Annotated in this window: 60 protein-coding genes (2 of these 60 only partly in view); 35 read left to right on the top strand and 25 right to left on the bottom strand. The window is 59.7% G+C overall.

Annotation, left to right across the window (positions count from 1 at the left end; translation table 11 throughout):
• On the bottom strand, nt 1–863 hold the 5' portion of the coding sequence (locus ACJ8IM_RS12715) for a glutamine synthetase family protein (protein WP_101455828.1). The gene continues 556 nt to the left of window position 1, outside the view; only the first 863 of its 1,419 coding nucleotides appear in the window; it begins with the start codon at nt 861–863; its stop codon lies off the left edge, out of view.
• Nucleotides 864–1,082: 219 nt separating this feature from the next.
• Here ACJ8IM_RS12715 and puuD point away from each other — a divergent pair, with 219 nt between their 5' ends.
• The 4 genes from puuD to ACJ8IM_RS12735 are packed head-to-tail and all read left to right on the top strand — an operon-like array spanning nt 1,083 to nt 5,202.
• On the top strand, nt 1,083–1,844 hold the full coding sequence (puuD, locus tag ACJ8IM_RS12720) for a gamma-glutamyl-gamma-aminobutyrate hydrolase (RefSeq protein WP_043147308.1): 762 nt from the start codon (nt 1,083–1,085) through the stop codon (nt 1,842–1,844).
• Entirely contained in the window at nt 1,841–2,398 is a 558-nt protein-coding gene (gene puuR, locus ACJ8IM_RS12725) for an HTH-type transcriptional regulator PuuR (RefSeq protein WP_033638246.1), read from the top strand. Before puuD ends, puuR begins: the two co-directional genes overlap by 4 nt.
• A 15-nt stretch (nt 2,399–2,413) precedes the next feature.
• Nucleotides 2,414–3,910, top strand: a complete 1,497-nt coding sequence (gene puuC, locus ACJ8IM_RS12730) for an aldehyde dehydrogenase PuuC (protein ID WP_101455827.1) — start codon at nt 2,414–2,416, stop codon at nt 3,908–3,910.
• Nucleotides 3,911–3,921: 11 nt separating this feature from the next.
• Complete coding sequence (locus ACJ8IM_RS12735; protein WP_033653879.1) at nt 3,922–5,202, top strand: NAD(P)/FAD-dependent oxidoreductase; 1,281 nt, start codon at nt 3,922–3,924, stop codon at nt 5,200–5,202.
• A 43-nt stretch (nt 5,203–5,245) separates the two neighbouring features.
• On the opposite strand, the gene ACJ8IM_RS12740 is transcribed toward ACJ8IM_RS12735, so the two are convergent.
• On the bottom strand, nt 5,246–6,001 hold the full coding sequence (locus ACJ8IM_RS12740) for an SDR family NAD(P)-dependent oxidoreductase (RefSeq protein ID WP_025302549.1): 756 nt from the start codon (nt 5,999–6,001) through the stop codon (nt 5,246–5,248).
• Nucleotides 6,002–6,316: 315 nt separating this feature from the next.
• Complete coding sequence (locus ACJ8IM_RS12745; protein ID WP_033638240.1) at nt 6,317–6,745, bottom strand: universal stress protein; 429 nt, start codon at nt 6,743–6,745, stop codon at nt 6,317–6,319.
• A gap of 253 nt (nt 6,746–6,998) precedes the next feature.
• Here ACJ8IM_RS12745 and ACJ8IM_RS12750 point away from each other — a divergent pair, with 253 nt between their 5' ends.
• Together ACJ8IM_RS12750 and ACJ8IM_RS12755 are read left to right on the top strand one after the other, a co-directional pair.
• On the top strand, nt 6,999–7,676 hold the full coding sequence (locus ACJ8IM_RS12750; protein WP_016928046.1) for an isochorismatase family protein: 678 nt from the start codon (nt 6,999–7,001) through the stop codon (nt 7,674–7,676).
• A gap of 246 nt (nt 7,677–7,922) precedes the next feature.
• The gene (locus ACJ8IM_RS12755) at nt 7,923–8,324 is read left to right on the top strand and encodes a hypothetical protein (RefSeq protein ID WP_047571642.1); all 402 of its coding nucleotides are present in this window, start codon (nt 7,923–7,925) and stop codon (nt 8,322–8,324) included.
• A gap of 6 nt (nt 8,325–8,330) precedes the next feature.
• Here ACJ8IM_RS12755 and ACJ8IM_RS12760 read toward each other — a convergent pair whose 3' ends face one another.
• The 3 genes from ACJ8IM_RS12760 to ACJ8IM_RS12770 form a co-directional block, all read right to left on the bottom strand.
• Nucleotides 8,331–8,975: a Qnr family pentapeptide repeat protein gene (locus ACJ8IM_RS12760; protein WP_049196620.1), complete on the bottom strand. Its 645-nt coding sequence runs from the start codon at nt 8,973–8,975 to the stop codon at nt 8,331–8,333.
• A 68-nt stretch (nt 8,976–9,043) separates the two neighbouring features.
• Complete coding sequence (locus tag ACJ8IM_RS12765) at nt 9,044–10,114, bottom strand: SMP-30/gluconolactonase/LRE family protein (RefSeq protein ID WP_229601708.1); 1,071 nt, start codon at nt 10,112–10,114, stop codon at nt 9,044–9,046.
• A gap of 151 nt (nt 10,115–10,265) precedes the next feature.
• Entirely contained in the window at nt 10,266–10,475 is a 210-nt protein-coding gene (locus ACJ8IM_RS12770) for a hypothetical protein (protein WP_025160266.1), read from the bottom strand.
• Between the two features lie 140 nt (nt 10,476–10,615).
• Here ACJ8IM_RS12770 and ACJ8IM_RS12775 point away from each other — a divergent pair, with 140 nt between their 5' ends.
• Nucleotides 10,616–10,966, top strand: coding sequence for a GFA family protein (locus tag ACJ8IM_RS12775; protein WP_033653875.1), 351 nt, complete (start codon nt 10,616–10,618; stop codon nt 10,964–10,966).
• A 12-nt stretch (nt 10,967–10,978) separates the two neighbouring features.
• On the opposite strand, the gene ACJ8IM_RS12780 is transcribed toward ACJ8IM_RS12775, so the two are convergent.
• Together ACJ8IM_RS12780 and ACJ8IM_RS12785 are read right to left on the bottom strand one after the other, a co-directional pair.
• Nucleotides 10,979–11,395 carry a DUF2000 domain-containing protein gene (locus ACJ8IM_RS12780; protein WP_033638236.1) on the bottom strand — a complete coding sequence of 139 codons (417 nt, stop codon included), beginning with the start codon at nt 11,393–11,395 and terminating at the stop codon, nt 10,979–10,981.
• Between the two features lie 99 nt (nt 11,396–11,494).
• On the bottom strand, nt 11,495–11,953 hold the full coding sequence (locus ACJ8IM_RS12785) for a hypothetical protein (RefSeq protein ID WP_033653874.1): 459 nt from the start codon (nt 11,951–11,953) through the stop codon (nt 11,495–11,497).
• Between the two features lie 227 nt (nt 11,954–12,180).
• Between ACJ8IM_RS12785 and ACJ8IM_RS12790 the strand changes: the two genes are divergently transcribed.
• Nucleotides 12,181–13,392, top strand: coding sequence for an MFS transporter (locus ACJ8IM_RS12790; RefSeq protein ID WP_033653873.1), 1,212 nt, complete (start codon nt 12,181–12,183; stop codon nt 13,390–13,392).
• Between the two features lie 64 nt (nt 13,393–13,456).
• Here ACJ8IM_RS12790 and ACJ8IM_RS12795 read toward each other — a convergent pair whose 3' ends face one another.
• The gene (locus tag ACJ8IM_RS12795; RefSeq protein WP_162837928.1) at nt 13,457–13,594 is read right to left on the bottom strand and encodes a hypothetical protein; all 138 of its coding nucleotides are present in this window, start codon (nt 13,592–13,594) and stop codon (nt 13,457–13,459) included.
• Between the two features lie 294 nt (nt 13,595–13,888).
• Between ACJ8IM_RS12795 and ACJ8IM_RS12800 the strand changes: the two genes are divergently transcribed.
• A complete protein-coding gene (locus ACJ8IM_RS12800; RefSeq protein ID WP_033646364.1) occupies nt 13,889–15,004 on the top strand; it encodes an AI-2E family transporter in 1,116 nt (371 codons plus the stop codon).
• Nucleotides 15,005–15,064: 60 nt separating this feature from the next.
• On the opposite strand, the gene ACJ8IM_RS12805 is transcribed toward ACJ8IM_RS12800, so the two are convergent.
• Nucleotides 15,065–15,484 carry a GNAT family N-acetyltransferase gene (locus ACJ8IM_RS12805; RefSeq protein ID WP_033653872.1) on the bottom strand — a complete coding sequence of 140 codons (420 nt, stop codon included), beginning with the start codon at nt 15,482–15,484 and terminating at the stop codon, nt 15,065–15,067.
• 145 nt (nt 15,485–15,629) lie between these two features.
• On the opposite strand from ACJ8IM_RS12805, the gene ACJ8IM_RS12810 reads away from it, so the two are divergent.
• Entirely contained in the window at nt 15,630–15,920 is a 291-nt protein-coding gene (locus tag ACJ8IM_RS12810) for a hypothetical protein (RefSeq protein ID WP_033646366.1), read from the top strand.
• 160 nt (nt 15,921–16,080) lie between these two features.
• Here the strand turns inward: ACJ8IM_RS12810 and tolA are convergent, their stop codons facing one another.
• Complete coding sequence (gene tolA / locus ACJ8IM_RS12815) at nt 16,081–16,521, bottom strand: cell envelope integrity protein TolA (protein ID WP_033646367.1); 441 nt, start codon at nt 16,519–16,521, stop codon at nt 16,081–16,083.
• A 346-nt stretch (nt 16,522–16,867) separates the two neighbouring features.
• Here tolA and ACJ8IM_RS12820 point away from each other — a divergent pair, with 346 nt between their 5' ends.
• The 3 genes from ACJ8IM_RS12820 to uspF all read left to right on the top strand — a co-directional run bounded on the left by ACJ8IM_RS12820 (nt 16,868) and on the right by uspF (nt 18,005).
• Nucleotides 16,868–17,101, top strand: coding sequence for a YgdI/YgdR family lipoprotein (locus tag ACJ8IM_RS12820; RefSeq protein ID WP_033638227.1), 234 nt, complete (start codon nt 16,868–16,870; stop codon nt 17,099–17,101).
• 12 nt (nt 17,102–17,113) lie between these two features.
• Entirely contained in the window at nt 17,114–17,341 is a 228-nt protein-coding gene (locus tag ACJ8IM_RS12825; protein ID WP_033653871.1) for a YgdI/YgdR family lipoprotein, read from the top strand.
• A 214-nt stretch (nt 17,342–17,555) separates the two neighbouring features.
• The gene (gene uspF, locus ACJ8IM_RS12830) at nt 17,556–18,005 is read left to right on the top strand and encodes a universal stress protein UspF (RefSeq protein WP_033646368.1); all 450 of its coding nucleotides are present in this window, start codon (nt 17,556–17,558) and stop codon (nt 18,003–18,005) included.
• A gap of 74 nt (nt 18,006–18,079) precedes the next feature.
• On the opposite strand, the gene icd is transcribed toward uspF, so the two are convergent.
• Nucleotides 18,080–19,333, bottom strand: coding sequence for an NADP-dependent isocitrate dehydrogenase (gene icd / locus ACJ8IM_RS12835; RefSeq protein WP_033638224.1), 1,254 nt, complete (start codon nt 19,331–19,333; stop codon nt 18,080–18,082).
• A 131-nt stretch (nt 19,334–19,464) separates the two neighbouring features.
• On the opposite strand from icd, the gene rluE reads away from it, so the two are divergent.
• From rluE to mnmA, 4 genes are all read left to right on the top strand, one after another.
• Nucleotides 19,465–20,091, top strand: a complete 627-nt coding sequence (gene rluE, locus ACJ8IM_RS12840; RefSeq protein WP_033653870.1) for a 23S rRNA pseudouridine(2457) synthase RluE — start codon at nt 19,465–19,467, stop codon at nt 20,089–20,091.
• 22 nt (nt 20,092–20,113) lie between these two features.
• Entirely contained in the window at nt 20,114–20,452 is a 339-nt protein-coding gene (locus ACJ8IM_RS12845; protein WP_033653869.1) for a lysozyme inhibitor LprI family protein, read from the top strand.
• Between the two features lie 9 nt (nt 20,453–20,461).
• The gene (locus ACJ8IM_RS12850; RefSeq protein ID WP_033646370.1) at nt 20,462–20,908 is read left to right on the top strand and encodes an NUDIX hydrolase; all 447 of its coding nucleotides are present in this window, start codon (nt 20,462–20,464) and stop codon (nt 20,906–20,908) included.
• Nucleotides 20,909–21,014: 106 nt separating this feature from the next.
• Nucleotides 21,015–22,115, top strand: coding sequence for a tRNA 2-thiouridine(34) synthase MnmA (mnmA, locus tag ACJ8IM_RS12855; protein WP_033638220.1), 1,101 nt, complete (start codon nt 21,015–21,017; stop codon nt 22,113–22,115).
• Between the two features lie 48 nt (nt 22,116–22,163).
• On the opposite strand, the gene kup is transcribed toward mnmA, so the two are convergent.
• On the bottom strand, nt 22,164–24,032 hold the full coding sequence (gene kup / locus ACJ8IM_RS12860) for a low affinity potassium transporter Kup (RefSeq protein ID WP_033638219.1): 1,869 nt from the start codon (nt 24,030–24,032) through the stop codon (nt 22,164–22,166).
• A gap of 331 nt (nt 24,033–24,363) precedes the next feature.
• Between kup and hflD the strand changes: the two genes are divergently transcribed.
• Both hflD and purB read left to right on the top strand, forming a co-directional pair.
• The gene (gene hflD, locus ACJ8IM_RS12865) at nt 24,364–24,990 is read left to right on the top strand and encodes a high frequency lysogenization protein HflD (RefSeq protein WP_033653868.1); all 627 of its coding nucleotides are present in this window, start codon (nt 24,364–24,366) and stop codon (nt 24,988–24,990) included.
• A gap of 22 nt (nt 24,991–25,012) precedes the next feature.
• On the top strand, nt 25,013–26,383 hold the full coding sequence (purB, locus tag ACJ8IM_RS12870; RefSeq protein ID WP_033638215.1) for an adenylosuccinate lyase: 1,371 nt from the start codon (nt 25,013–25,015) through the stop codon (nt 26,381–26,383).
• Nucleotides 26,384–26,434: 51 nt separating this feature from the next.
• Here the strand turns inward: purB and ACJ8IM_RS12875 are convergent, their stop codons facing one another.
• From ACJ8IM_RS12875 to pdxR, 3 genes are all read right to left on the bottom strand, one after another.
• Nucleotides 26,435–27,139, bottom strand: coding sequence for a GNAT family N-acetyltransferase (locus ACJ8IM_RS12875; protein ID WP_033646373.1), 705 nt, complete (start codon nt 27,137–27,139; stop codon nt 26,435–26,437).
• Between the two features lie 16 nt (nt 27,140–27,155).
• Nucleotides 27,156–27,608, bottom strand: coding sequence for a GNAT family N-acetyltransferase (locus tag ACJ8IM_RS12880; RefSeq protein WP_033646374.1), 453 nt, complete (start codon nt 27,606–27,608; stop codon nt 27,156–27,158).
• A gap of 115 nt (nt 27,609–27,723) precedes the next feature.
• Nucleotides 27,724–29,238, bottom strand: a complete 1,515-nt coding sequence (gene pdxR / locus ACJ8IM_RS12885) for a MocR-like pyridoxine biosynthesis transcription factor PdxR (RefSeq protein ID WP_101455826.1) — start codon at nt 29,236–29,238, stop codon at nt 27,724–27,726.
• A gap of 139 nt (nt 29,239–29,377) precedes the next feature.
• Between pdxR and ACJ8IM_RS12890 the strand changes: the two genes are divergently transcribed.
• Nucleotides 29,378–30,142 carry a GntR family transcriptional regulator gene (locus ACJ8IM_RS12890; RefSeq protein WP_048321479.1) on the top strand — a complete coding sequence of 255 codons (765 nt, stop codon included), beginning with the start codon at nt 29,378–29,380 and terminating at the stop codon, nt 30,140–30,142.
• A gap of 21 nt (nt 30,143–30,163) precedes the next feature.
• Here ACJ8IM_RS12890 and ACJ8IM_RS12895 read toward each other — a convergent pair whose 3' ends face one another.
• Entirely contained in the window at nt 30,164–31,183 is a 1,020-nt protein-coding gene (locus ACJ8IM_RS12895) for an ADP-ribosylglycohydrolase family protein (RefSeq protein WP_101455824.1), read from the bottom strand.
• A gap of 380 nt (nt 31,184–31,563) precedes the next feature.
• On the opposite strand from ACJ8IM_RS12895, the gene phoP reads away from it, so the two are divergent.
• The 5 genes from phoP (at nt 31,564) to ACJ8IM_RS12920 (ending at nt 37,856) form a co-directional block, all read left to right on the top strand.
• Nucleotides 31,564–32,235 (top strand): two-component system response regulator PhoP, encoded by a 672-nt coding sequence (gene phoP / locus ACJ8IM_RS12900; protein WP_033638204.1) that lies wholly within the window; start codon nt 31,564–31,566, stop codon nt 32,233–32,235.
• Nucleotides 32,236–32,240: 5 nt separating this feature from the next.
• Nucleotides 32,241–33,698, top strand: a complete 1,458-nt coding sequence (gene phoQ / locus ACJ8IM_RS12905) for a two-component system sensor histidine kinase PhoQ (RefSeq protein ID WP_033638202.1) — start codon at nt 32,241–32,243, stop codon at nt 33,696–33,698.
• An 84-nt stretch (nt 33,699–33,782) separates the two neighbouring features.
• Nucleotides 33,783–34,904: a ribosomal protein uL16 3-hydroxylase gene (locus ACJ8IM_RS12910; RefSeq protein ID WP_004941161.1), complete on the top strand. Its 1,122-nt coding sequence runs from the start codon at nt 33,783–33,785 to the stop codon at nt 34,902–34,904.
• Nucleotides 34,905–35,089: 185 nt separating this feature from the next.
• Nucleotides 35,090–35,881, top strand: a complete 792-nt coding sequence (locus ACJ8IM_RS12915) for a Fic family protein (RefSeq protein ID WP_101455823.1) — start codon at nt 35,090–35,092, stop codon at nt 35,879–35,881.
• A gap of 181 nt (nt 35,882–36,062) precedes the next feature.
• Nucleotides 36,063–37,856 carry an ATP-binding cassette domain-containing protein gene (locus ACJ8IM_RS12920; RefSeq protein ID WP_229601707.1) on the top strand — a complete coding sequence of 598 codons (1,794 nt, stop codon included), beginning with the start codon at nt 36,063–36,065 and terminating at the stop codon, nt 37,854–37,856.
• 77 nt (nt 37,857–37,933) lie between these two features.
• Here ACJ8IM_RS12920 and ACJ8IM_RS12925 read toward each other — a convergent pair whose 3' ends face one another.
• Together ACJ8IM_RS12925 and pepT are read right to left on the bottom strand one after the other, a co-directional pair.
• Complete coding sequence (locus ACJ8IM_RS12925) at nt 37,934–39,022, bottom strand: malate/lactate/ureidoglycolate dehydrogenase (protein WP_033653935.1); 1,089 nt, start codon at nt 39,020–39,022, stop codon at nt 37,934–37,936.
• A 90-nt stretch (nt 39,023–39,112) separates the two neighbouring features.
• Nucleotides 39,113–40,342: a peptidase T gene (gene pepT / locus ACJ8IM_RS12930; protein ID WP_033653863.1), complete on the bottom strand. Its 1,230-nt coding sequence runs from the start codon at nt 40,340–40,342 to the stop codon at nt 39,113–39,115.
• Between the two features lie 57 nt (nt 40,343–40,399).
• On the opposite strand from pepT, the gene ACJ8IM_RS12935 reads away from it, so the two are divergent.
• The 6 genes from ACJ8IM_RS12935 to ACJ8IM_RS12960 all read left to right on the top strand — a co-directional run bounded on the left by ACJ8IM_RS12935 (nt 40,400) and on the right by ACJ8IM_RS12960 (nt 46,625).
• Entirely contained in the window at nt 40,400–40,672 is a 273-nt protein-coding gene (locus tag ACJ8IM_RS12935; protein WP_101456414.1) for a hypothetical protein, read from the top strand.
• Nucleotides 40,673–40,697: 25 nt separating this feature from the next.
• Nucleotides 40,698–41,813, top strand: coding sequence for a spermidine/putrescine ABC transporter ATP-binding protein PotA (potA, locus tag ACJ8IM_RS12940; RefSeq protein ID WP_033653862.1), 1,116 nt, complete (start codon nt 40,698–40,700; stop codon nt 41,811–41,813).
• Nucleotides 41,797–42,657 (top strand): spermidine/putrescine ABC transporter permease PotB, encoded by an 861-nt coding sequence (gene potB / locus ACJ8IM_RS12945; RefSeq protein ID WP_033653861.1) that lies wholly within the window; start codon nt 41,797–41,799, stop codon nt 42,655–42,657. Before potA ends, potB begins: the two co-directional genes overlap by 17 nt.
• Nucleotides 42,654–43,436: a spermidine/putrescine ABC transporter permease PotC gene (gene potC, locus ACJ8IM_RS12950; protein ID WP_033638190.1), complete on the top strand. Its 783-nt coding sequence runs from the start codon at nt 42,654–42,656 to the stop codon at nt 43,434–43,436. Before potB ends, potC begins: the two co-directional genes overlap by 4 nt.
• A gap of 219 nt (nt 43,437–43,655) precedes the next feature.
• Complete coding sequence (locus ACJ8IM_RS12955) at nt 43,656–45,215, top strand: PTS transporter subunit EIIC (protein WP_033638189.1); 1,560 nt, start codon at nt 43,656–43,658, stop codon at nt 45,213–45,215.
• A 24-nt stretch (nt 45,216–45,239) separates the two neighbouring features.
• Nucleotides 45,240–46,625, top strand: a complete 1,386-nt coding sequence (locus ACJ8IM_RS12960) for a family 4 glycosyl hydrolase (RefSeq protein ID WP_033653860.1) — start codon at nt 45,240–45,242, stop codon at nt 46,623–46,625.
• Between the two features lie 17 nt (nt 46,626–46,642).
• Here the strand turns inward: ACJ8IM_RS12960 and ACJ8IM_RS12965 are convergent, their stop codons facing one another.
• The gene (locus ACJ8IM_RS12965; RefSeq protein WP_033638186.1) at nt 46,643–47,344 is read right to left on the bottom strand and encodes a MurR/RpiR family transcriptional regulator; all 702 of its coding nucleotides are present in this window, start codon (nt 47,342–47,344) and stop codon (nt 46,643–46,645) included.
• On the opposite strand from ACJ8IM_RS12965, the gene ACJ8IM_RS12970 reads away from it, so the two are divergent.
• Entirely contained in the window at nt 47,334–47,651 is a 318-nt protein-coding gene (locus ACJ8IM_RS12970; protein ID WP_152903597.1) for a hypothetical protein, read from the top strand. The two genes, ACJ8IM_RS12965 and ACJ8IM_RS12970, sit on opposite strands and share 11 nt — an antisense overlap.
• Nucleotides 47,581–48,624, top strand: a complete 1,044-nt coding sequence (gene potD / locus ACJ8IM_RS12975) for a spermidine/putrescine ABC transporter substrate-binding protein PotD (protein ID WP_033638184.1) — start codon at nt 47,581–47,583, stop codon at nt 48,622–48,624. The genes ACJ8IM_RS12970 and potD overlap by 71 nt, the downstream gene beginning before the upstream one ends.
• A 48-nt stretch (nt 48,625–48,672) precedes the next feature.
• Here the strand turns inward: potD and cobB are convergent, their stop codons facing one another.
• Genes cobB through lolC form a run of 5 tightly spaced genes read right to left on the bottom strand, consistent with a single transcriptional unit; the run spans nt 48,673 to nt 53,641 of the window.
• Entirely contained in the window at nt 48,673–49,509 is an 837-nt protein-coding gene (gene cobB / locus ACJ8IM_RS12980; protein ID WP_033653859.1) for a Sir2 family NAD+-dependent deacetylase, read from the bottom strand.
• An 11-nt stretch (nt 49,510–49,520) separates the two neighbouring features.
• Complete coding sequence (gene nagK / locus ACJ8IM_RS12985; RefSeq protein ID WP_041034741.1) at nt 49,521–50,441, bottom strand: N-acetylglucosamine kinase; 921 nt, start codon at nt 50,439–50,441, stop codon at nt 49,521–49,523.
• A 53-nt stretch (nt 50,442–50,494) separates the two neighbouring features.
• Complete coding sequence (lolE, locus tag ACJ8IM_RS12990) at nt 50,495–51,742, bottom strand: lipoprotein-releasing ABC transporter permease subunit LolE (RefSeq protein ID WP_060420691.1); 1,248 nt, start codon at nt 51,740–51,742, stop codon at nt 50,495–50,497.
• On the bottom strand, nt 51,742–52,446 hold the full coding sequence (lolD, locus tag ACJ8IM_RS12995) for a lipoprotein-releasing ABC transporter ATP-binding protein LolD (protein ID WP_033638178.1): 705 nt from the start codon (nt 52,444–52,446) through the stop codon (nt 51,742–51,744). Before lolD ends, lolE begins: the two co-directional genes overlap by 1 nt.
• Nucleotides 52,439–53,641, bottom strand: a complete 1,203-nt coding sequence (lolC, locus tag ACJ8IM_RS13000; protein ID WP_060420688.1) for a lipoprotein-releasing ABC transporter permease subunit LolC — start codon at nt 53,639–53,641, stop codon at nt 52,439–52,441. The genes lolD and lolC overlap by 8 nt, the downstream gene beginning before the upstream one ends.
• Before the next feature lie 38 nt (nt 53,642–53,679).
• On the opposite strand from lolC, the gene ACJ8IM_RS13005 reads away from it, so the two are divergent.
• On the top strand, nt 53,680–53,928 hold the full coding sequence (locus ACJ8IM_RS13005) for a hypothetical protein (protein ID WP_060420685.1): 249 nt from the start codon (nt 53,680–53,682) through the stop codon (nt 53,926–53,928).
• Between the two features lie 22 nt (nt 53,929–53,950).
• Nucleotides 53,951–54,833: the 5' end (the start) of a transcription-repair coupling factor gene (gene mfd, locus ACJ8IM_RS13010; RefSeq protein WP_101455822.1), read on the top strand. 2,591 nt of this gene lie beyond the right edge of the window; only the first 883 of its 3,474 coding nucleotides appear in the window; it begins with the start codon at nt 53,951–53,953; the stop codon falls past the right edge of the window.

The raw sequence follows: 54,833 nt of genomic DNA on the forward strand, positions 1-54,833 counted from the left end.
AGCATGCTGATGTGCACGTGCATGCCGCTGCCGGCGTGTTCCTCATACGGCTTGGCCATAAAGGTCGCCTGCATGTTGTGGTTCTCAGCCACCATGCGCACCAGCCGCTTCAGCGCCAGCGCGTGATCGCAGGCCTGCAGCACGTCGTCGGTATGGTGCAGGTTGACCTCGAACTGCCCCGGCGACGCCTCCGCCACCGCGCCGTCCGCCGGAATGCCCTGCAAACGCGCCAGTTCATCGATCTCGCTCAGCACGTCGGCGAAATGGTTGAGGTTATCGACGGAATACACCTGGCTTTGGGTGTTGCGCTCTTGCGTGCCCGGCGCGCACGGCGGCTGCAGATAGCCCTCCGCGTCGCGTTGACGATCGATGAGATAGAACTCCAACTCTACCGCTACCACGGGGGAAAGCCCGCGCTGACGCAAACGCTGCCACACTCGGTTCAGCACATTGCGCGGTTCAACGTCAAAGGGAGTGCCATCTTCATCCAGCATGGTGAGCAGCACCTGCGCGATATATTGCGGGTCCGCCGCCGACGGCGTCAGCGTGCCCGGCACCGGCACGCACACGTGATCCGGCTCGCCCAGCTCCTGCCCCAACCCGGCCTCTTCTACGACGTTGCCGAGAATATCCATCGCAAATACCGACGCCGGGAAGTAACAGCCCTTCTCAAGTTTGTTCAGGCCGCCGACCGGGATGCGTTTGCCGCGGAAGCTGCCGTTCAGATCGGTCAACAGTACGTCGACATGTTGGGTTAACGGATAACGTTCCAGATACTTTTTCACTTCGCGCTGGAACGCGCTACTTCGTCTCTCTTCACTGTGCTGAACAAAGTTTTCCACTTCTACGATGTTGGTCTGCATGGTTCACCCGCCGTTTGTGTTTTGCTGTCGTCGATGTTTATTGACCGTCTTGTTCAATATAATGCCCACAAATGAAACGTAGATGAAACAAATTTGTTTTGCAAGTGTTACTTTTGGTTTGAATATTGCCCAATCGACTGCTAGATTTATAGAATATTGAACGAAATCGGCGGTGGAGATGCTTATCGTTCATAATTTCGAACGTACCAAGGGGATAGCATGGACAATATATTTAACAGACCAGTCATCGGCGTCGTCATGTGCAGGTATAGGTTAAACGGGCACCTCACACAGACCTTGCAAGAAAAGTACCTGAATGCCGTTATCGCCGCCGGCGGCCTGCCGATCGCCCTGCCGCACGCGCTGGCGGAGCCGGAAATGCTGGCGGAACTGCTGCCGCGACTCGACGGCATTTTGCTGCCGGGCAGCCCCAGTAATGTGCAGCCGCACCTTTATGGTGAAAACGGCGATGAGCCTGACGCCGATCCTGGCCGAGACGCGTTGAGCCTGGCGCTGATCCGCCAGGCGTTCGACAGGCGCATTCCCCTTTTCGCCATTTGCCGCGGCATGCAGGAGATGGTGGTCGCCACCCAAGGCACCCTGCACCGCCGCCTGTACGAACTACCCGAGCTGCTGGAGCATCGTGAAGACCACGACCTGCCGCTGGAACAGCAATACGCCCCCGCCCACGAAGTCATCGTTCAGGAAGGGGGGCTGCTTTCGCAACTGATACCGGATTGCAACAGATTCTGGGTGAACTCGCTGCACGGCCAGGGCGCCAAAACCCTGGGCGCGAGCGTGCGCATCGAGGCGCACGCCGCCGACGGGCTGGTGGAGGCGATCAGCGTGCGCGATCAGCCCTTCGCGCTCGGCGTGCAGTGGCACCCGGAGTGGAACAGCGACGAGTACGCCCTGTCGCGCCTGTTGTTTGATGGTTTCATCACCGCCTGTCGGAACTATCAAAAGGAAAAACGCCCATGAGCGACGTCAGCTTGGCACCGGGAAAACGTCTGTCGCAGATCCGTCAACAATTAGGGTTGTCGCAGCGCCGGGTCGCCGAACTGTCTGGGTTAACCCACAGCGCCATCAGCACTATCGAACAAGATAAGGTCAGCCCGGCCATCAGCACGCTGCAAAAGCTGCTGACGGTATACGGTCTGTCACTGTCGGCGTTTTTCGCCGAGCCGGAAAAACCGGCGGAGCCGCAGATCGTGATCGGCAGTGACGATCTGATCGAAATCGGCAGCCAGGGCGTTTCGATGAAGCTGATCCACAACGGCGACCCGAACCGCACGCTGGCGATGATGATCGAGACCTACGAACCGGGCACCACCACCGGCGAGCGCATCAAACATCAGGGGGAAGAGATCGGCACGCTGCTGGAGGGCGAAGTGGTGCTGCAGGTCAACGGCCAGAGCTATCACCTGCTGGCCGGGCAGAGCTACGCCATCAATACCGGCATCCCCCACAGTTTCAGCAACACGTCGGCGCGCATTTGCCGGATTATCAGCGCCCATACGCCGACGACATTCTGATCAACGGAGCCAGGCATGAACTTTCACCATTTGCAGTATTGGCAACAACGGGCGCAGACCCTGAAGATTGAGCACCGGTTGTTTATCGACGGCCACTACCAGCCGGCCGCCGCGGGGAAATTTTTCGCCGTGGAAGATCCCGCCGGGCGCCGTGAGCTGGCGCAGGTTGCGCGCGGCGAAGCCGCCGACATCGATCGGGCGGTCAGCGCGGCGCGCGCCGTCTTTGAACGCGGCGACTGGGCGCAGGCCGCCCCGGCGCAGCGCAAAGCCACGCTGCTGCGCTTCGCCGATCTGATGGAGCAGCATCACGAAGAGCTGGCGCTGCTGGAAACGCTGGACACCGGCAAACCGATTCGCCACAGCCTGCGCGACGACGTGCCGGGCGCCATTCGCTGCATTCGCTGGTACGCCGAAGCGATCGATAAGGTCTACGGCGAAATCGCCCCCACCGGCCGCGAGGCGCTGGCGCTGATCGAGCGCGAGCCGATCGGCGTGGTCGGCGCCATCGTGCCCTGGAACTTCCCGCTGCTGCTGGCCTGCTGGAAACTCGGCCCGGCGCTGGCCGCCGGCAACAGCGTGGTGCTCAAACCCTCCGAAAAATCGCCGCTCAGCGCCATCCTGCTCGGCAAGCTGGCGCAGCAGGCCGGGCTGCCGGACGGCGTGCTGAACGTGGTGCCCGGCTATGGCCACGACGCCGGCAAGGCGCTGGCGCTGCACCGCGACGTCGACGCCCTCACCTTTACCGGCTCCACGCCGGTGGCAAAGCAGCTGATGATCTACGCCGGCGAATCGAACATGAAACGCGTCTGGCTTGAGGCCGGCGGCAAGAGCGCCAATATCGTCTTCGCCGACTGTCCGGATCTGGATCAGGCCGCCCGCAGCGCCGCCGCCGGCATCTTCTATAATCAGGGGCAGGTGTGCATCGCCGGCACTCGCCTGCTGGTAGAGGCGAGCATTCAGCAGGAATTCCTGCAGGCGCTGCGCAAACACGCGGCGGCCTTCGCTCCCGGCGATCCGCTCGATCCCGACACGGTGATGGGCACGCTGATCGACAGCGGCCACTGCGAGAAAGTGGCCGGCTATATCGATCAAGGGCTGAGCCAGGGCGCCGCGCTGTTCCTCGACGGGCGCGACCATCCGCAGGGCGACCACGCCGGTTATCTGGGGCCGACCATCCTCACCCAGGTGAACAACGCCATGAGCGTGGCGCGCGATGAAATCTTCGGCCCGGTGCTGGCGGTGACTACCTTCGACGACGAGCAACAGGCGCTGCAGCTGGCCAACGACAGCGACTACGGCCTCGGCGCCGCGGTCTGGACCCGCGATCTGGCTCGTGCGCACCGCATGGCGCGCCAGCTGAAAGCCGGCACGGTATTCGTCAACAACTACAACGACGGCGACATGACCGTGCCGTTCGGCGGCTACAAGCAGAGCGGCAACGGCCGCGACAAATCGCTGCACGCGCTGGACAAGTTCACCGAATTGAAAACTACCTGGATCTCGCTGGAATAAGGGCTTATCTCATGACTGAACACGTAAAAAGCTACTATGCGGCCACGGCCAACGCACATCAGCCCTATCCGCAACTGAACGAATCGATCGAGTGCGACGTCTGCGTGATCGGCGGCGGCTATACCGGCCTCTCCTCCGCGCTGTTTCTGGTGGAAGCCGGCTATAACGTGGTCGTACTGGAAGCGGCGCGCATCGGTTTCGGCGCCAGCGGCCGCAACGGCGGCCAGTTGGTCAACTCCTACAGCCGCGACATCGATGTGATTGAAGAGCGCTACGGCGCGGAAAGCGCCCGCCTGCTCGGCAGCATGATGTTTGAAGGCGCGGAGATCATCCGCAGCCGCATCAGCCGCTACGCCATCGACTGCGACTATCGCCCCGGCGGCATCTTCGCCGCGCTGAACAACAAGCAGTTCCATGCGCTGATCGAGCAGAAACGCAACTGGGAACGTTACGGCAATACCCAGCTCGAGCTGCTCGATGCGGACCGGGTGCGCCAGGAGGTTGCCAGCGATCGCTACGTCGGCGCGCTGCTCGATCACAGCGGCGGCCACATCCATCCGCTCAATCTGGCGCTGGGCGAGGCCGAGGCGATCCGCCTGCAGGGCGGGCGCATCTTCGAGCAATCGGCGGTGACGAACATCCGCCACGGCGAACCGGCGCTGATCAGCACCGCCAACGGCCAGGTGAAGGCGCGTTTCGTCATCGTCGCCGGCAACGCCTATCTGGGCGACAAGCTGGAGCCGCGGCTGGCCAAGCGCAGCATGCCGTGCGGCACTCAGGTGGTGGCCACCGAGCCGCTGGCGCCGGAGATCGCGCAGGCGCTGATCCCGCAGAACTACTGCGTGGAAGACTGTAACTACCTGCTGGATTACTACCGCATCACCGCCGATCATCGCCTGCTGTACGGCGGCGGCGTGGTGTACGGCGCGCGTGATCCGGACGACATCGACAACCTGATCCGGCCAAAATTGCTGAAGACCTTCCCGCAGCTGAAAGGGGTGCGTATCGACTATCGCTGGACCGGCAACTTCCTGCTGACGCTGTCGCGCATGCCGCAGTTCGGCCGGCTGGAGAATAACGTCTACTACATGCAGGGCTACAGCGGCCACGGCGTGACCTGTACCCATCTGGCGGGCAAGCTGATCGCCGAGTTGATGCGCGGCGACGCCGAACGCTTCGACGCCTTCGCCAAGCTGCCGCACCTGCCGTTCTTCGGCGGGCGCAATCTGCAGATCCCGTTCACCGCCATCGGCGCGGCCTACTACACGCTGCGCGACCGCATCGGCGTCTAAAACAGCAGGCCCGGTCATCCTGGCCGGGCCTGTGCGTTAACGCTTAGACGATCTTCGGTTGGCCGTCCGAGGCGGTCGCCCCGCCATCGACCGGAATGTTGGCGCCATTGATAAAGCTGGCGTCGTCGCTGGCCAGAAACGCCATCACCGCCGCCACTTCTTCTGGCTCCGCAGCGCGCCCCAGCGCGATGCGCTCATTGAACTTGTCGCGGATTTCCTGCGGCCAACCGTTGGTCATGTTGGTTTTCACCAGGCTCGGGCAGACCGAGTTGATACGCACGCCGTCACCGCCGTGATCCAGCGCCATGGCGCGCGTCAGGTTGACCACCGCGCCTTTCGCCGCGCAGTAATAGGCCGCGCCCCAGTCGCCGCCCAGGCCGGACACCGACGCGGTATTGACGATGCAGCCCTTGGTCTTCAGCAGATGCGGCAAGGCGAATTTGGAGCAGAACACCACGCCGTCGATATCGACCCCGGCGATGCGCCGCCAGTCATCGACGCTGGTTTCCAGCACGCTGCCCGCCACGTGTACGCCGGCGTTGTTCAGCAGAACGTCGATGCGGCCCAGTTTTTCCGCCACCTCGTTCATCATTTTTTCAACCGCGACGTGATCGGACACGTCGATATGCACCGCCATCGCCCGGCCCTTCGGCAGCGAAGCGGCAACCTTGTCTACCGCCTCTTTAGCCCAGTCGGCCAGCACCACGATGGCGCCCTCGGCGGAGAACCGCCGCGCCGCCGCTTCCCCCATGCCATTGCCCGCACCGGTGATAACCACGACTTTATTGTCAAAACGCATGAGACCTCCTCCATGTGAACGTATTTATATAAGTCATACAAATCTCATTGCCCCGAGGATAAGACGCCCCTCCCCTGAGCGCCAGTCAAAACGTGCGGTTTATTAACCAAAAGGAGGTATGTCAGTGATTTCAATGCGCTGGGTTAACCTTTATCGGATTTTGGCCAACATATTGATGGATAGAATAAAATCCCGGCCCGTCACTATTTTCCTGGCGGATTGTCAGCCAGCGGGACTATTGCGGATAGGCGGTTATGGCCGCTCAGAGATAAGCGATGTGAATGAAAAACGGCAGCCGCCCGCAGGCGGCCGCGACTATTTTTTCTCGATGGGGATCACCAGCAGATCGACGTTCAGCTCGTTGATCGCCTGACGCGCCGAAGAGACCAGTCGGCTCCAGACATCGTGATGGTGGCCGAAGATCACCAGATCGAACCCTTTCTCCTTCGCCACCCGGTTCAGTTCCTCCGTCAACGCACCGCGGCTGACGATCACCTCTTCAACCGGATACGACGACTGCCCTTTGATCGCATTGAGCATATTCTTCACCCGCTCTGAAAAGGTGCGATCGGTGTAGTTATAATCGCCCACGCCCAGATCGACGTAATAACCGGCGCGATGAATGTCGATATAGATCAGGGAAAGTTGGGCATTGAGCGCGGCGGCCAGCCTGGCGCCCTTGCCCAGCAGGAACTCGGCGTCTTCGCTGAGATCCGTGGCGACAACGATATGCCGATAAGCCATGATGGCGGCCCTCCTCGTCAACTCCGTAAACAGGATGGCGCTCCTTGCCGCATGTTTCTCATGCACCTTAAGTTTAGCCTAGCGCCGGTTCGCTCGCCTGTCTCGCAATCGTTCCATCTGTGGAACGATGCATCCCGCCTTTGCGGTCTACCGGATTTTTCTCCCCTCCCTACACTGTAGGCAAGCGCTGAGTTTCAGCCTTATCAATCAAAGCAGATATCCATTGACCTCACGACAAGAGAAGGAAAAAACCATGAGCACTCCAGCCAACTTCAACGGCCAGCGTCCTGTTATTGATGCCAATGACGCCGTCATGCTCCTGATCGACCACCAGAGCGGCCTGTTCCAGACCGTCGCCGACATGCCGATGACCGAACTGCGCGCCCGCGCCGCCGCACTGGCCAGCATCGCCACCCTCAGCAAACTGCCGGTGATCACCACCGCTTCAGTGCCGCAGGGCCCGAACGGCCCGCTGATCCCGGAAATCCATCAGAATGCGCCGCACGCGCAATACGTCGCCCGCAAAGGGGAAATCAATGCCTGGGACAACCCGGACTTCGTGGCGGCGGTCAAAGCCACCGGCCGCAAGACGCTGATCATCGCCGGCACCATCACCAGCGTCTGCATGGCCTTCCCGTCCATCAGCGCGGTGGCCGAAGGCTATAAAGTGTTCGCGGTGATCGACGCCTCCGGCACCTACTCGAAAATGGCGCAGGAAATCACCCTGGCGCGCGTGGTGCAGGCCGGCGTGGTGCCGATCGACACCGCCGGCGTGGCCTCGGAGCTGCAGGGCAGCTGGAACCGCGCCGACGCTCAGCAGTGGGCCGAGGTTTACACCAAAATCTTCCCGGCCTATCAACTGCTGATCGAGAGCTACCTCAAAGCGCAGGACGTAGTGAAAAACAACGAACTGCTGGACTCCCAGCGCTAAAGGCGCCCAGGCACAAAGCCCCGGCACCCTGCCGGGGCTCGCCATGAAAACGCGCAAAAGCCGCCGTTTCTGCCTTCTGTTCTTCCCTTCACGCGAAACCGCTTTCTGTTATAAAAGCGGGGATAAGCGCTTAATCGTCATGAAAAAGCCATAAAAACTTAATAAATCAATCTGTTCTCGACACTGGTACATTATCGTTGCTACGATAATTATTTATATTCGCAGGAAATGACCTCAAGGATGGCTATGATTGGCAAAAGAACACTGACGCTAGCTGCGCTGACACTCAGTTTGGCAGGCTGCCAGCCGGCACCGCCAAGCTATGTGGAAAACGCGAATGCCTTGATCGCCAAACAGATCAGCGCAATTAGCCTGCAAACGGCACAGTGCAAATTTGCCCAAGACGGGCACTATTGGATTTCGGCTTGCTCGTTGGGTACTGCGCACACCGCACCGGTGTTCGCCCTGTTCGAACAGGAAGGCGTTATGCAGGCCAACGACAATCTGGCCATCGCCGTCGTGCCGCTCAACGAGCAAGCTCGCCACCTCTCACAGGATCCGCGCTTCACTATCCCGGTAATGCAACGCCGCATTCCCGTAGACGCGGATAAAGCCTTCAATCGCTTATTTGCCCAATCATCGCCTTAACCCTTCTCAGCCGACGATCGCGATCCCCAGCCGCTCCAGCAGCTGCGCGGCCTGGTGGCTGTCCATTTTGACGCCCTGCAGATCGGTGGTGCGCAAATCCAACTCGCCCAGTTCCGCGTTGCTCAAATCGCACTGGGTGACATCGGCGGCGCGCCAGTCGAATCCGGAGAACTCGCCGCCGGACAGATCGGAGCCGCTGAAGCTGGCGCCGAGCACCTGTGCGCCGTGCCAGCGGTTTTCCCACAGCTCGCATTTCTCCAGCACCACCTTGGCGAAGTTGGCGTAGCTCAGGTTGCTTTTAGTGATATAGGCGCTGCAAAACCAGGTGCGGCTGGTGATCATGTTCATAAAACTGGCGCCGCGAAAATCGGCGCCCTGCGCGCGGCATTCGCGGATCTCCAGCCCCAGGGCGCTGGCGTAGCGGAAGTCGGCCATCGACAAATCGCAGCTTCTGAAGCTGGCGTCTTTGAGTACCGCACGGCTGAAATTGCCGCCCTGTCGGCTGTCACGATCGTAAAACTGGCAGCCGATAAACTCGGTGCCGGTGAGATCGGTGCCCGAAAAATCACACAGCATAAAGCTGCCGTTTTCAATCTTCTCGCCGGTAAAGCGGTTACGGTCAATCTTTTCACCCTTCAACATCAGACTCATCGCAGCGCACCTGTTTATTTATACAGTCGGTGCGGCATTTAATCCTATTCCAGCTGAGTTGGCAACCATCACCGATCGGCGGGCCTCCGCTCTAACGCCACCTTGACGATGCTGAATGTCCTGACGCTCTCCGCCTGAGCGACGTCGGCAAACAAACGGGGGTAACGGGAGTTGACCACCCACACTTCGCCATCGCGCAGCGCGGCGCCGGTCGGCCCATCCAATTCCGGCGGCGTGGCGACCGCCGTGATATGCGCGCTGGCCCAACCGTCGTTCGAGGCGAGCAGCGTTACGTTGCCGGACATGCCCCCTTTTCTCCCCGGAAAAGACTGTACGATCACCAATTCATGGGCGTTTTTGAGCCGCAGCCCGTCCGGCCCTTTCAGCCGCTGCGGCAGCCTGATTTCACTTATTGCAGGCGCGTTATCCAGCGTCACCTTCCACAACAGCCCGCGGGTGTAGTCCGCCGCAATCAGATAGCCATCCGGGTGATACACGATGCCGTTGAGATAAGGCTGCGTGCCCTGCGCAGCGGCAGGTGCGTCGGCGGGCATCAAACGCGCCGAGCGCACCAGAATCGACACCTGGCGTGTTGCCCGGTCAATCTTGTAAATCTGCGGCTGGAAGCTGTCGGTCACGTAGATATTGCCCTGCACGTCGAGCGCCAGATCGTTGGCCAGCGTCGGCCCACGGCTTAACGATGAAAGATCGTACGTCTGCTGCAGCGCGCCGGTATCGAGATTGAACTCCAGCACCTGCGCCACGCGATTGCGCGTGCCGGAGGCTGAGTTGAGGGATACGCCCACGTCTTCGTTGCACACCAGCACCCGGTTGCGCTCGGCGTCCACCAGCATGCCGGAGGTGGTGATAAGCCCACTGCCGGTGGAAAAGCGCCGATAGCGGCCATCCGGGTAGACCAGGCCGAGCTGCCCGCCACGCAGGGACGACACCAGGAACGCGCCGGCGCGCGCATTCCAGGCGATGCCTTCAGGGTAGGCGCCGGCGGCATCCGGCGAGAAGTCGATGCGCTGCGCGGCCTGCGCCTGCATGACGCCGCTGAGAAACAGCGCGGCGCCGGCAAGCTGGGTGAGGCGCCGGCGCCGCGGCAACAAGAAAGAAAAGAGGCTGAAGCGGAACATAAGCATGATCCTGATGAGGACTCGGATCGCTAGAGTAGGATCGCGCCGCTCACGGCACCAGCCGGGAAAAAGGCAATGCGCTACTAAAAAAATCGCAGTAATCGGCGCAAAAAAAACCGCCCGGGCGGGCGGTTGAGGCGACGGCGAACCGTTACTTCAGGGCTTCCTGAATGGCGTCGGCCATCGGGCCGATGTGCTTCTCCGCCGCCTTCAGCTGGAAGTCCACGCCGTTGCCGTCGTTGGTATCCGACAGCGTGGCCTTGATCAGCTCCAGCGCCGCCTGCACCGCCACCAGCCGTTTATGCTGTTCGTCCGTGACCGGTTTGGCGCCCATATTGGCCGGATAGTAATGTTCTAACATCGCGATCTCCTTTTGATGACGTTAACCTCTAACCTACCAGAAAACCGCGCATTTACTAAGGAAACCAGGCCCTGCGCGGCCGAGTGACGATAAATTGCACTATACTGGGCAAACACGCCCCCTGCTACAGGACCATCGCCATGCCATTCCAGGGAAGCTGCCACTGCGGCGCCGTCACCTTCTCCGTGGACGCCGAACTGCCCACCGAGGCCCTCAGCTGCAACTGTTCGATCTGCCGCCGCAAAGGGCTGCTGCTGTCGTTCTTCCCCATCAGCGCTTTCACACTCAACAGCGGCCAGGACCAACTCAGCGCCTACACCTTCAATCAGCACAAGATCCGCCATCAGTTCTGCCGAGTCTGCGGCGCTCAGCCCTTCGCCTACGGCACCGCGCCGGACGGCGCCGCGATGTGCGCCGTCAACCTGCGCTGCGTGCCTGACGTCGCGCTGGATGCGTTGCAGATCCACAGCTACGACGGCGCCAGCGTCTGAGATGCCGCGTTTTCAGCGGTAGACGGAGAACTTCTTGGTCAACGGCTTAAGCTGTTCGGCGTCGCCGTAGAGCGCCACCGCCACGAAATCCAGCTGTTCGTAAGGGGTGTTGGCGGTGTCGGCGATCTGCTGTTCGGCGGAGTGCGACAGCATGGTGGTGGTGAAGAAGTTGGACAGCACGCCCTCCTCCTTGCATTTGAGGATCAGGTTGCTGAGCTGGCTGCTGTTTTTAGCCTGCAGGATCACTATCGGATAGTGGCTCATATTGGCGCTGACGCCGTCGAGGCTGCTCGGGTAGTGGTGAAACTCGCGCTGTTCGATGAGATCGGTGATGCCCGCCGTCAGATGGCAGGAGGCGTTAAACAGCGTGGCCGGTTCGTGATTGCGGTTGAGGATGATATAAAACTTTTTCTCGTTGTCGCTGTACATACTCTTCTCCTTGAATAGGCAGTCAGTTTTATCCAACCTGCGCACGGTTTCAAGGCGCGATAAGGGGCCGCGTCCGGCCCCCGTAATAACGCTGCCGGCTCAGGCGGCGCCTTCACCCGGGCCGAGCGGCTGCGCCACCTGATGCAGCACGGTGATGTGCTGCAAAAGCGTGCCGCCGTCGATCGGTTTCATCTGGCCGTCGCGATCTTTATAGTGCGTCGGCTTGGCGCCGTGGAAGAACAGCCCGGCGTTGACCTGCACGCCCAGATAGCCCGCGCTGGCCGGCAGGCGCTGCACGTCGGTCCAGGGGTTGGAAACCGGCACGTACTGGAAACCCTCGCTCGTTTTGGCGTACAGCGGGCGCAGTAGCGTGACAAAGGCCATCATCGGCGACAGCGCGTCTTTAAAGATCTGCACCGGCCGATCGACCGTCATCAAGAAACCCTGCGGCTGCTCCTCAACCGTGTCGAGGCTCAGGCTGCTGCTGATATCATCACCCCGGCCGCCATAGCTCCATTCAATGGCCGGCGCCCCACTCTCGTTCATCATCTCTGACATACACTGCTCCTTATAAAATGAATTCAACACGCCTGCTGCGTGCCGGAACAGTAAACCGCTGCAGGGGGATCAGCGTCCACGCCGGGCGGCACGCTGGCGAACCAAACAACGAAGGCGCTCAATAAAGCTCGAAATGAATAATTTCCCCACGTGATAGCGCAGCATTTGAACGACCTCAGCCGTTGCAAGAGCACATAGTGATGGCGTTACCGCCACTGGAGAGTGTTATGACCGCGATTAAACCGGACGCCATCGACCGCGTTCTCCCCGCCGCCACGCCCTGGCTAGCCGTCATCAACGTGCTGTTCGCCGGCATCGCCGCGGCGCTGCACGTGGGCAAGGCCACCATCGCGCTGCCGGCGCTGGAGGCCGAGTTCGGCCGTTCGCTCGAAGCGCTGAGCTGGGTTATTTCGGCCTTTCCCTTCGTCGGGGTGTTCGGCGGCATCGCCGCCGGGCTGCTGGTGCGCCGCTGGGGCGACCGGCGGCTGCTGGCGCTCGGGCTGCTGATCATCAGCGCCGCCAGCTTTACCGGCGCCGCGCTGCACGACTTCAGCGGGTTGATCGTCAGCCGCTTTGTCGAAGGCCTCGGCTTCGTGATCGTGGTGGTCGCCTCGCCGGCGGTGCTGAACCGCATCGTCGCCCCGGCGCAGCGCAGCCTGGTGTTCGGCATCTGGAGCACCTTCATGCCGGCGGGCATCGCCATTTCGCTGTTTTTCGGCCCCCACCTCGCCGGCTGGCAGCAGAGTTGGCAGGCCGGTGCGGCGCTGACGCTGCTGGCCGCCCTGCTGCTGCCGCTGACCACGTCCCGCCGCACCGCCGAGGCGCACGCGCCGTCCTTGCCGCTGCGGCAAGCGCTGGGCGCCCTGCTGCGGGCGCGCCGACCGCTGTTGCTGGCGCTGATGTTCGCCGCCTACAACCTGCAATTTTTCTCGGTGATGACCTTCCTGCCGATCTTCCTGATGCAGCGCATAGGCCTGACGCTGGCGGCCGCCGGCGGTATCAGCGCGGCGGCGGTGGCGGCGAACATCATCGGCAACCTCGCCGCCGGGCTCTTGCTGTCGCGCGGTCTGCGCGCCGGTAGCCTGCTCGCGGCCACCAGCCTGATCATCGGCGTCTTCGGCATCGGCATTTTCTTGCCGATAACGCCCAACGCCCTGCTGATCCCGCTGTGTTTCCTGTTCTGCGCCATCGCCGGCATGCTGCCCGCCACCATTCTGGCCGCCACGCCGGCGGCGACGCCGGAACCGACGCTGCTGCCGCTGAGCCTGGGGCTGGTGATGCAGGGGAACTATCTCGGCCAGGTGATCGGCCCGGTTGCGCTGAGCGCCATCGTGGCCGCAGCCGGTTGGGCGGCCCCGGCCTGGCTGGTGCTGGCGGCGGCCGTGTCAGGGGCGCTGTTGGCGCTGGCTTTTCTCAGCCGGCGGCATAAGGCGGGGTGATAAGCAGAAAGGTGGTTTTGTTTGTTATAAGCGGTGCTGAATTTTCCCTGGTGCAGGTGCCTGCCTATCGCGAAGGATAAGGCCAATGATGATCGAGACCCGACAATGACAAGGCGCCGGTGGCCGCGAAATACACCAGCAGGCCGGCAAAGGCGATCAGTAGCGTCTTCTCGATGACGCCGAGTCGTTTGTGTTCAGTCATTTGCATACTCCTTCGTGGTATCGGGCGAACGGCCGCCCTCATCAACACTAGGAAAGCCTGGCCCAAGCGGCAAGCGCGGCTCACAAAATGAAACACAATCGATAAATTTTGTTAATTATTTAGCCCTCTTTCTTTTCTCACGCCGCCGCCAGTTCACCCTGCGGCGCCCGCCTTGCCCTTAATAACCCTATGGAATACGCCACTAAAAATCCCCTACCGGTTAAGTAAAGGTGATGATAGTGTTGTTTTCATTCAGTTCATCTATGCTGAAAATTCATCTTTTGAGGGACGACTATGATGTCTAAAGGCATTTCCAAGGGATTCTTTATTCTGATCCTGTTCATCGTTACCGCCGCCTTTCTCGACGTGCTGGGGCCTTACTACTCCTCGGTGCTGTGGGCGGTCATTCTGGCGGTGATTTTCCATCCGGTAAAAAAGAAACTGAAGCAGTACGTCGGCGAACGCAACGGCGTGGTGTCGCTGCTGACGGTGGCGCTGATCTGCCTGATCGTGTTCACGCCGTTGGCGATCATCGCCTCGTCGCTGGCGATGGAATTCAACGTGATCTACACCAAGCTGCAGACCAACAACAGCCAGTTGCCGACCATGCTGGCGGACTTTATGCGCCACCTGCCCGGTTGGGCGCAGCGGTTCCTGGCGGAACATAACCTCAACAGCGCCGCCGAGATACAAAAGCAGCTTTCCGAGGTGGCGCTCAAGGGCGGGCAATATCTGGCGGGCAGCGTCTTCCTGATCGGCAAGGGCACCTTCAACTTCGTCGTCGGCTTCGGCGTGATGCTCTACCTGCTGTTCTTCCTGCTGAAAGACGGCCCCTATCTGGTGAACCTGGCGCTCGAAGCGCTGCCGCTCTCCCAGCACGTAAAACACCACCTGTTCGTGAAGTTCGCCGCCGTCTCCCGCGCCACCGTCAAGGGCACGGTGGTGGTCGCCGTGGTGCAAGGCGCGCTCGGCGGGCTGGCGTTTTACTTTACCGGCATCGACGGCAGCCTGCTGTGGGGCGCGCTGATGGCGTTCCTGTCGATTATCCCGGCCGTAGGCTCCGCCATCATCTGGGTGCCGGCGGTGATCTACTTCTTCGCCACCGGCATGCTGTGGAAAGCCATTTTCCTGGTAGTGTTCTTCGTGGTGGTGATCGGCCTGGTGGACAACATTCTGCGCCCGCTGCTGGTGGGCAAAGACACCAAAATGCCGGACTACCTGATCCTGATCTCCACCCTGGGCGGCATGGAGATCTACGGCATCAACGGCTTCGTCATCGGCCCCTTGATCGCCGCGCTGTTCATCGCCTGCTGGAACATTCTGTCCGGCCGCGACAGCGAGGAGAACATCGAAGAGATCGACGAAGCGTTTATCGAGGAAGGCAAAAATCATCCCGACGCGGTGGAGTAAACCTCCCGCAGCGAATCACGCAGGGGCCCAATGGGCCCCTTTTTTGTCAGTGGTTTTGTATCAGCGCGCCGGGATAAAAAAGACCTGCTCCGGATCGCCGTCATCGAGATTGTCAATCTGGCCGCTGGCGACAAATCCGGCGTTCAGCAGCAGCCGCTGCATCGGCAGGTTGGAGCGATTGGTGGAGGTGAACAGCTTCGGGTGCCGGCAATGGGACTTCAACACCGCAATCAGCGCCTGCCCGACGCCCCGGCGGCGATAGCGCTCGCCGACCATCAACATCTCGATAAAGCCGCAGCCGAAGAAGTGATAGTGCAGCACCCCATAGCCCATCACCATGCCCTGTTCCTCGGCAAGAAAACAGATGCCCTGCGCGCACCAGGCACGGATTTGCGCCGCACGCTGCGGCGCATTCTGAGCAACGCTGTCCAGGGCGATCAGCGCTGCGGTATCGGTTTCAGCAGCAAGGCGCACAAGCATATTTAACCCCTCATTCATATGGATGACGGCGGTGCCGCTTCAACGAAACGGCAACCGAAGCGGGATAATTTTTACATCCCCGCCAAATTTTGTAATCCTATTATAGAGTTACTAAAAACACGCCAAGGAAGGAAAACATTTCCCGATGAAAATACCGCAAATCTCCGCCGCCCTGCTGTTTACCCTGCTGCTGGCGGGCTGCCAGTTCCACAAAACCGTGTTCCCGCCGCCGTATATCGGCACTCCGCAAGAGATCAGCACCTACGAAGTGAAAGGGCTGACCTTTGTCACCACCGTCACCTTCAGCGGCCTGTTTGCTGAAGAGCTGGTGCGCGAGTACGCGCAGAAACACCACTACCGCTATTACGTGGTCACGATGCGCAGCAACGGTTTTAAAGATCGAAGCGAGCGCGTGAGCGCAATGATGTATCGGTAAGTCTTGGCAACATATGCCGTGAAATAATGCCGAAAAGACTGGCTTCAGCATTAGGAAACGCTATACGAAATATTGCACAACCCAATACTCACAGGCCGCATGAAAGTACGGCCTGCGACTTCTGTTTAACCCAGTTGCCGCCCTTTACCTTCTACTGTCACTACGGGCTAAATTCCAACGTGATAATTTGGAACGCCTTATGGACCTCTTCCGTTGGTGGCTTAGGAAAGCGAGAATCGCCAATTGCCTGCATGGCGGCACGGCAAAGAGCCGGATCGCCGCCTTCTGTTCGAACATTGATTGGCAGGCCGTCCGGTGCCGACGTAATGCGCAATGTGCAACGCTTGCCTGAGTAGGCTTCGGCGTCTTTAAAATGGCGTTGAATCTCAGCTTGCACCTGGGCCATGTAATGTACTTTCTCTTTTCCCGGCGCAGGCGTCTTTGGGTCACCAAGGTTGGCGAAAAGATCATCGGCCTCTTTCTTCGCCGGAACGGTTTGGCTGGGGACAGTGCTCTTGGCACACCCCGTTAATGCCAGTGCGAGCATCGCCGCCAATAAGGTGGCGGCGCCGGTTTTATAGCCTGAATGCGTTATTTTCATATCCCTTTCCTTATGGATGATTATCAGCCGAATCAACGTTGTATTCGAAAAGATCCCCGGTGAATACTTATACAGAATTAACGCCAAACCACCAATGACATCACGCACTGGAACGCGGAAAATCGTGAGTAGATGATGATATGAAACCCTAACCCCCTCACCGGGCCGTACGCCTGAGCCACCTAACCTATCGACATCTCCCGAATTGGTAATCACCCCATCAATAAATTAAGTTATTCTTACTTTTTTATCCCACCATAAGCACTTTCAACCCTGGCAATCTGGAAAATCTGCCTATACTTATTTTCCTGATATTAAATTCGTTTAAGTAACCAGGATGGTAGGTATGAAAAGCAAACGACTCTTTGCCGCGCTTCTTGCTGCAACTACGGTGATGTTCATTGCGGGCTGCGCTTCCAATCAGGCGATCAAAACAACGGATGGCAAGACCATTGTCACCGACGGCAAACCTCAGGTCGATACAGATACCGGGTTAGTCTCCTATCGAAACGCTGAAACGGGCAAAACGGAACAGATCAATCGAGACCAGATTGCAAACATGAGTGAGTTGGATAACTAAAAGGAGCTTCAAATGAAAAAAACGCTTGTTCTTCCCGCGATCGCCCTAGTTGCCATCGCCGCACTGTCAGGCTGCACACGCACCAGCTACGCCATCCATACCCACGACGGTCGAACGCTCATCAGTGACGGCAAGCCGAAAGAAACCGCTGCCGGGTTGCTCGGTTATACCGACGCCAATGGCGTTAAACAGCAAATCAACAAGACGGAAGTCAAAGAGGTTTCAGAGATCCCTCATTAAGGTTCCGATAACCTTAGCCAGCTAACACCAAGGGAGCCAATGGCTCCCTTTCTACTCTAAAACCCGGCGTACTTGCCTGCATTTAACGATAACGTCGAACACCTGACATTTCAGCGCCAACGTTCCCGGGTTTGCCATACGGATCTCTCCTTTCCCTGCGTCGAACAGCTATAATCCAAGAAGTGGAGTTATTTGATAATGATAAGGAGGGAGTATGTATAAAACTATCTTGGTTCCAGTCGATATTACCGAGCCGGAATTAACGCAGCAGGTCATCCCACATGTCAACGCGCTCGCCAGGCTCGAAGACTCCCACGTCCATTTTCTGGCGGTGATCCCGTCACGCGCCACCTACGCCGCTTTCGGCTTTGCCGCCACCGCGGCGATAGAAACCAAAGACGAAATCATTGCGGTAGCGACCGAAGGGTTGGCGAAAGCGGCCAAAGAATTCAGCGTGCCTGAAGATAGAGTGACCACGCATGTGGCCGTCGGCGATCCCAAAGATCAGATCCTGGAACTCGCTGATGCGCTTAACGCGGAGATTATTGTGATGGGTTCCAACCGCCCTTCTGCGATCACTTACCTCCTCGGCTCCAATGCCACCGCCGTCGTGCGCCACGCCAATTGCCCGGTGCTGGTGGTGCGTGAATCGGCCAATCCTTGATATCCCATGCCCATTTGAACAATAAAAAAACGGGAGCCCTAAGGCTCCCGCTCTCATTCAAACGCCAAACACACTTACATGTGCTCTACGATAGCGTCGCCAAACTCTGAGCATTTCAGCAGTTTAGCGCCTTCCATCAGGCGTTCGAAGTCATAGGTCACGGTCTTGGCGGCGATGGCGCCTTCCATGCCTTTAACGATCAGGTCAGCCGCTTCGAACCAGCCCATGTGGCGCAGCATCATCTCTGCGGACAGGATGATGGAGCCTGGGTTCACTTTGTCCTGGCCGGCGTACTTCGGCGCGGTGCCGTGAGTCGCTTCGAACAGCGCGCAGTCGGAGCCGATGTTGGCGCCCGGTGCGATGCCGATGCCGCCGACCTGGGCAGCCAGGGCGTCGGAGATGTAGTCACCGTTCAGGTTCATACAGGCGATCACGTCGTATTCCGCCGGGCGCAGCAGGATCTGCTGCAGGAAGGCGTCGGCGATCACGTCTTTAACCACGATCTCTTTGCCGGTGTTCGGGTTCTTGATCTTCAGCCATGGGCCGCCGTCGATCAGCTCACCGCCGAACTCTTCGCGCGCCAGCTCATAGCCCCAATCCTTGAAGGCACCTTCGGTGAACTTCATGATGTTGCCTTTGTGAACCAGGGTCACGGAGTCGCGGTCGTTGGTGATGGCGTATTCGATCGCCGCACGCACCAGACGCTTGGTCCCTTCTTCGGAGCATGGCTTCACGCCGATACCGCACTGCTCCGGGAAGCGGATTTTCTTCACGCCCATTTCGTCGCGCAGGAATTTGATCACTTTGTCCGCTTCGGCGGAGCCGGCTTTCCACTCGATGCCGGCGTAGATGTCTTCGGCGTTTTCACGGAAGATCACCATGTCGGTCAGCTCAGGCTGTTTCACCGGGCTTGGGGTGCCCTGGTAGTAACGCACCGGGCGCAGGCACACGTACAGGTCCAGCTGCTGGCGCAGGGCCACGTTCAGAGAACGGATGCCGCCGCCGACCGGGGTGGTCAGGGGGCCTTTGATGGCGACGCGGTAGTCGCGGATCAGGTCCAGAGTTTCGTCCGGCAGCCACACGTCTTTACCGTAAACGTGGGTAGATTTTTCGCCGGTGTAGATTTCCATCCAGGAGATTTTACGTTCGCCGTGGTAAGCCTTTTTAACGGCCGCATCAACCACGTGGATCATGGCAGGAGTCACGTCAACGCCGATGCCGTCGCCTTCGATGAACGGGATGATCGGGTTATGAGGAACAACCAGTTTACCCTGGGCGTCAACCGTGATTTTTTTACCTTCTGCCGGAACAACTACTTTGCTTTCCATCAACCTCTCCTTCAAGCGCAATTTTGTTAATGCTTTGTAAGATGCGTGTAGATACTACTTGAATATTCGGTCCGCGCCAATCCGAAACGGATTCGGTTATAATGCGCTTATCATCCGTAATCTCAACCGTTATGAAAAAATTCTCTGTTAGAAATCACAAAGTTAAACGATTCAGCAAGCCGAATGCCGCCAAACCCGCCGCGCCGAAGGGGCCGCGCCGAATTGTGTTATTCAACAAGCCCTTCGACGTGCTGCCGCAGTTCACCGACGAAGCCGGCCGCGCCACGCTGAAAGAGTACATCCCCTTCCCCGACGTTTACGCCGCCGGGCGTCTGGATCGCGACAGCGAAGGGCTGCTGGTGCTGACCAACGACGGCCAGCTGCAGGCGCAGCTCACCCAGCCGGGGAAGCGCACCGGCAAAATCTATTATGTGCAGGTCGAGGGCGCGCCGCAGGAGAGCGATCTGGCGCCATTGCGCAGCGGCGTCACGCTGAAAGACGGCCCCACGCTGCCCGCCGGGGTGGAGTTGGTGGCCGAGCCGCAGTGGCTGTGGCCACGCAACCCGCCGATCCGCGAACGTAAATCCATCCCCACTTGCTGGCTGAAAATCACCCTGTATGAAGGGCGAAACCGCCAGGTGCGTCGCATGACGGCGCATATCGGGTTCCCTACCCTGCGCCTGATTCGCTACAGTATGGGTAATCTTTCGCTGGGTTCACTGCAACCTGGTGAATGGAAAAGCATCGATTCCCTGTAGACCGATAACTGATGGAGGCGCCATGAGGAACACACTGACCGCGCTGCTGCTCGCCGCTCTAGCGGCCCCGTTCGCCACCCAAGCCGCCAGCTTCGACTGCGCCAAGGCGGCAAACCGCGATGAGCAAGCCATCTGCGCCAACCGCACGCTGAACGATCTGGACGTGCAAATGACTACCAAGTACCAATTCCTGCGCGGCCTGTTCGCCATGGGCGCGCGCGGCGCGATGCAGGACAGCCAGCAGGACTGGCTGGCAAAACGCCAGCGGTGCGGCGGCGATACCGCCTGCCTGCTCAAAAGCTATCGCACCCGCATCGCCGAGCTGGACGACATCTACCGGCGCATCGACAAACCGCTGTAAGGAGAGCGCATGTTCAAACCGCACGTCACCGTGGCCTGCGTGGTGCACGCCGCCGGCAAATTTTTAGTGGTCGAAGAGACCATCAACGGCAAAGCGCTGTGGAACCAGCCGGCCGGCCACCTGGAGGCCGACGAGACGCTGGTGCAGGCCGCCGAGCGCGAGCTGTGGGAAGAGACCGGCATCCGCGCCGCGCCGCAGGCGTTCCTGCGCATGCACCAGTGGATCGCGCCGGATCGCACGCCGTTCCTGCGTTTTTGCTTCGTTATCGAGCTGGAACAGCCGCTGCCGACCGAGCCGCACGACAGCGACATCGATCGCTGCCTGTGGCTGAGCGCCGACGAGATCTTGCAGGCGCCCAACCTGCGTTCCGCGCTGGTGGCGGAGAGCATTCGCAGCTACCAGCAGCCGGAGCGCTACCCGCTGTCGCTGGTCGGCAGCTTCGCCTGGCCGTTTTAAGGGCGCCGTGCAGCACAAGATGAACAGTGCGCCGGCGCGGCCAACGTGGTAAAATCCTGCGCTTGTTTTTATCAGCACGGTTCGTGTTCAAGTTCGTGAGATCCCCATGTCAGACAACAGCCAGAAAAAAGTAATCGTCGGTATGTCCGGCGGCGTCGACTCTTCCGTTACCGCCTATCTGTTACAGCAACAGGGCTATCAGGTCGCTGGGCTGTTCATGAAGAACTGGGAAGAAGACGACGACGAAGAGTACTGCTCCGCCGCGACCGATCTGGCCGACGCGCAAGCGGTCTGCGACAAGCTGGGCATCGAACTGCACACGGTGAACTTTGCGGCGGAATACTGGGACAACGTGTTTGAGCTGTTCCTGGAAGAGTACAAGGCCGGCCGCACGCCGAACCCGGACATCCTGTGCAATAAAGAGATCAAATTCAAAGCCTTCCTGGAGTTCGCCGCCGAAGATCTGGGGGCCGATTTCATCGCCACCGGCCACTACGTGCGCCGCCAGGACGTAGACGGCAAGAGCCGCCTGCTGCGCGGCGTCGACGGCAACAAGGATCAGAGCTACTTCCTCTACACCCTGAGCCACGAGCAGGTGGCGCAAAGCCTGTTCCCGGTCGGCGAGCTGGAGAAGCCGGAGGTGCGCCGCATCGCCGAGCAGCTGGAGCTGGTCACCGCCAAGAAGAAAGATTCTACCGGCATCTGCTTTATCGGCGAGCGCAAGTTCCGCGACTTCCTCGGCCGTTACCTGCCGGCGCAGCCGGGCCCGATCGTCAGCGTTGACGGCCAGACCGTCGGCGAACACCAGGGCCTGATGTATCACACCCTGGGCCAGCGCAAAGGGCTGGGCATCGGCGGCCTGAAAGACAGCAGCGAAGATCCGTGGTACGTGGTGGATAAAGACGTGGCCAACAACGTGCTGGTGGTCGCCCAGGGGCACGATCACCCGCGCCTGATGTCTACCGGTCTTATCGCGCAGCAGCTGCACTGGGTGGATCGCCTGCCGCTGAGCGGCCCGTTCCGCTGCACGGTGAAGACCCGCTATCGCCAGCAGGATATCCCTTGCACCGTGACCCCGCTCGACAGCGAACGCATCGAAGTGCGTTTCGACGAGCCGGTCTCCGCCGTCACCCCCGGCCAGTCGGCGGTGTTCTACCAGGGCGAAATCTGCCTCGGCGGCGGCATCATCGAACAGCGCCTGGCGTAACTGCCCGGCAAAAGAAAAACGCTGCGTTTACCGCAGCGTTTTTTTTATTCAAAATTCCACCTGCGCCCCCAGTTCGATCACCCGATTCGGCGGGATTTCGAACAGATCCGGCGCGCGCAGCGCATTGCGCTGCAACAGCTGGAACACCTTGCCGCGCACGCGCAAATACCAGGGCCGCTTGCCCAGCACCAGCGTATCGCGCGACATAAAGAACGAGGTCTCGTTCATGGTGAAGCTCATCCCCTCCAACCCGCAGCGGTAAAGGATGTCCGTGACGTTGGGCGTCTCGCGCCAGCCGTAGCTCGCCACCACCCGCCAGAAACTCGCCGACAGCTGTTCGATCGCCACCCGCTGCACGTTATGCACGTACGGCATGTCGGTGGTGACGATGGTCAGCAGCACCACGCGCTCATGCAGCACCTTGTTGTGCTTCAGATTATGCAACAGCACCAGCGGCACCGCGTGCGGCGTGCGCTCCATAAACACCGCAGTGCCCGGCACCCGCTTCGGCGGCGCCTCCTCCAGCGACTCGATCAGCGCGCTCAGCCCCTCCTGGTTGTCGCGCAGCCGGCGGATCAGACGCGAACGCTCGGTCTTCCAGGTCAGCATGATCAGCAGAATCATCAGCCCAAGCACCACCGGCAGCCAGCCGCCGGTCGCCAGCTTGATCAGGTTGGCGCCGAACAGCGGTACGTCGATGCACAGCATGATCAGCAGCATCAGCCCGCCCAGCGCGCGCGGCCAGCCCCAGTTTTTCACCGCCACGATGCTCAGCAAAATCGACGACAGCAGCATGGTGCCGGTCACCACGATGCCGTAAGCCGAGGCCAGGTTGCTGGAGTGTTTGAAACTGATAATCACGATCAGCACCGCCGCGAACAGCAGCCAGTTCACCACCGGAATGTAGATCTGCCCGGACTCCTGATCGGAGGTATAGATGATGCGCATCGGCGGCAGGTAGCCCAGCCGCACCGCCTGGCGCGTCAGCGAGAACACGCCGGAGATTACCGCCTGCGAGGCGATCACCGTCGCCAGCGTGGCGATCACCAGCAGCGGGATCAGCGCCCAGGTCGGCGCCAGCAGGAAGAACGGGTTGTTGATCGCCGCCGGATTGGTCAGCAGCAGCGCCCCCTGGCCGAAGTAGTTCAGCACCAGCGCCGGCGCCACCAGCGTAAACCACGCCAGACGGATCGGCTTTTTACCGAAGTGGCCCATATCAGCGTACAGCGCTTCGGCGCCGGTGACCGACAGCACCACCATGCCCAGCGCAAAGAACGACACCGTCTTGTATTCGAGGAAGAAATTCACCGCCCAGTAAGGGTTCAGCGCCCGCAGCACGCCAGGGTGCTGCAGAATGCCGCCGATGCCCAGCAGCGCGAGCGTCAGGAACCAGATAACCATCGCCGGGGCGAACAGTTTGCCGACGCTGCCGGTGCCGCGCTTTTGTATCGCGAACAACGCGGTCAGCACCAGCAGCGACAGCGGCACGATAAAGCTGTCCAGTTCGGGGGCGATAATCTGCAGCCCCTCGATGGCCGAAAGCACCGAAATGGCCGGGGTGATCACCCCGTCGCCGTAAAAGAAGCTGCCGCCCACCAGCCCGATCAGCACCGCCGCCGGCACCCAGCGCGCATCCAGCCTGCGGATCGCCAGCGACATCAGCGTCAGGATCCCGCCCTCGCCGTCGTTGTCGGCGCGCATCACGAAACAAATGTATTTAATGGACACCACCAGCGTCAGCAGCCAGAAAATCAGCGACAAAAAGCCGTAGATTGAGGCCGGCGTCATGGTGATGCCCTCCTCCGCCGTCAGGCATTCGCGCAGGGTATACAGCGGGCTGGTGCCGATATCGCCGTACACCACGCCGATGGCCGCCAGCGTTACCGCCGGCAGCGGCTGCTTGTTTTTTACGTGCATATGAAGGTCTTTATTTGAGGGCTCACGTTGGCAGTATAGATGCAGCCGCCGCACTTTATTTGCCGCCGCAACAATAAGTTCGCGCCGCCGCGCCGGCGATTTTCGCCGCCTGTCTGCGCAGTTCTGCGCCGTACGGCGCCTCCGCCTCGTCTCGGGCGTATTAGACGCTGGGTTTAGCCTCGATTTTGTGGCATGATCCGCGGCATTCGTTGTCATCGTTGTTACAGCCACGCCCGTTCGTTACCGTTCGCGGCCGCCGCCGTTACCCCTGCGATACACACAACCTTATGCAGTAAGCCATGTACCGTTCACAGCGTTTACAGGAGTAATCGTGGCGAAGAATTATTATGACATCACGCTGGCCATGGCGGGTATCAGCCAGTCGGCGCGTTTGGTTCAGCAGCTGGCCCATGAAGGGCAATGCAACCGCGAAGCCTTTCAGACCTCGCTGAAAAGCCTGCTGCAGATGGACCCGCCCTCCACGCTGGCGGTGTTCGGCGGTGAAGAACGCAATTTGATGGTCGGCCTCGAAACCCTGATGGGCGTGCTTAACGCCAACAACAAAGGGCCGGGCGCGGAACTGACCCGCTACACCATCAGCCTGATGGTGCTGGAGCGCAAGCTCAACGCCAACAAACAGGCGATGAACACGCTCGGTGAACGCCTCAGCCAGCTCGAACGCCAGCTGGCGCACTTCGATCTTGAGTCGGACACCATCACCAGCGCGCTGGCCGGCATTTACGTTGACGTGGTCAGCCCGCTCGGGCCGCGCATCCAGGTGACCGGCTCGCCGGCTATCTTGCAGAACCCGCAGGTGCAGGCCAAGGTTCGCGCCACGCTGCTGGCCGGCATTCGCGCCGCCGTGCTGTGGCAACAGGTCGGCGGCAGCCGCCTGCAGTTAATGTTTTCCCGTAATCGTCTGTTCAAGCAGGCGCAAAATATCGTTGCTCATTGTTAATCGATCCCAGGAGTTGCTACCGATGGAATTATCCTCACTGACCGCCGTTTCCCCCGTTGATGGACGCTACGGTGATAAAGTCAGCGCACTGCGCCCCATTTTCAGCGAATACGGTCTGCTGAAATTCCGCGTACAGGTTGAAGTACGTTGGCTGCAAAAACTGGCGGCCTGCGCAGAAATCAAGGAAGTTCCCGCTTTTGACGCCGACGCAAACGCTTTCCTCGACAAAATCGTCGCGGAATTCAATGAAGAAGACGCTCAGCGCATCAAAACCATCGAGCGCACCACCAACCACGACGTGAAAGCGGTCGAGTATTTCCTGAAGGAAAAAGTGGCGGCGGTGCCTGCGCTGCACGCGGTGTCCGAGTTCATCCACTTCGCCTGCACCTCCGAAGACATCAACAACTTATCGCATGCGCTGATGCTGCAAAGCGCCCGTCAGGACGTGGTGCTGCCTTACTGGCGCAAGATCATCGACGCGCTGAAAGGGCTGGCGCTGGAATACCGCGATATTCCGCTGCTGTCGCGCACCCACGGCCAGCCGGCGACCCCGTCGACCGTCGGCAAAGAGTTCGCCAACGTGGCTTACCGCATGGAGCGCCAGTACCGCCAGCTGGAGCGCGTGGAGATCATGGGTAAAATCAACGGCGCGGTCGGCAACTACAACGCTCACATCGTCGCTTACCCGGAAGTGGACTGGCATCAGTTCAGCGAAGCGTTCGTGACCTCGCTCGGCATCACCTGGAACCCGTACACCACCCAGATCGAGCCGCATGACTACATCGCCGAGCTGTTCGACTGCGTAGCGCGTTTCAACACCATCCTGATCGACTTCGACCGCGACATCTGGGGCTACATCGCCCTGAACCACTTCAAGCAGAAGACCATCGCCGGCGAAATCGGTTCTTCCACCATGCCGCACAAGGTCAACCCGATCGACTTCGAAAACTCCGAAGGCAACCTGGGCCTGGCCAACGCCGTGCTGGGCCACCTGGCGGGCAAACTGCCGGTGTCCCGCTGGCAGCGCGACCTGACCGACTCCACCGTGCTGCGTAATCTGGGCGTAGGCCTGGGCTACGCGCTGATCGCCTATCAGGCCACCCTGAAAGGCATCAGCAAGCTGGAAGTGAACCAGGCGCACCTGCTGGACGAACTGGATCACAACTGGGAAGTGCTGGCCGAGCCGATCCAGACCGTGATGCGCCGCTACGGCATCGAGAAACCTTACGAGAAGCTGAAAGAGCTGACCCGCGGCAAGCGCGTGGATGCCGCCGGCATGCAGGCGTTCATCGATGGCCTGGCGCTGCCGGAAGAAGAGAAAACCCGTCTGAAGGCGATGACCCCGGCCAACTACATCGGCCGCGCCACCACCATGGTCGACGAGCTGAAATAAGCGCTTTAGCCTGACAACGACAAGGCGGCCTGCGGGCCGCCTTTTTCTTTGCTATTCGCCGCGCAGCACCTGCAGCCGGGCTATCTGCCGCCCCTGCGCATCGAAGTTGTCCGCACTCAGCCAGCGCGCCAGCGCCTGCCGCACCGTCGGCCAGCGGTCGGCGGTGATGGCGAACCAGTCGGTATCCCGGCTGCGCCCCTTGACGATCACCGCGAAGCGGAAGTTGCCCTCGTAGCGAAAGCCAAAGCGCAGCGCGGCCTGGCGGGACGGCGCGTTATGACTGTCGCACTTCCACTCGCAGCGGCGGTAGCCCAGCGTGTCGAAGGCATAGCGCAGCAGCAGCGCGATGGCTTCGGTGGCGCTGGAGCGCTGTTTCATCAACGGCGACCAGCTGACGTGGCCGATCTCCAGCACCCCGTTGGCTTCGTCGATGCGCATCAGCGCCACCGTGCCCACCGGCGCATCGCTGGCAGCGTCGAACACCGTCAGATTAACCAGCGCCGGGTTGGCCTGCAGCGTCTCCAGATGCTGCAACATCGCCGCCGGCGTATCGGGCCGTTCGATGGACAGATAGGTCCAGTCGCGGCCGTCCGGCGCCAGTTGAAACGCCTCGAACAGCGCGGCGTAATCCCGCTGCGGCTCGAGCGGCGCCAGCGAACAGAAACGCCCGCCGAGCGTCGCGCCGCCGGGGCGGCGAGCCGGCTGCCAATCCGGCATCGGTTCGCCAACCGGCTGACCATAACGATTCATTGCCATAAACGCCCTCCTGCGATTAACGGGAATAAACGATAAACGAGCTTCTTCTGCCGATTTTGTCGTACAGCGAACGCGCCGGCGCGTTGTACTCCTGGGTCATCCAGTAGACCCGATCGCTGCCGCGCGTCTCTGCCAAGCGGTACGCCTGTTCGAACAGCTTTTCCGACACCTTGTGGCCACGCGCCTGCGGCGACACATAGAGATCTTCGATATAACAATAGCCGACCGCGCTCCAGGTGGACGGATGGAACACCAGGTTCATCAGCCCGAGCAGTTGGCCATCGGCATCCTGTGCCACCAGCCCGTACACCTGTTCATCCTGCCCCAGGCGTTCGAAGGTGCGATCGGTCACCTGCGGCGCCACGTCGGCGCGGTAAAAATCGAGATAGCCCTGCCACAGCGCCAGCCATTGCGCTTTGTCGTCGCCATTGATTCTGCGAATAGTCACTTCAGGGTTGGATAGGTTCATAGCGCCTCACGGAGTAAGATGTTATTTCCATTAGGGAAATAACCGGATAGCGGCAGAATACACCGCGCGGCGACGGTACAATACGGACCAATTCAAAACGCAGAGCAGACCAATTTTAGCCGTCGCTTGCCACCGGCAGCGCGTTGAACACCTGCGCCAGCGTCGCGATAAAGCGCACGATCTCATCCGGCGTATAGGCCGAGAAGCCGAGCACCAGCGCCCCGCGCTGCGGCGTGCCGGTGTAGAAGTCCGCCAGGCCGTACAGCCGAATCCCCCGTTCGGCGGCCGCCGCCACCAGCCGCCGTTCCATCGCCGCATCCGCCAACGGGCACACCAACTGCAGCCCGCCCTGCGGCAACGCCGGGCGCGTCCAGGCCGCCAGGTGACGATGCACCGCGTCGTACAGCACGTTCAACCGCGCCTTGTACAACGTGCGCATATTGCGCAGATGCTCGGCGTAGCCGCCCTCGTGCAGGAAGTGGAACAGCGTCATCTGCGCCAGCGCCGACGTGTAGCCGTCCTGAAACTGCCTGGCGGCGACCAATGGCCGCACCAGCTGCGGCGGCGCAATCATGAAACCGATGCGCAGCCCCGGAAACAGCGTCTTGCTGAAGGTGCCGATGTACAGCGTGCGCCCGCCGCTGTCCAGCCCCTGCAATGCCGCCTTGGTTTGCCGGTCATAGTTGAACTCGGCGTCGTAGTCGTCTTCGATGATCCAGGCCCGCTGCCGCTGCGCCCACTGCAGCAGCGCCAGCCGCCGCTCGAGGCTCAGCGAATACCCCAGCGGGTAGTGATGGGACGGCGTGATGTAAACGCCCCGTCCGCCGCCCGAGGCCTGCATCAACTGCCCGACGTCCAATCCCTGCTCGTCGATGCCGATCGGCCGCGCCTGCAGCCCCGCCGACTGCACCAGCTTTTTCGCCCCCTGGTAACCCGGCTCTTCGACGAACACCGCATCGCCGGGATCGAACAGCACCTGCGTACACAGCGCCAACGCCTGCTGAGAGCTGGTCACCACGATCACCTGTTCCGCCGTCGCCTTCACGCCCCGCTCCCGCTGCAGATAGCGCGCGATCTCCGCGCGCAGCTCCGGCAACCCTTGCGGATCGGCATACCCCAACAGCCGCTCGCCGTGCCGCCGTAGCGCCTGCTTTTCCTGCTGCAGCCATTGCTCGATGGGAAACGCCCGCAGGTCCGCCAGCGAAGGCGTCAGCGAAGCCTGGCGGCTGGTGTGCGGCGTATGGCTGACCGCCAGCAGCGCCCGGCCGCGATCGCTCAGCTCGCGCTCCGCCAACCGCGCCTCTTGCCCTGCCGCCGTCGCCAGCAGTTCACGGCCGAGCAGCGTGTCGCAGCGATAACGCACAAAGCTGCCGCGCCCCACCGTTCGGCTGATGAACCCCTCCGCTTCCAGCCGCGCGTAGGTCTGTTCCACCGTGTCGCGCGCCACCGTCAGCCGGGCCGCCAACGCACGGCTCGGCGGCAGCTGCGTCCGCCAGGGCAGTTCTCCGGCGGCGATTAGTTGTAGCAGGGCCTGATGCAGCGCCGAACGCCGGGTCAGGCCTTGCCGCCGCTGCTGCGCGAAGGCGACCAGGATCGCCGCGTCGTCCGCGTGTCGTGGGGTATCGCTCATGGGGTATTTGTTTCTCCTGGCTCAGGGGGCCGACGCACTACTCTACCTCATTTCACCCCGACGGCGGCGGCAGTTGCGCTGCCCGGCGAAATCCCCTTAAATAAGCCATCGCATTGCGGCTACAGGACTTCCGTCGGCTATGAGCAAGGAGACCAACCAGCGTCTGCTGGACAAACTGCAGCAGGATCTGGCCAGCGCGGGCGCGATGCCGCTGTATTTGCGTTTCAACGCCTCGGTGCGCCAGGCCATCGAGCAGGGGTTGCTGAATGCGGGGGATTTTTTGCCCAGCGAGCGCCTGTTCACCGAACGGCTCGGCATCTCGCGCATCACGGTGCGCAAGGCGCTGGCCTGCCTCGAGCAGGACGGCATCATCGGCCGTTCGCGCGGCTACGGCACCTTTATCCAATCGCAGCGGCCCGAGCCGAAGCTGTTCTATTCATTGGCGGACGTCAAAGGATTCTCGCGCGAGGTGATACAGCAGGGGCGCCGGCCGGATACGCAGTGGATCAGCCGCGAACGGATACCCGCCGGCGCTGAGCTGGCTGAAAAGCTCCAGCTGGCGGCCGGAACGCCGATCTACCAACTCAAACGCATTCACCTGATCGATCGGCGGCCAATGTCGGTGGCGGTGTCCTACGTAGTGGTGACGGCAATTGCCAACGTCGACGAGATCGGCATCTCGCTGTACGATTACTTCCGGCGCAATAAGGTGGAGATGGGATCGCTGCGCAGCCAGGTCAGCGCCGCGATGGCCGACGACGATATCCGTCAGGCGCTGCGGCTCTCGGAGCCGATGCCGCTGCTGATCGTGCGCCAGACGCTGTTCGACCACCAAAAAAAGCCGATCGAATACAGTGAAAGCTTCTGCCGCAGCGACATGTACGAATTTACCAGCGAAAGCTGACCCGTTGCGTCACGCGGCGGCTTACGACTCGCCCTGCCGGCGGCGGCGAAAACGCGCGAACGCCTGAACATAAGCCCCGATATCCAGCGGATTCACCCGTTTTAACTCCGCCAGCAGCCCCGGCTCAATCGCCTCGGCGCCGTGCAGCGCGCCGCAAATCGCGGTGGCCATCGCGCCGATGGTGTCGGTATCGCCGCCCAGGTTGGCGCACAGCACGGCGCACCGGGTAGGATCGGTTTGCGCCAGCTGCACCATCGCCAGCGCTGCGGGCACCGACTCGATGGTGCTCACCCCGGCGCCGATCAGCTGATACACCCGCTCGGAGGCCTGCTCGGTGCCGGTGGCTTCATCCACCACCTGAAACGCCAGTTCGATGCGCGCCGCCAGCGAAGGGCTGAACGTCGTCTCCTGCCGGCGCTGGGCATACTCCGCCACCCCCGGCAACGCCAGGCGAATGGAGGCCCAGTCAGCCCCTTCCACCGCCCGCGCCACGGCCCAGGCGATCGCCACCGCACCGGCGACGGCGATGTCGGATTTGTGCGTCGGGCTGCAGGCCAGCCACACCTGTCGGCAGAAGTCCTCCAGCGGCGCGGAAGGCAACACGCAGCCCAAAGGCGAAATGCGCATCGCCGCACCGTTGGTGATGCCGTTGTTTTCCAACTCGGCGATCGGCGTGCCCGCTTTTTGCTCGCTCAGCGCCAGTTTGGAACTGGGGCCGAGAATGTTCTTGTTGAAAGCGTCAAAACAGTCCACCCAGCGGATCACGTTGCGGGCGATCAGCTCCGGCACCACCTCGCCTTGCGCCTCCACCAGCGCATCGGCCAACGCCAATGCCATCGCGGTATCGTCGGTATATTGCCCGGCCTTGAAATAACAGGCGGCGGTGTTCTCCGCCGGCCCGTCGAGAAAGCCGTCTATCCAGCCGAAGTGGCGCTTAACCCGCTCGCGCGGCCACAGCTCGGAAGGCATGCCGAGCGCGTCGCCCAGCATCTGTCCGTAAAGTGCGCCCGCTATGCGTTCCGCCTGGGTTAACTGCTTCATCCGTCGCTCCTGAGAAAATGTGCCGATGCCTCAATAATACCTTATTAGTACCTTTAAAGCTTATCAAGCGCCCCGGCTCACACGTTCTTTCCGCGGGCAATGCCCGGCGCGTTTAAGTTGCGTTTAACGTCGCCCCGCCGCTGTTTATCCGACGTTTATCAGAACTTGTCGATAATGTCGGCGAACAAATTGATAACGCTTATTTTAATACATTGCTTCGGCTCTCTTGCGAGCCGGGCGGGTTATACCTACCATAGCCTCAGCACTTTTTGTCAACATGGTTCAGGTGGCCGCGTTATCCCCTGACACGCCGCAGAGCGTGTTCCCTTTTTATCGCGTGGGTGACAGGACGTTCACCCGCATAGTCACAGGAGTTCGCCATGCGAGTACTGGTTGTTGAAGATAATGGTCTGCTGCGCCACCACCTTTCCGTTCAGATGCGCGAGATGGGCCATCAGGTCGACGCGGCCGAAGACGCCAAGGAAGCCGATTACTTCCTGCAAGAGCACGCGCCGGATATCGCCATCGTCGATCTCGGCCTGCCGGGTGAAGACGGCCTGAGCCTGATCCGCCGCTGGCGCGCGCACCAGGCCAAGCTGCCGATCCTGGTGCTGACCGCCCGCGAAAGCTGGCAGGACAAAGTGGCGGTGCTGGAAGCCGGCGCCGACGACTATGTCACCAAGCCGTTCCACCTGGAAGAAGTGATCGCCCGCATGCAGGCGCTGATGCGCCGCAACAGCGGCCTGGCTTCGCAGGTGATCGTGCTGCCGCCGTTCCAGATCGATCTGTCGCGCCGCGAACTGAGCGTCAACGATCGGCAAATCAAACTGACCGCCTTTGAATACACCATCATCGAAACCCTGATCCGCAACGCCGGCAAGGTGGTGAGCAAGGATTCGTTGATGCTGCAGCTCTACCCGGACGCCGAGCTGCGCGAAAGCCACACCATCGACGTGCTGATGGGCCGCTTGCGTAAAAAAGTGCAAGCGGAATACCCGCATGAAGTGATCACCACGGTACGTGGCCAGGGCTATCGTTTTGACGCGAAGTGAACATAATGTTCAACAAGAATAAAAAACCGTTTTCGCTGCGTGCCCGCTTCCTGATGGCGACCGCCGGGGTGATCCTGGCGCTGTCGCTCTCTTACGGTTTGGTGGCGGTCGTCGGCTATATCGTCAGCTTCGACAAAACCGCCTTCCGCCTGCTGCGCGGCGAGAGCAACCTGTTCTTCAGTCTGGCGCAGTGGAAAGACAACAAGCTCACCATCGCCATTCCCCCCGATATCGATCTCAACTTCCCGACGCTGGTATTTATCTACGACGATAAAGGCAACCTGCTGTGGAGCCAGCGCAAGGTGCCGGAGCTGGAGAAGCTGATCAACAAGGAATGGCTGGAGGAGTCCGGCTTTTACGAAATCGACACCGACACCCGCGTCAGTAGCGAAGTGCTGGGGGACAACCCCAAAGCGCAGGATCAGCTGAAGAATTACGACGATACCGATCAGAACGCGCTGACCCACTCGGTGGCGGTCAATACCTATGCCGCCACGCCTCGCCTGCCGGCGCTGACCATCGTGGTGGTCGACAGCATTCCGCAGGAGCTGCAGCGATCTGACGTGGTGTGGGAGTGGTTCAGCTACGTGCTGTTGGCCAACCTGCTGCTGGTGGTGCCGCTGCTGTGGCTGGCGGCCTACTGGAGCCTGCGGCCGATCAAGGCGCTGGTCAATCAGGTGGGCGAGCTGGAGAACGGCGAACGCGATCAGCTGGATGAGAACCCGCCCAGCGAGCTGCGCGGGCTGGTGCGCAATCTGAACATTCTGGTGCGCAACGAACGCCAGCGCTACACCAAGTACCGCACTACCCTGTCGGATTTGACCCACAGCCTGAAAACGCCGCTGGCGGTGCTGCAAAGCACCCTGCGCTCACTGCGCAGCGGCAAACAGACCACCATCGAAGAAGCCGAGCCGATCATGCTGGATCAGATCGGGCGCATCTCGCAGCAAATCGGTTACTACCTGCACCGAGCCAGCATCAACTCCGGCCAGACGGTGCTGACGCGCGAGATCCATTCGGTGCCGGCGCTGCTCGACAGCCTGGTGGTGGCGCTGAATAAGGTTTATCAGCGCAAAGGGGTGGTGATCACGCTGGACATCTCGCCGGAAGTGACCTTTATGGGCGAGAAAAACGACTTTATGGAAGTGATGGGCAACGTGTTGGAAAACGCCTGCAAATACTGCCTGGAGTTCGTGGAGATCACCTCACTGCACTCCGAGAAAAACCTCACCATCGTTATCGACGACGACGGCCCGGGGATCCCGGAAAGCAAGCGCCAGCTGATCTTCCAGCGCGGCCAGCGGGTGGATACCCTGCGCCCCGGCCAGGGCCTGGGTTTGTCGGTGGCGGCGGAGATCATCGAGCAGTACGACGGCGAAATCGTCATCAGCGACAGCCCGCTCGGCGGCGCGCGCATGCAGGTCACCTTCGCCCGCCAGCACGACACCCACCACAACGAGTAAATTATGCCGCTGCGGCCCCGATCCACGGGGCCAAACTTCCGTTATAATCGCACACAGGCTCACTCCTCTCTCCTGGAATAGAACATGGATTATCAATTAGACCTGGACTGGAACGATTTTTTGCAACGTTATTGGCAAAAGCGTCCGGTGATTCTGAAGCGCGGCTTCAAAAACTTTATCGATCCGATCTCCCCGGATGAGCTGGCCGGGCTGGCGATGGAAAACGAAGTGGACAGCCGCCTGGTCAGCCACCAGGACGGCCGTTGGCAGGTCGCGCACGGCCCCTTCGAGAGCTTCGATCACCTGAGCGAAAACAACTGGTCGCTGCTGGTGCAGGCGGTGGACCACTGGCATGAGCCTTCCGCGGCGCTGATGCGCCCGTTCCGCCAGCTGCCGGACTGGCGGATGGATGACCTGATGATCTCCTTCTCGGTACCGGGCGGCGGCGTCGGCCCGCATCTCGATCAGTACGACGTGTTCATCATTCAGGGCACCGGCCGCCGCCGCTGGCGCGTCGGGGAAAAAACGCCGCTGAAACAGCACTGCCCGCACCCGGATCTGCTGCAGGTGGAGCCGTTCGACGCCATCATCGACGAAGAGATGGAGCCGGGCGACATTCTCTACATTCCGCCGGGCTTCCCGCATGAAGGCTACGCGCTAGAAAACGCGCTCAACTATTCGGTGGGCTTCCGCGCGCCGAACGGCCGCGAGCTGGTGAGCGGCTTCGCCGACTACGTGCTGGCGCGCGAGCTGGGCAGCAAACGCTACGGCGATCCGGACGTTAAACTGCGCGAACACCCGGCGGAGATCCTGCCGCAGGAAGTGGACGCCTTACGGCAGATGATGCTGGATCTGGTGCAACAGCCGGAACACTTCCAGCACTGGTTCGGCGAGTTTATCTCCCAGTCGCGCCACGAGCTGGATCTGGCGCCGCCGGAGCCGCCGTATCAGGCCGGGGAAATCTACGAGCTGCTGCAGCAGGGTGAAGCGCTGCAGCGCCTGGGCGGGTTGCGCGTGCTGCGCGTCGGCGATCGCTGCTTCGTCAACGGCGAGCTGATCGACACCGACCAGCTGCAGGCCGCAGACGCCCTGTGCCAGCACTTCAGCGTCGACGCCGCCCTGCTCGGCGACGCGGTAGACGACCCGTCGTTCCTGGCGCTGCTGACCGCACTGGTCAACAGCGGCTATTGGTACTTTAACGACTGAGTTCTCGGGGCCGTGGTTCCTGTTGTACATAATACCGGCCCGCTTAGGCGGGCCTTTTCTTTGGGGGTAAAAAGTTGGCAACACTTCGACACATGAAAACAAAATATTAATAGTTGTGAAACCTAAACGAAATAATATTAACCTACCTTTTTAACACATTAACGAAATTTCATGGACGATGAAAAATGGAAAATTACGTAATACAAGGAAAGGTCATTAAATTACTACGTATGGACTACCCCAAAGTTAATCATTTTCATACGGATACACGCTTACTTTTAGACAGAACACAAGTATTGATTCAGAATACATCCTTTGAATACAGGCAGTTACTGGAAAATGCAAACCAGGTAATTGAGGATAAAAGGATCCAACCATTACAGCATCGCTTAAGCGCCTATGTGGATCTCGATATATTCCCCAGCGAAAACTCAACAAGCCAGAACGAAGCCATCTTCTATCATCAGTTTTACCCCACTCTTTCCGACATCGTTAACAATAACCTATCATTTATCCAATTCATTGAAAAAATAGGAAGTGAAATAACGAGACGCTCGATCCCCTTTAGGAAAGCAAATATAAGAACTGTCCCCGATAAGGATGGCAGCTACACTGAATTCATTGATATTTCACTATTAAGCGAATCACTCTCCAACCTGCGAGAGTACGCAAAGGGAAATAGCGATGATAACAAATTACTTCATGCTATCATTTTCGCAGTCATGTTTATGCATATCCACCCTCTGCAAGATGGGAATGGACGCGCCGCCAGAATCCTTTTTAATCTCATGTTACAAATAAAGCCGCTTAGCTACCTCCCTCTTACTGAGCTTTGTCATTTTGCACGTAGTGGTTATGTACTTAGCTTACGCGAAGCCTTTTTATTTTCCGAATGGGACAATATTATTAAGTTTTATTGTAATTGCATCCACCTGCTTTACGGCTCTGCAACGAGTGAGTTAACTAGCATGCAGTAAAAATTGCATGCTACTTAGCTAATTTAATGACAATGGAGTATTTATGTTAACTGAAAAAGACATTCTGTTAATCAAGACAACCACCATGACCGATACTCAGGTCGATAAAATCAGTACGCAGCGATAACTGAGCTTGGCATGAAATAGAATTTGTTTATCAAATAATTTTCAAGAGTATGGTGTGGGCCCGCATCATACTGTAAAGAAGATTAAAGGTAAAAAGATGGAAAAAATACTATTTTTATTGAAATATTTTAACAAATCATCAAGTTACACAGTAAAACGTCAATTTTACACTTTGATTTTAATCTCGGTGATCGCCACATTTTTATTTTCTGTACAACCGGTAATTATGGCTTACCTAATTAATGCCATTGAGGAAAAGGAATTCAGTTTATCTCTTTCCATCATTACCCTTGCTATCAGTTATATCGCCATTATGAGCATGCGAAAGCTCTCTTCAGCATTAAACTTCATATTAATCACATCGCTACGTAACAATATCGTGATCAACATGACTGATAATTATTTTAAAAGCCTTTTCAATTTGAAAGAAGTAAATAGCCATGAAAATACGGGAGATATCACCCAACGTTTAAATCAGGCTATAGATGAATTGACAATTTTACTGAGGAATATCTCACACAACCTACTCCCCCCTCTATTCCAGCTAGGATTCAGCATTTCAATTATTTTATTATCCGGAGACTACCTCGTATCATCACTATTCTTAATTTATTTTATCCTTTACCTTCACACTAAGAAAAAGTTCAACAAAAAAATCTCTGAACTTTACTCTGATTTTTACTCTACCTCGGTAAAAAAATACAGCATCATCACTGACAGCGTTAAGAACATGGAGGCTGCCAGAGTTTGCAATACATATGATTTTTTATTTAACAGATACAAAACACTCCTTAACAAGATTGAAGATAAGCATGAGGCATTACTCAAAACAGACTTCAAACTCTTACTTATTGAAGCATTACTAAGTATCTTTTTCTTCGGCTCATCGTTTTTACTTTCTCTTTATTTTGTTATAAGCAAGGGGATTACCTTAGGTCACTTTGTCATGATAGCCTCTTACATCATGTTATTGGCGACTCCCTTAGAGAACATCGGTTCCATGTATACGGCGATGCAAAAGTCCACAGCATCCTTATATACATTTATTACATCAATCAAGCCGCCGACAACTCAAAACTCACACACCACCGATTTACAAGACACGGCAGCTTCGATCACGCTAAGAGATGTGCAATATTCATATGATAAAAACGGGACATATGCCATTAAAAATATGAACATTGAATTCTCGCACGCTGGCTTTTTCACTTTAACGGGACCTAGCGGAGCAGGAAAAAGCACGTTAGCAAAATTGATTTCAGGTGAACTGGAACCTGATGCGGGAAGGATATATTTAAACAGCAGTGAAATAAATGCACTCTCAATTAAGCAGCGGGCTGAAATAATTTTCCACGTCGCTCAAAATGACTATATATTTATGGATACACTCCGATTTAACCTGCAAATTGCGTGCCCAGATGCCTCTGATGAAAAACTCCTTATGGCTTTGAAGCACGCACAGCTCAATGACCTTCCACTTAATAACTCAACCTCGTTATTGGATCTCAGAATTGGCGACAATGGCATGACATTATCCGGAGGGCAGCGCCAGCGATTATCTTTGGCTCGACTGTTTTTACGTCAACCTAAAATCATTATTTTGGATGAAGTGACTTCATCTCTTGATATCATTAATGAAAGAGAGGTACTGGAAAACATCAAAGCCGCTTATCCATCTTCTATCGTGATTAATATCAGCCATCGACGTTCCACCTTCGATTACTCAGATGAAATCATCGTGCTGGATCAACAAGGCATTGCAGATAGGGGGGAGCTGTCCTCATTGGCTGATAGAAACATCTATATTCAATCCATTCTGCATAAAAATACATTGGACGCCGCTGTCTGAAAGAATCAATACCAAACGCCCCGACAGCATCAGTAGCGTAACCAGGCTCGTCATCCAATGTACCAATCATAAAGTTTTTATCCCTGGCGCGCCTGCGCGCGGTAATCCGCCAGTTCCCCCGCCGTCATGCCCGCCTTTTCCGCCGCCGCGCAAATCTGCCGCCAGGTATTGGCATCGATCGGGATGCCCTGCTCCAGCCGCGCCGCGCGGTTGGCCTCCTCCCACTCTCCCGGCACCGCGATCGGCTGTTCGCCGCTCGGCGGCGAAGCCTTCACCCAGCCGATAAAGGCTTCGGCCTCGGCCTGCATTTGCGGCGCGTCAAAGGCCTGAGGATCGAGGATCAGGGTGGTCATGCAGTTGAAGATGGCGTCGCTGTCGGCTTTCAGCGTGGCGGCGTGGGTGGTGCGGCCGCCGGAGAGCGCGCCGCCGAGGATCTCGCACATCGCCGCCAGCGCATAGCCTTTGTGCAAGCCGAACGGCAGCAGTGAACCGAACGGCGCTTCGTGCATCACCTTCGGTTCGGTGGTGGGGTGCCCGCATTCGTCGATCAGATAGCCCGGCGCCACCGACAGCCCTTTGTTATAGGCCACCCGGGTTTTGCCGAAGGCGATACCGCTGGTGGCAAAATCCAACAGCAGCGGCGTGCGGCCCGGCCGCGGGAAAATGGCGCAGAACGGGTTGGTGCCGAAGCGGCGATCGCTGCCGCCGAACGGCGCCACCATCGGATCGCCCACCACGTTGACGAAGTGAATCGAGATAAAACCGGCGCGGGCGCACTGCTCCGCCCAATGGCCGATGCGGCCAATATGGTGCGCGTTGTGCAGCGCCACCGCCGCCAGGCCCAGCTTGCCGGCACGTTCGATGCCCAGCGCCATTGCTTCGCTGGCCACCACCTGACCGAAACCGCGCGCACCGTCGAGCGTCAGCACCGCGCCGGCGTCGCGCACCACTTCGGCGTGCTGATTGAGCTGCAATTGCCCCTGCGCCAACGACGCCATGTAGCTGGGGATCATGCCGACGCCGTGTGAGTCGTGCCCGGCCAGATTGGCCTGCACCAGATGATCGGCCACCAGCTCGGCTTCGCGCGCCGTACTGCCGGCCTGGCGCCAAATCGCCTGAACGAACTGCGCCAAATGCGGGCTGGCGATACGGTATTCGGTGCTCATCATGCGGTCCTTATGCGTGGGAAATGAGCTTCCACACTATGAGCAACGCCTTGTTGCGGCAAGCGATTATGCCGATCGCAAGCGTCCCGTTTACCGCGCCCGCTCGGCGGCCAGCGCCGCGATGCGCATGATCACCGCCACCGCTTGCTCCATGCCTTCCAGCGTCACGAACTCGTGCTTGCCGTGGTAGTTGTAGCCGCCGGTGAACAGGTTCGGGCACGGCAGGCCGCGGAACGACAGCTGCGCGCCGTCGGTGCCGCCGCGGATCGGCTTCATCACCGGTTCGATGTCGCAGTCGCGCATCGCCTGCTGCGCCAGCGCAATCACGTGCGGGTGCTCCGCCACCTGTTCGCGCATGTTGTAATAGCTGTCTTCGATGCTCACTTCGATATAGCAATCGCGCGGCAGGCCTTTGCCGACCTCGCGGGCGATGTCCACCATCTTGCGCTTGCGCGCTTCAAACCCCTCGCGCTCGAAGTCGCGCAGGATATAGTGCATTTCGGCGCGCTCAACGCTGCCCTTGATGCTGCTGAGGTGATAAAAGCCCTGGTAGCCTTCGGTGGTCTCCGGCGCTTCGTCCGCCGGCAGCGCCTGATGAATGCGGGTGGCCAGCGACAGCGCGTTGACCATCACGCCCTTGGCGCTGCCGGGGTGCACGCTGTTGCCGAGGATTTTGATCGTCACCGAGGCGGCGTTGAAGTTCTCGCACTCCAGCTCGCCGACCCCGCCGCCGTCCACGGTATAAGCCCATTCGGCATTGAAGGCCACCACGTCGAACAGCTGCGCCCCCTTGCCTACCTCCTCGTCCGGGGTGAAGGCTACGCGGATGTCGCCATGCGGGATTTTGCGCGCGCGCAGGCGCACCATGGCGGTGAGGATCTCGGCGATGCCGGCCTTGTCGTCGGCGCCCAGCAGCGTTTTGCCGTCGGTGGTGATCAGGGTTTGCCCCAGCATCTGGTGCAGGATCGGGAACATCACCGGCGACAGCACTTCATCGCCGATGCCGAGCGCGATGTCGCCGCCGCGATAGTTCTCGACGATCTGCGGATTGACGTGTTTGCCGCTGAAATCCGGCGAGGTATCCAGATGGGCGATAAAACCGACCGCCGGCACCGGCCAGGCGACGTTGCCCGGCCAGGTGCCCATCACGCAGCCGTGTTCGCTGAGCGACACCCGCTCGAAGCCGAGCGCGATCATTTCCTGCTGCAACGCACGCGCCAGCTTCAACTGCCCGTCGGTGCTCGGCACATGCTTTACGTTCGCTTTGGACTGGGTGTCGAAAGAGACGTAGTTGAAAAAGCGGTCAAGTAATTTGTCCATGGTAGCGGCCCCTCAGAATATCGCGTTTCATTATGCGGAACCGATCAGGATCAAATATTGCGTCAGGTCATTTTTAACCAGAATTCGCCAATATCATTAATCTTTGTGATGATTTCTGAGGGAAATAACACTGTCATCACAGGGTCATTTGTCGCTATCATGATGAAAAACGCGGCATCTGGGCCGGATCGGCTTTCAATTCCGGCATTCAGCGTCTATCATGCGCGCTCGAAAAATTTCCATTGGCGCAACTGGTTTGAGCTTCATTTGATCAGCGGGCATCCCGCAAGCTCCGGCAGTCTTTTCCAGTTGCGGTTCTATCTGCATTAGCCCACGGGATAGAGTAATACGATAAATGACTGAGACATCCTCTCGAGCACCCCTTGTTGAACTGCATGCCCTGAGCAAAGCGTTCGATGGCAAAACCATCATTGCCGATCTCGAACTGACGATTAACCACGGCGAATTCCTCACCATTCTCGGCCCCTCCGGCTGTGGCAAAACCACGGTGCTGCGCCTGATCGCCGGTCTGGAAGACGCCGATTTGGGCCGTATCGTGCTCGACGGCCAGGACATCACCGCCATTCCGGCCGAGCATCGCCACGTCAACACCGTGTTTCAGAGCTATGCGCTGTTTCCGCACATGTCGGTGTTCGACAACGTCGCCTTCGGCCTGCGCATGCAAAAGGTGCCGGCGGCGGAACTGACGCCGCGCGTCGAAGAGGCGCTGCGCATGGTGCAGCTGGATGCCTTCGCCCAGCGGCGGCCGGGCCAGCTCTCCGGCGGCCAACAGCAGCGCGTGGCCATCGCCCGCGCGGTGGTCAACAAGCCGAAGGTGCTGCTGCTGGACGAATCGCTGTCGGCGCTGGACTATAAGCTGCGCAAACAGATGCAGAACGAGCTGAAGGCGCTGCAGCGCAAGCTGGGCATCACCTTCGTGTTCGTCACCCACGATCAGGAGGAAGCGCTGACCATGTCGGATCGCATCGTGGTGATGCGCGAAGGCCGCATCGAGCAGGACGGCACGCCGCGCGAGATCTACGAAGAGCCGAAGAACCTGTTCGTCGCCAGCTTTATCGGCGAGATCAACATCTTCGACGCGGTGGTTCTGCAGCGCCTCGATCCGCAGCGGGTGCGCGCCAACGTCGAAGGCCGCGAGTGCGACATCTACGCCGATCTGCCGGTGGAGCCGGGCCAAAAGCTGAAGGTGCTGCTGCGCCCGGAAGATCTGCGGGTGGAAGAAGTGAACGACAGCGCGCAGCACGACGGGCTGATCGGCTACGTGCGCGAGCGCAACTACAAAGGCATGACGCTGGAATCGGTGGTCGAGCTGGAGAGCGGCAAAACGGTGATGGTCAGCGAGTTCTTCAACGAAGACGATCCGGACGTCGATCACTCGCTCAATCAGAAGATGGCGGTGACCTGGGTTGAAAGCTGGGAGGTGGTGCTGGCCGATGAAGAAATCGCGTAAAGTCTTCCAGAATGTGGTGATCGTCGGCGTCGTCGCCTGGCTGCTGCTGTTCGTGTTCATGCCGAACCTGATGATCATCGCCACCAGCTTCCTGACCCGCGACGACGCCAACCTGGTGCAGATGGTGTTCACACTGGACAACTATCGGCGCTTGTTCGATCCGTTGTATGCCCAGGTGCTGCTGCACTCGCTGAACATGGCGCTGATCGCCACCCTGTGCTGCCTGGTGATTGGCTACCCGTTCGCCTTTATCCTGGCGCGGTTGCCGCAGAAGGTGCGGCCGCTGCTGCTGTTTCTGCTGATCGTGCCCTTCTGGACCAATTCGCTGATCCGCATCTACGGCCTGAAGCTGTTTCTCAGCACCCGCGGCTATCTCAACGACGCGCTGCTGTGGATCGGCGTCATCGACAAGCCGCTGCGCATCATGTACACCTCGGAAGCGGTGATCCTCGGCCTGGTGTATATCCTGCTGCCGTTTATGGTGATGCCGCTCTACTCCAGCATCGAAAAGCTCGATAAGTCCTGCCTGGAGGCGGCGCGCGATCTCGGCGCCGGCAAGCTGCAGACCTTTATCCGCATCATCGTGCCGCTGACCATGCCGGGCATTATCGCCGGCTGCCTGCTGGTGGTGCTGCCGGCGATGGGGCTGTTCTTCGTCGCCGATCTGATGGGCGGCGCCAAGAATCTGCTGATCGGCAACGTGATTAAAAGCCAGTTCCTCAATATCCGCGACTGGCCGTTCGGCGCGGCCACCAGCATCTGCCTGACGCTGGTGATGGGGCTGTTGCTGCTGGTCTATTACCGGGCCGCCCGCCTGCTGAACAAGAAGGAGGATCTGGCATGATCGGACGTCTGCTGCGCGGCGGCTTTATGGCGCTGGTATACGCCTATCTGTATATCCCGATCGTCATCCTGATCGTCAACTCCTTCAACGCCTCGCGCTTCGGCATCAGTTGGCAAGGAGCTACCACCCAGTGGTACAGCACGCTGCTCAACAACGACAGCCTGCTGCAGGCCGCCGGCCATTCGCTGACCATGGCGGTGCTCTCCGCCACCTTCGCCACGCTGATCGGCTCGCTGACCGCGGTGGCGCTGTACCGCTACCGCTTCCGCGGCAAGCCGTTCGTCGGCGGCATGCTGTTCGTGGTGATGATGTCGCCGGACATCGTGATGGCCATCTCGCTGCTGGTGCTGTTCATGCTGCTGGGCATTTCGCTCGGCTTCTGGTCGCTGCTGTTCTCGCACATCACCTTCTGCCTGCCGTTCGTGGTGGTGACCGTCTACGCGCGCCTGAAAGGCTTCGACGTGAAGATGCTGGAGGCCGCGCGCGATCTCGGCGCAAGCGAGTTCACCATTCTGCGCAAGATCATCCTGCCGCTGGCGATGCCGGCGGTGGCAGCCGGCTGGCTGCTGAGCTTCACCCTGTCGATGGACGACGTGGTCGTCTCCTCCTTCGTTACCGGCCCGAGCTACGAGATCTTGCCGCTGAAGATCTATTCGATGGTGAAAGTCGGCGTCTCGCCGGAGGTCAACGCGCTGGCCACCATTTTGCTGCTGCTGTCGCTGGTGCTGGTGATCGCCAGCCAGTGGGTGATGCGCGATCGCGCGCCCAAGGCCGAATAATCCTCCCCGCCGGGCGCTGCGGCGCCCGGTTGTGATCCCCTTCACAATCGGCACCGGTTGTCACTCCCTGACCATCGGTGCCTATTTCCGCCCCGCCGATTGCAGCGGCGAAAACTTCCCCCTATAACTGAATCCAGGCAAGGTGCCTTATTTTTTTCTCGCTTCCAGGGAGTTTATTCAGCAACGTCGTCATCCATTAAAATATAAAAAGGAACTGCCATGAAAGGTATTATCGATAATATCTTAAGCAAGCTGCAGCTTTTCTCCAAAGCCATGATGGGGCCGATATTTTTCCTGCCGGTGATCGGTCTGATTCTGGCGCTCAGTTCTATTCTCACCAATGCCACACTTATCAATGAACATTCCGCCGTGTTCTCTATCGGTAAAATGATCGGCGATACCTTCTGGCCGTTATTCGGCAATCTCGGGCTGATTTTCTGCATCGGCATCACCTACGGCCTGGCCAAAGACAAAAAAAGCGAAGCGGCGCTGGTTGCGGTGATGTGCTTTATCATGTTCCTCGGTGCCAATTCGTCTTATCTGCAACTCAGCGGCCACGTCGCGGCCAAGATCAACGGCGAATATTACGGTACCGGGCAGACTGAACTGCTGGGCTTTACCGTGGTGGATATGGGCATTTTCCTCGGTCTTATCCTCGGCGTCACCATCGCCTGGGTGCACAACCGCCTGTGCAACGTCGAACTCAACGGCGTGTTCTCGGTCTACGGCGGCGCCAAACTGGTGCTGATCGCCATGACGCCGATCATCATGCTGTACGCCGTCGCCTTCAGCTACCTGTGGCCGGCCATCTCACAGGGCCTGATCGCGCTGACCGGCTTTATGAAAAGCTCCGGCTCGCTCGGGGTTTTCGTCTACGGCTTCTTCGAAAAATTCCTCATCCCCACCGGGCTGCACCACTTTATCTGGTCGCCGTTCCAGCTCACCAGCATCGGTGGTTCGATCGTGCAGGACGGCCAGACCGTCTCCGGCTCGCAGGCAATTTTCCTGGCCTATATGCGCGACCCGAGCATCTCGCCGCTGATGAACGAGGCGCTGCGCTTCTCGCAGCAAGGGATGGTGACCATCTTCGGCCTGTCGGGCGCGGCATTGGCTTTCTATCACACCGCCAAACCGGAAAAGAAAATGCTGGCCAAGGCGATTCTGATCCCGGCCATCACCACCTCGATCCTGGTCGGCATCACCGAGCCGATAGAGTTCACCTTCCTGTTTATCTCTCCGCTGCTGTGGGTGATCCACGCCGTGTTGACCGCGCTGTCGCAGGTGGCCTGCAACCTGTTCCAGGTGCGCCCCTGGGGCGCCAGCGGGCTGGTCGAGTTCCTGGCCTATAACCTGCCGCTGCCGGTCTCCCTCACCCGCTGGCCGCTGTATGTGGTCATCGGCCTGGTGCAGTTTGCGGTGTATTACCTGGTGTTCAAAACGCTGGTGCTGAAGCTCAATCTGAAGACGCCGGGCCGCGAAGATGATCAGGACGTCAAACTCTATTCCAAACAGGATTACCGGAACCGCAAAAATAACCCGGACGAGCTGAGCGGCATCATTATTCGCGCGCTGGGCGGCAAGGAAAACATTATTTCCGTCGACAACTGCTTCACCCGGCTGCGGGTGGAATTAAAGGATATGGCGCGGGTGGATGAAGCCGCGTTGAAAAGCACCGGCGCCAAAGGCGTGGTGAAGAATCGCCGTGAAGTGCAGGTGATTTACGGCGTCACGGTCGGCAAGGTCAAAAATCAGGTAGAGAAATATTTAGCGGCACTCTAACGCTTTATTAATGGGAGATATCGAATGAAATTAACCGTTCTCGGCGGCGGCGGCGTGCGTTCCCCGTTCCTCGCCAAATCCATCGCCTATAACGCCCATCGCATCGGCATTACCGAAGTGGTGTTTATGGATACCGATGAGCGCCATCTGGCGATCTACGGCGCCCTCGCGCAGGGCGTATTCCAGCGCATTCGCGGCGACATTGCTTTCAGCCTCAGCAGCGATGCGCGCCAGGCGCTGCAAGGCGCCGACTACATCATCACCACCCTGCGCATCGGCGGCGAGGAAGGCCGCATCCATGACGAGCGCATCGCGCTCAATCACCAGTTGCTCGGGCAAGAAACCACCGGCGCCGGCGGCTTCGCCATGGCGATGCGTTCGATTCCGGCGATCCTCGACTATTGCCGCCTGATCGAGCAGCTTTCCTCGCCGGACGCGGTGTTGTTCAACTTCACCAATCCTTCCGGCATGGTGACCGAGGCGATCATCAAATCCGGCTTCCAGCGCCGGGTCTACGGCATCTGCGACGCCCCCAGCGAGTTCATCCGCGAACTGGCCGAGCTGCTGGACTGCCGCGAAGACCAGCTGAGCGTCGACTGCTTCGGCCTCAATCACCTTTCCTGGTTCCGCAATGCGCGCGTCAACGGCGAGCCGGTCACGGAACGGCTGCTGACGGATCCGCGCCTGTATCGCGAAACCTGCATGAAATACTTCTCGCCGGAGCTGGTGGCGCTGTCGGACAACCTGATGCTCAACGAGTATCTCTACTATTACTACTACCGTGAGCAGGCGATCGCCGCCATCGTCGAGGGCGGCGAGACCCGCGGCGAACAAATCGCGGCGATCAACCGCCAAATGCTGTCGGCGTTGGGCGAGCTGGACATCCCCCGTCAGTTGGAGCACGCCTTCTCTGTCTACTTCAGCCATTACCTGCAGCGCGAAAATTCCTATATGCAGCGCGAGTCCAGCCAGGGCAAGGTGAAAACGCGTGAGATGCTGACGCTGCAACAGTTTATCGAACAGCCTGACAGCGGCGGCTATGCCGGGGTGGCGATCGATATTCTAGAGGCGGTCAACAGCGGCCGGCAAAAACGCGTGGTGGTATCGATGCAAAACCGCGACACGCTCGATTTTCTGCACCCGGAAGACGTGATCGAAATCAGCTGCGAATTGAGCAGCGCCGGCATTCAGCCGGTCAAAATGCGCGATATTCCCGACACCCAGAAGAACCTGATTTCGCAGGTGAAAGAGTACGAACGGCTGGCTGTGGCAGCGATCCTGACCGGCAACCGCCAGTTGGCCATCAAGGCGCTGATGGTGCACCCGCTGGTCAACTCCTACTCGCTGGCGAAAACGCTGGTGGAGGAGTACCTGCAGGCTCACCGTCAGTATGCCGGGCACTGGCGCTAAACGGCGCGGCGCGGCCGTCAGCGGCCGCGTCGTTCAAACCAGGCGGTGATCACATTCTCGAATCCCAACAGACAGTGGCCGAAAAACGGATTGGGATAGTAGATATCGTGATCGTATTTTTGCCGGTCCTCAAACAGAAAGGTCATGTCGGCCTGCTGCGCCAGCGGGCTGTCGCCATCGCCGCAGAAGGCCGCCAACAGGATGCGGTTACGCTTCACCGCCTCGCTCCAGCTCAGCGCCGAGCCGCTGTTGCCCGACTTTGAAATCACGATCACCATATCGAAGCGAAAGCGCGTCTCACGGTCAAGAATGTCGAAATCCGGCCACAGCGACAGGTAACTGTCTACGCCCAGCGTCATAAACTTGTTGTACATATACTGCGCCACCAATTGCGAAAAACCGCTGCCGTGGATCAGGATCTTGCCGCTGTCGAGCAGATCGAGAAACTGCGCCGGCGGTGCCGCCGGCGTAGCGCGCTCCGCCTGATAGGCCGGCGCCATCGTCAGGTTGAATTTGATGAAATAGACCAGTTCGAGATAGCCGCGAAAGCCCAGCTTTTTGGCCAGCCGCACCAGCGTCGAGGGGGAACTGTAGCAGCGTGCGGACACCGCGCGGATGCCGTCGTCGATGCAGGCGTCCGGATTATCGAGAATGCAGTGCAAAATCGTCAGATCCGTCTTGCTGAGCTCCGCCTGGCTGAAGACCTGTTTGAAATTCATCGCCGCCCTCGTTTATTCGCCAAAATTATTGTTTCGCACGCGCTTCACCGCCTGTCCAGCGCGAGACAATCAAATTGTGATGCGCTTTAAGCCGCCAAACCCCTTGATTTGCCTGCGGGATAACCGCCTTTACCCACCCCGCCCCGCCCCCTATAATGGCCCCTTTCTGGGGTATGGCGCGGCCGAAAACGGCGGCTCATACGGGTTCGGCTCACTACTGCTGAAGGATACGCTGCATGAAAAAGTGGTCACATCTGCTCGCAGCCGGGATGATGGCGCTGAGTATCTGCTCTGCAAACGCCTCTGACGGCAAAACACTGTACTTCTATAACTGGACTGAATACGTCCCGCCGGGGCTGCTGGAGCAGTTCACCAAGGAAACCGGCATCAAGGTGATTTATTCCACCTATGAATCCAACGAAAGCATGTACGCCAAGCTGAAGACCTATAAAGACGGCGCGTACGATCTGGTGGTGCCTTCCACTTACTTCATCGCCAAGATGAGCAAGGAAGGCATGCTGCAAAAAATCGACAAGAGCAAGCTCAGCCACTTCAAGGATCTCGATCCTACCCTGCTGAACAAGCCGTTCGATCCTAACAACGACTATTCCATTCCTTACATCTGGGGCGCTACCGCCATCGGCGTCAACAGCGACGAGCAGGATCCCTCTACCGTTACCGCCTGGGCCGATCTGTGGCAGCCGCAGTACAAGGGCCGCCTGCTGCTGACCGACGACGCGCGCGAAGTGTTCCAGATGGCGCTGCTCAAGCTGGGCTATTCCGGCAACACCACCGACCCGAAAGAGATCGAAGCCGCCTATCACGAACTGCAGAAATTGATGCCGAACGTGCTGGCCTTCAACTCCGACAACCCGGGCAACCCGTTTATGGAAGGGGAAGTCAACGTCGGTATGGTGTGGAACGGTTCGGCCTTCGTGGCGCGCCAGGCCGGCACGCCGCTTGAGATCGTCTGGCCGAAGGAAGGCGGGATCTTCTGGATGGACAGCCTGGCCATTCCGGCCAACGCGCGCAACGTCGAGGGGGCGCTGAAGCTGATAGACTTCCTGCTGCGGCCGGAAATCGCGGTGCAGGTGGCGGAAACCATCGGTTACCCGACGCCGAACCTGGCGGCGAAGAAACTGCTGTCGCCGGAGATCGCCAACGACAAGTCACTCTACCCGGACAAGGCGGTGATTGAGCACGGCGAGTGGCAAAACGACGTCGGCGACGCCAGCACGCTGTATGAAAGCTACTTCCAAAAGCTGAAAGCCGGGCGCTAATACGCCCCGCCATCCCATCAGGGCGCGCAGTGCGCCCTGATGCCTTTCTCAGGGCCTGTCGGCCCGCGCCACCTTGCCCACCAGGAACTTGTGCACAAAGCGCGGCACCACTTCGCTGGCCAGGCCGTAGAGCTTCTCGTCGAACTGGCTCTCCACCTGGCTTGGCTCCAGGTTCAGCTCCATCGCGTAGGCGCCGCCCAGCCGCGCCTCATGCACGAAGCCGGCCGCCGGGTAGACATGGCCGGAGGTGCCGATGGCGACGAAGAAATCGGCCTTGCTCAGCGCCTGGTAAATGTCGTCCATGCCCAGCGGCATCTCGCCGAACCACACCACGTGCGGCCGCAGCGGCGCCGGGAACTGGCAGCAATGGCAACGGTCGTCAACGCTGAGATCGCCGGGCCATTCGAACACCTGCCCCGACTGGGTGCAGCGCACCTTCAGCAGTTCGCCGTGCATGTGCAGCACCCGCTTGCTGCCGGCGCGCTCATGCAGGTTATCGATGTTTTGCGTGACCAGCAGGAAGTTTTCCCCCAGCCACTCTTCCAGATCAGCCAGCGCGCGGTGCGCGGCGTTCGGGGCGATCTCCTCCGTCTGCAGCTGGCGGCGGCGTTCGTTGTAAAACGCCTGCACCAGCGCCGGATCGCGCTGAAAACCTTCCGGCGTGGCGACGTCCTCCACCCGGTGCTCTTCCCATAGCCCATCCGCGGCGCGGAAGGTGCGAATGCCCGACTCGGCCGAAATGCCGGCCCCGGTCAACACCACCACAAACGGCTTTTTCAGCTCGGCCGCCGCCATGGTGTCACGGTGAAAAATGCGTGAACGAAAGCGCTGATGCAGCACATGCTTACTCTTGCGAAACTGACACAGCCGATGGCGAGTGTGCATTAACTCTCTCCTTACTTTTCCCTGTTTACCAAATTGAGGAACGCTGCGCCGCGCACGCCGCCGGCGTCGCCATAGCGCGCCTTCTCGATGCGCGGCAGCCGGGCCACCCGCAGCAGGTGCGCCGGCAACCGCTGCGGCAACGCCTGGTAAATGGCGTCGAAGTTCGACAGCCCGCCGCCGATCACCACCAGGTGCGGATCCAGCACCGTCAGCAGGTTGCCCAGGCAGATCGCCAGCACGTCCATAAAGCGGTCGACGTGAGCCACCGCCTGCGCCTCACCCGCCTGATAATGCGCAATGATCTCGGTGGCGGGCAAGTGCCGGCCATAGAAATGGGCGTACATCCATTCGAAACCGCGGCCCGATATGTAATTTTCAATGCAACCCTGGTGGCCGCACCCGCAGGCGACGCGAGGCACATCACGCCCCAGCACCTCGAGCGCGTCCACCGGCAGGCGCAAATGGCCGAACTCGCCGGCGATATAGTTGCGCCCAGGCACCGTCTTGCCGTCGACGATCAGGCCGCCGCCAACGCCGGTGCCGAGGATGATGCCCAGCACCGTCGGGTAGCGGCGAAACTCGTCGTCCCAGGCCTCCGACAGCGCAAAGCAGTTGGCGTCGTTGTCGACGCGCACCTCGCGCCCGATCAGCGCCGCCAGATCGCGGGGCAACGGCCGCCCCATCGCCGCCGGCACGTTGGCGGTAAACAGCGTGCCGTCATCGTCATTGGGCAGGCCCGGAATGCCGATGCCGACGCTGCCGCGCCGGCCACAGAACGCATCCGCCTCGAGGGTCAGATCGCCCAGCGTGGCCAGCAGTTGCCGGTAGTCTTCACGCGGCGTCGGCACCCGTTTTTGCCAAATGCGCTGCAGGTTGTCGTCGAATACCCCCAGCTCAATCTTGGTGCCGCCCATATCGAAACCGTAGTACATAACCCATCCCCAGGCTAAAAAAACGGGGCGGCATCGCTGCCTCCCCGTAGGTTTTATTGTCCGCTGAGCACCCGCGCCGGATCGATGCGGCTGGCGCGCCTCGCCGGATACCAACTGGCCAACAGGCTCAGCACGATGGCGGTCGCCAACACGATCAGCACGTCCAGCCAGTGAAGCTCGGAAGGCAGGAAGTCGATGAAGTAGATATCGCCCGACAGGAAGGAGTGGCCGACCAGTTTCTCGATGCCCCGGATAATGTTGGTCAGCTGCAGCGAGGCGATCACCCCGATCACCACGCCGCTCAGGCTGCCCAGCAGCCCGGCCAGCAGGCCGTACCAGATGAAGATGGCGCGGATAAAGCCGTCTTTGGCGCCCAGGGTGCGCAGCACCGCGATGTCGGCGCTTTTGTCTTTCACCGCCATCACCAGCGTGGACACGATGTTGAAGCAGGCCACGCCGATCACCAGCACCATCGCCAGGTACATGATGGCGCGGATCATCTGGATATCGCGGTACATGTAGCCGTACTTGCCGATCCAGCTCTTGATGTAAATGTAGGCGTTGGTCACTTCGCCGGCGTCGCGCACCAGTTTGTTGGCGGCAAACACGTCGTTCATCTTGAGGGCGATACCCGTGACGCTGTCACCCATGTCGAGATACTGCTGCGCGTCGGCCAGCGGCACCAGCGCCAGGCTGTGATCGAGCTGGCCGCTGAGCTGCAAAATGCCGGTCACGTGCAGGCGAATACGCTTCGGTTGCAGCAGCTTCATTTCCGGGTCGCTGTTGGGGATCATCACCGTCACATAGGCGCCTTGCTTCACGCCCAGCGCGTCGGCCACGCCCTTGCCGAGGATCACCTGCTGTTCGCCGGCCTTGAAGTTGACCCAGGCATCACCCTGCACATACTGCGGCAGCGCGCTCAGCCGGCTCTCCTGCTGCGGATCCACGCCTTTGACTTCCACCGCGCGCAGTTGCGCGCCGTTCTCCATCAGGCCGGTAAAGTTAATGTACGGCGCGGCGGCCACAATGCCCGGCACCTTCTCCACCCGCTGCAGAATCGACGGCCAGCCGCTGAACGGCTGATTGACCGGTTCGAGTTCGCCGTGCGGCACCACCGCCAGAATGCGGTTTTTCAGCTCGCGCTCAAAGCCGTTCATCGCGCTCAGGCCGACGATCAACACCGCCACCCCCAGCGCGATGCCGATGGTGGAGATGACCGAAATCAGCGACACCATGCCGCCGCGTTTACGGCCGCGGCTGAAACGCAGGGCCGTCAGGAAGGACAGTGAGGCTCCCGCCATTACTCGGCCCCCATCAGGGTCAGCTGCGCCTGCAGGTGGCCGTCGGCCATTTCCAGCTGGCGGCTCAGGCGCTTGGCCAGTTGCAGATCGTGCGTCACCACCAGAAAAGCGGTGCCCTGACGCACGTTCAGCTCGCCCAGCAGATCGAAGATGCTGTCCGCGGTGCGTTTGTCCAGGTTGCCGGTCGGTTCGTCCGCCAGCACCAGCGCCGGATTATTGACCAGCGCGCGCGCGATCGCCACGCGCTGACGCTCGCCGCCGGAAAGCTCGGACGGGCGGTGCTTGCTGCGTTTTTCCAGCCCGACCGCCGCCAGCATCTCCCGCGCCTTCTCCTGCGCCTGCGCCGGTTTGGCGCCGCCGATCAGCAGCGGCATGGCGGCGTTTTCCAGCGCGGTGAAGTCCGGCAGCAGATGGTGAAACTGATAGATGAAGCCGAGCTGGCGGTTGCGCAGCTCAGCCTTGGCCGCCGAAGACATGGCGTTCAGCGATGCGCCCTTGAAGATCACCTCGCCGGAGGTCGGCGAGTCCAGTCCACCCAGCAGGTGCAACAGGGTGCTCTTGCCGGAACCCGAGCTGCCGACAATCGCCATCATCTCGCCCTGCTGCATGGCAAAGCTGACGTTGCGCAGCACGTCGGTGTGCAGATTGCCTTCCTGATAGGTCTTGCACAGGTTGTCACACTGCAGCAAAAGATGGTTACTCATAACGTAAAGCCTCAGCGGGTTGTACGGCGGCAGCGCGCCATGAAGGATAAAGCGTGGACAACAGGGAAACCGCCATCGCCACCACGGCGATGATCGTCACCTGCAGCGGATCGACCGCCACCGGCAGCGAAGCGCCGTCGATCAGGGCGCCGAGGATCGGCATTAGGTTATTCAGGTTGGTGGCCAGCAACACGCCGAGCAGCGTGCCGAGCAGCGAGCCGATGATGCCGGCGCTGGCGCCCTGCACCATAAACACCGACATGATCTGGCGGCGGGTCAGCCCCTGGGTCTGCAGAATGGCGACCTCGCCCTGCTTCTCCATCACCAGCAGGCCGAGCGAGGTAATGATGTTAAACGCCGCCACCGCCACGATCAGGCTGAGCAGCAGCCCCATCATGTTCTTCTCCATGCGCACCGCCTGGAACAGCTCGCCCTTGCGATCGCGCCAGTCTTTCCAGACCGTGCCCGCCGGCAACGGCTGTTGGCTGAGGGTATCGACCGTCAGAGACTGTTGCAGGAACAGGCGCCAGCCGGTGATGTTGCCGGCCGGGTAGCGCATCAGGCGCGAAGCGTCCTGTTGGTTGACCAGCAGCTGATAGCCGTCCACCTCGCTGTTGGCGTGGAAGGTGCCGATAAGGGTGAACAGGCGCTGGCTGGGAATGCGGCCCATCGGCGTGAACTGGCTGGCGCTCGGCACCATCACGCGCAGCGAATCGCCGCGTTTGACGCCGAGTTGCCCCGCCAGCTGTTCGCCGATGATGATGTTGTATTGGCCCGGCTGCAGCTGCTGCTGCTTGACGTTGACCAGATACGGGGTCAGCGGATCGGCCTCGTCGGGATTGACGCCGAGCATCACCCCGACCGCCACGCTGCGGGCGCTTTGCAGCACCACGTCACCGGTGGTCAGCGGCGCAACGCGCGTGACGCCCTGCAGCTTCTGCACCTCGGAGGCCGGCAGCTGCTGCGGGTTGACCGATCCTTGCGGGCTGGTGATCAACGCCTGCGGCATCAGGCCGAGGATGTTGTTCTCCAGATCCTTTTCGAATCCGTTCATCACCGACAGCACGGTGACCAACGCCATCACCCCCAGCGTAATGCCGATGGTGGAAAGCCAGGAAACAAACCGCCCGAAGCGGTCTGAGGCTCGCCCGCGCATGTAGCGCAGGCCAATGAATAACGCGACAGGTTGATACATGAAATCCGTTTGATAGCCGTGGCTTAAGCAAAGTGATCATGGATGATAAAGGCTCTCCCTCGTTTAGGGAACACCCGACGGCCTTTTATTGCGTGGCGCAGAGGAAAACGGCGGCGGCAGATGAGCGCAATATTGACCCGTCGCCGCAAAAAGTCGATGGCGTCAACCGGTTAAATAATCGGCAAAAAAGCGATGAGCAGCGCTTTTTGCTGTGTCAGTTTGCCGGCCGCTGGGCTACTATAAACAGCATAAAGGCGCTGGGTTATCCGTGCCGGAACGCCCTCTAACACATTGATTAAAGATACCTGAATGAGCACTTCCGATAGCCGTAACCGTTCCTCATCCCCTCGTTATTCTCTGCCCGATCGCGCAGGCGATCTGCGCCAGCTGGGGCAATTGACCGGCGCGGCCTGCGCCGTGGAGTGCGCCGAGATCGTCGAACGCCACCCTGGCCCGGTGATGCTGATCGCGCCGGACATGCAAAACGCCCTGCGGCTGCGCGACGAGATCCAGCAGTTCACCGACCAGATGGTGACCACGCTGTCCGACTGGGAAACCCTGCCGTATGACAGCTTCTCGCCGCATCAGGAAATCATCTCGGATCGTTTGTCGAGCCTGTATCATCTGCCGACCATGGCGCGCGGCGTGATCATTTTGCCGGTCAATACCCTGATGCAGCGCGTCTGCCCGCACGAGTTCCTGCACGGCCACGCGCTGGTGATGAAGAAAGGCCAGCGCCTGTCGCGCGACAAGCTGCGCGCGCAGCTGGAACAGGCCGGCTATCGCAGCGTCGATCAGGTGATGGAGCACGGCGAATTCGCCACCCGCGGCGCGCTGCTCGATCTTTACCCGATGGGCAGCGATGAGCCTTACCGCATCGACTTTTTCGATGACGAAATCGACAGCCTGCGCATCTTCGACGTCGATACCCAGCGCACGCTGAGCGAAGTCGAGGCCATCAATCTGTTGCCGGCCCACGAGTTCCCCACCGACAAGAACGCCATCGAGCTGTTCCGCAGCCAGTGGCGCGAGCAGTTTGAGGTGCGCCGCGACGCCGAACACATCTATCAGCAGGTCAGCAAAAGCGCCTGGCCGGCCGGCATCGAATACTGGCAGCCGCTGTTCTTCAGCCAGCCGCTGCCGTCGCTGTTCAGCTACCTGCCGGCCAACACGCTGATCGTCAATACCGGCG

This window comes from Serratia sp. CY33525, assembly GCF_052169115.1.
GTDB classification, from domain to species: Bacteria; Pseudomonadota; Gammaproteobacteria; order Enterobacterales; family Enterobacteriaceae; genus Serratia; species Serratia sarumanii.

Coding starts and splice junctions, on each gene's coding strand:
- purB (WP_033638215.1), top strand. CDS start 25,013: ATGGAATTATCCTCACTGACCGCCGTTTCCCCCGTTGATGGACGCTAC.
- phoQ (WP_033638202.1), top strand. CDS start 32,241: ATGTTCAACAAGAATAAAAAACCGTTTTCGCTGCGTGCCCGCTTCCTG.
- ACJ8IM_RS12765 (WP_229601708.1), bottom strand. CDS start 10,114: ATGTTCCGCTTCAGCCTCTTTTCTTTCTTGTTGCCGCGGCGCCGGCGC.
- ACJ8IM_RS12785 (WP_033653874.1), bottom strand. CDS start 11,953: ATGTCAGAGATGATGAACGAGAGTGGGGCGCCGGCCATTGAATGGAGC.
- ACJ8IM_RS12780 (WP_033638236.1), bottom strand. CDS start 11,395: ATGTACAGCGACAACGAGAAAAAGTTTTATATCATCCTCAACCGCAAT.
- potB (WP_033653861.1), top strand. CDS start 41,797: ATGAAGAAATCGCGTAAAGTCTTCCAGAATGTGGTGATCGTCGGCGTC.
- ACJ8IM_RS12880 (WP_033646374.1), bottom strand. CDS start 27,608: ATGAACCTATCCAACCCTGAAGTGACTATTCGCAGAATCAATGGCGAC.
- ACJ8IM_RS12745 (WP_033638240.1), bottom strand. CDS start 6,745: ATGGCTTATCGGCATATCGTTGTCGCCACGGATCTCAGCGAAGACGCC.
- ACJ8IM_RS12760 (WP_049196620.1), bottom strand. CDS start 8,975: ATGAGTCTGATGTTGAAGGGTGAAAAGATTGACCGTAACCGCTTTACC.
- lolC (WP_060420688.1), bottom strand. CDS start 53,641: ATGTATCAACCTGTCGCGTTATTCATTGGCCTGCGCTACATGCGCGGG.
- ACJ8IM_RS12790 (WP_033653873.1), top strand. CDS start 12,181: ATGACCGCGATTAAACCGGACGCCATCGACCGCGTTCTCCCCGCCGCC.
- ACJ8IM_RS12850 (WP_033646370.1), top strand. CDS start 20,462: ATGTTCAAACCGCACGTCACCGTGGCCTGCGTGGTGCACGCCGCCGGC.
- ACJ8IM_RS12910 (WP_004941161.1), top strand. CDS start 33,783: ATGGATTATCAATTAGACCTGGACTGGAACGATTTTTTGCAACGTTAT.
- lolD (WP_033638178.1), bottom strand. CDS start 52,446: ATGAGTAACCATCTTTTGCTGCAGTGTGACAACCTGTGCAAGACCTAT.
- pdxR (WP_101455826.1), bottom strand. CDS start 29,238: ATGAGCGATACCCCACGACACGCGGACGACGCGGCGATCCTGGTCGCC.
- ACJ8IM_RS12965 (WP_033638186.1), bottom strand. CDS start 47,344: ATGAATTTCAAACAGGTCTTCAGCCAGGCGGAGCTCAGCAAGACGGAT.
- ACJ8IM_RS12770 (WP_025160266.1), bottom strand. CDS start 10,475: ATGTTAGAACATTACTATCCGGCCAATATGGGCGCCAAACCGGTCACG.
- ACJ8IM_RS12775 (WP_033653875.1), top strand. CDS start 10,616: ATGCCATTCCAGGGAAGCTGCCACTGCGGCGCCGTCACCTTCTCCGTG.
- ACJ8IM_RS12810 (WP_033646366.1), top strand. CDS start 15,630: ATGAAAATACCGCAAATCTCCGCCGCCCTGCTGTTTACCCTGCTGCTG.
- potA (WP_033653862.1), top strand. CDS start 40,698: ATGACTGAGACATCCTCTCGAGCACCCCTTGTTGAACTGCATGCCCTG.
- ACJ8IM_RS12795 (WP_162837928.1), bottom strand. CDS start 13,594: ATGACTGAACACAAACGACTCGGCGTCATCGAGAAGACGCTACTGATC.
- ACJ8IM_RS12875 (WP_033646373.1), bottom strand. CDS start 27,139: ATGGCAATGAATCGTTATGGTCAGCCGGTTGGCGAACCGATGCCGGAT.
- ACJ8IM_RS12735 (WP_033653879.1), top strand. CDS start 3,922: ATGACTGAACACGTAAAAAGCTACTATGCGGCCACGGCCAACGCACAT.
- ACJ8IM_RS12800 (WP_033646364.1), top strand. CDS start 13,889: ATGATGTCTAAAGGCATTTCCAAGGGATTCTTTATTCTGATCCTGTTC.
- ACJ8IM_RS12825 (WP_033653871.1), top strand. CDS start 17,114: ATGAAAAAAACGCTTGTTCTTCCCGCGATCGCCCTAGTTGCCATCGCC.
- potD (WP_033638184.1), top strand. CDS start 47,581: ATGAAAAAGTGGTCACATCTGCTCGCAGCCGGGATGATGGCGCTGAGT.
- lolE (WP_060420691.1), bottom strand. CDS start 51,742: ATGGCGGGAGCCTCACTGTCCTTCCTGACGGCCCTGCGTTTCAGCCGC.
- ACJ8IM_RS12820 (WP_033638227.1), top strand. CDS start 16,868: ATGAAAAGCAAACGACTCTTTGCCGCGCTTCTTGCTGCAACTACGGTG.
- ACJ8IM_RS12740 (WP_025302549.1), bottom strand. CDS start 6,001: ATGCGTTTTGACAATAAAGTCGTGGTTATCACCGGTGCGGGCAATGGC.
- ACJ8IM_RS12955 (WP_033638189.1), top strand. CDS start 43,656: ATGAAAGGTATTATCGATAATATCTTAAGCAAGCTGCAGCTTTTCTCC.
- nagK (WP_041034741.1), bottom strand. CDS start 50,441: ATGTACTACGGTTTCGATATGGGCGGCACCAAGATTGAGCTGGGGGTA.
- icd (WP_033638224.1), bottom strand. CDS start 19,333: ATGGAAAGCAAAGTAGTTGTTCCGGCAGAAGGTAAAAAAATCACGGTT.
- ACJ8IM_RS12890 (WP_048321479.1), top strand. CDS start 29,378: ATGAGCAAGGAGACCAACCAGCGTCTGCTGGACAAACTGCAGCAGGAT.
- ACJ8IM_RS12805 (WP_033653872.1), bottom strand. CDS start 15,484: ATGCTTGTGCGCCTTGCTGCTGAAACCGATACCGCAGCGCTGATCGCC.
- phoP (WP_033638204.1), top strand. CDS start 31,564: ATGCGAGTACTGGTTGTTGAAGATAATGGTCTGCTGCGCCACCACCTT.
- ACJ8IM_RS12845 (WP_033653869.1), top strand. CDS start 20,114: ATGAGGAACACACTGACCGCGCTGCTGCTCGCCGCTCTAGCGGCCCCG.
- mnmA (WP_033638220.1), top strand. CDS start 21,015: ATGTCAGACAACAGCCAGAAAAAAGTAATCGTCGGTATGTCCGGCGGC.
- ACJ8IM_RS12755 (WP_047571642.1), top strand. CDS start 7,923: ATGATTGGCAAAAGAACACTGACGCTAGCTGCGCTGACACTCAGTTTG.
- kup (WP_033638219.1), bottom strand. CDS start 24,032: ATGCACGTAAAAAACAAGCAGCCGCTGCCGGCGGTAACGCTGGCGGCC.
- puuR (WP_033638246.1), top strand. CDS start 1,841: ATGAGCGACGTCAGCTTGGCACCGGGAAAACGTCTGTCGCAGATCCGT.
- ACJ8IM_RS12925 (WP_033653935.1), bottom strand. CDS start 39,022: ATGAGCACCGAATACCGTATCGCCAGCCCGCATTTGGCGCAGTTCGTT.
- cobB (WP_033653859.1), bottom strand. CDS start 49,509: ATGCACACTCGCCATCGGCTGTGTCAGTTTCGCAAGAGTAAGCATGTG.
- puuC (WP_101455827.1), top strand. CDS start 2,414: ATGAACTTTCACCATTTGCAGTATTGGCAACAACGGGCGCAGACCCTG.
- ACJ8IM_RS12960 (WP_033653860.1), top strand. CDS start 45,240: ATGAAATTAACCGTTCTCGGCGGCGGCGGCGTGCGTTCCCCGTTCCTC.
- puuD (WP_043147308.1), top strand. CDS start 1,083: ATGGACAATATATTTAACAGACCAGTCATCGGCGTCGTCATGTGCAGG.
- tolA (WP_033646367.1), bottom strand. CDS start 16,521: ATGAAAATAACGCATTCAGGCTATAAAACCGGCGCCGCCACCTTATTG.
- ACJ8IM_RS13005 (WP_060420685.1), top strand. CDS start 53,680: ATGGATGATAAAGGCTCTCCCTCGTTTAGGGAACACCCGACGGCCTTT.
- potC (WP_033638190.1), top strand. CDS start 42,654: ATGATCGGACGTCTGCTGCGCGGCGGCTTTATGGCGCTGGTATACGCC.
- ACJ8IM_RS12915 (WP_101455823.1), top strand. CDS start 35,090: ATGGAAAATTACGTAATACAAGGAAAGGTCATTAAATTACTACGTATG.
- rluE (WP_033653870.1), top strand. CDS start 19,465: ATGAAAAAATTCTCTGTTAGAAATCACAAAGTTAAACGATTCAGCAAG.
- ACJ8IM_RS12750 (WP_016928046.1), top strand. CDS start 6,999: ATGAGCACTCCAGCCAACTTCAACGGCCAGCGTCCTGTTATTGATGCC.
- pepT (WP_033653863.1), bottom strand. CDS start 40,342: ATGGACAAATTACTTGACCGCTTTTTCAACTACGTCTCTTTCGACACC.
- uspF (WP_033646368.1), top strand. CDS start 17,556: ATGTATAAAACTATCTTGGTTCCAGTCGATATTACCGAGCCGGAATTA.
- ACJ8IM_RS12895 (WP_101455824.1), bottom strand. CDS start 31,183: ATGAAGCAGTTAACCCAGGCGGAACGCATAGCGGGCGCACTTTACGGA.